The following is a 51,444-nucleotide window of genomic DNA, read 5'->3' as shown; positions in this document are numbered from 1 at the left end:
GCTCACGCGGCCATCCTGTCGCAGCCGCCGGGCTCGGTGGCGGGGCGTTTCCGCACCACTGAACAGGGCGAAATGATTCGCTTCAAATTCGGCCTGCCGGACATTGCCGAGCAAAATCTCAACCTGTACCTGGCCGCCGTGCTGGAGGCCACTTTGCTGCCACCGCCCCTGCCGGAGCCGGGCTGGCGGGTACTGATGGATGAGCTGGCGGCAGACGGGGTCGCTGCCTACCGTGGCGTAGTGCGGGATAATCCGCAGTTCGTCGAGTACTTTCGCCAGTCCACTCCGGAGCAGGAGCTGGGCCGCTTGCCTCTGGGCAGTCGGCCGGCCAAGCGCCGGGCAGGGGGCATTGAAAGCCTGCGGGCCATCCCGTGGATTTTTGGCTGGACCCAGACCCGCCTGATGTTGCCCGCCTGGCTGGGTTGGGAAACTGCATTGCGTCGTGCACTGGAGCGCGGTGAAGGTGATCAACTGGCACAAATGCGTGAGCAGTGGCCCTTCTTTCGCACCCGTATCGACATGCTGGAAATGGTCCTGGCCAAGGCCGATGCCGATATCGCCCGGCTTTACGACGAGCGCCTGGTGAGCCCGGAACTGCTGCCATTGGGTGCGCACTTACGCGACTTATTGTCGCAGGCGTGCGCAGTGGTGCTGGGCTTGACCGGGCAGGCGCAGTTGATGGCACATAGCCCGGAGACGCTCGAGTTCATCCGTTTGCGCAACACTTACCTTGATCCTCTTCATCTATTGCAGGCCGAGCTGCTGGCACGCTCGCGTCGCCAGCAAGCGGCGCAGGACAGCCCTCTGGAACAAGCGTTGCTGGTGACTGTGGCCGGGATCGCGGCCGGCTTGCGCAACACCGGCTAAGGCAAAACAGCGGCAAATGTCGCGCCAGAGCGGACGGGGACACGGCAGACTGGATGCCGATCGCTGCGCGGGCGCGACACTTTATTGTGGGGTTGCGACCTGTGACACCCGGCCGCACAGGCCCGTTTGGCTGTAATTTTTCCTACTTTGGGCGGCTTGTGTGGGCCGGGCCTGCTGTGTATCTTGATCAGCCCTTGGCCGTTTTGATGGCCATAACCCGATTTTGAGACTGGCCCAAAGAGGCGAGTTTGTTGTCATTTAAATAAAAAATTTGAGGAGCACATCGATGCGCGTAATTCTGCTGGGAGCTCCCGGGGCCGGTAAAGGTACTCAGGCAAAGTTCATCACTGAAAAATTTGGCATCCCGCAAATCTCCACCGGCGACATGTTGCGTGCAGCCGTAAAAGCCGGCACCGAGCTGGGCCTGATCGCCAAAGGCGTGATGGACAGCGGTGGCCTGGTTTCCGACGACCTGATCATCAATCTGGTCAAAGAGCGCATTGCTCAGCCGGATTGCGTAAACGGTTTCCTGTTCGACGGTTTCCCGCGCACCATTCCGCAAGCTGAAGCGCTGGTTAAAGCCGGTGTCGAGCTGGACCACGTGCTGGAAATCGCCGTTGAAGACGAAGAGATCGTCCAGCGTATTGCTGGCCGTCGTGTACACGAAGCCTCGGGCCGTGTGTACCACACCGTCTACAACCCGCCAAAGGTTGAAGGCAAGGACGATGTGACCGGCGAAGATCTGGTACAGCGCAAGGACGACACCGAAGAAACCGTTCGTCACCGCCTGTCTGTTTACCATTCGCAAACCAAGCCGCTGGTGGACTTCTACCAGAAGCTGGCCGCTGCTCAGGGCAAGCCCAAGTACAGCCACGTTGAAGGCGTTGGCTCGGTCGAATCGATCACGGCCAAGGTGCTTGAAGCACTGAGCTGATAAGTCGATTTTGCGTCATGACAACAGCCCGCTTGCGGGCTGTTGTTGTTTATACTGCTGCACTTTTTTCAATTCTGATTCTGACGGGAACACCGATGACCACCTTGCTGGCCCTGGATACCGCGACTGAAGCTTGCTCAGTTGCCTTGTTGCACGATGGCAAGGTTACTAGCCACTACGAGGTGATCCCGCGCCTGCATGCGCAAAAGCTGTTACCGATGATCAAGGCGCTGCTGGCCGCGGCCGGTGTCGAGCTGTCGGCGGTTGAGGCCATTGCCTTCGGTCGCGGGCCTGGTGCCTTTACCGGTGTGCGTATTGCCATTGGCGTGGTTCAGGGCCTGGCCTTTGCACTGGAGCGCCCGGTGTTGCCGATCTCCAACCTGGCGGTCCTGGCCCAGCGTGCTCACCGTGAGCACGGCGCAACCCAGGTGGTGTCGGCGATCGATGCACGCATGGACGAGGTGTATTGGGGCTGCTACCGCGAAGAAGCGGGTGAGATGCGCCTGCAAGGCGCTGAAGCGGTATTGGCGCCTGAGGCTGCGGCCTTGCCCGATGGTGCTACAGGCGACTGGTATGGCGCGGGCACTGGCTGGGGCTATGCCGAGCGCTTGAACGTCAAGCCGTATGCAATGGACGCAGGCATGTTGCCCCACGCCGAAGACCTGCTGACCCTGGCCCGCTTTGCCTGGGCCCGCGGCGAAGCCATCCGTGCCGATGACGCCCAGCCTGTGTACCTGCGCGACAAGGTAGCGGCTACAAAAGCCGAACGTGGCGTTTGATCCACTTTTGTAGCAGCTGCCGAGCGGAGCGAGGCTGCTGCTACAAAATGGCCGGCCCATTTGCTTAGTCTGCCCTGCGCCGCTAAATTGTATCTATCGTTACAGAGCATGCAGCCATGCGCATTGACAGCTTTTCTCCCCGGTCATACCCCATCAAGCGCAAGCCGCGTAATGGTCAGGCGGTGGTTGATGAGTCGGTTGAAGACACTGAGGCTGCGCCCGAAAACACCCCCCGCACATCCTCCGGCGCCGAGCGCATCAGCCAGTTGCCGGTGCGCTCGCAAGACATGATCTTCCAGCGCGCCATGAGCAAAAGCGCGGCCAGTGCCCTTGCCAGCTACCTGACCACCGCAGGCTTCGTCGACTGGGAACAGGAAGTGCTGGGCCTGGATCTTTACATCTGAGTACATGACTGACCTTCCTTACTACCTCGGTTGTCCGTCCTGGAGTGAAAACGCCTGGCGCGAAGGGCTGTATCCGCAAAACGCCCGCCCGGCGGATTTTCTGAGCCTGTATGCGCAGGTGTTCAATGCGGTCGAGGGCAACACCACGTTTTACGCCAGGCCTGCACCGACCACGGTGGTCCGATGGGCACAAAGCCTGCCTGAACACTTTCGGCTGACGGCCAAGTTCCCTCGGGATATCAGTCACGGCGGTGATTTGCGCGAGCAATTGCATGCAGCCGAAGACTTCCTGCAACTGTTGCAGCCCTTGGGAGCGCGTGTAGCGCCATTTTGGCTACAACTCCCGGCAAGCTTCGGGCCACAGCGCCTGGCGGAGCTGGTGAGCTTTGTGGACGCCTTGCAGAGGCCGTTGGCCGTTGAGGTGCGGCATCCGGAGTTCTTCGCCAAGGGCGATGCCGAGCGCCTGCTCAATCGTCTGCTGATGGATCGAGGGGTTGAGCGTATCTGCCTTGATTCGCGGGCACTGTTCAGTTGTGATTCGGGCGACCCTGCCGTGCTTCACGCACAATCGAAAAAGCCCAGGGTGCCCCCACGTCCGGCGGCTTTCACGCAATGTCCGCAGGTGCGTTTTATTGGCCGTCCGGAGCTTGAGGCCAACGATCCTTACCTGGTGCCCTGGGTTGAAAAAGTCGCGGGCTGGATCGAGGAAGGGCGCACGCCCTATGTTTTTTTGCACACGCCGGACAATCACCGTGCTCCGGAACTGGCACGGCGTTTTCATCTTCAACTGAGTGAAAGGTTACCTGGGTTGCCGGCATTGCCCGAGCTGCATCCCCCCCAGAGTCGCGAACAACTAGGCCTGCTTTAAGCCGCCAGGCGCAAGTTGTTGACCACCAGCGGGCGTGCCCAGCCCAGATCGAAATCCATGGCCCGTTGTTGCTCGATCAGGGTCATGGCATCGAAGGGCTCGGCAGGCGGCGGCAGCAAGTCAGACTCAAACTCGGCAATGGGCAGATGCAACGCGCGAGGTTCAGGCGCAGGGCCCGGTTCAGGCAGCGGATGGCCCTGAGCCATGACTACTGGGCGCACCCACGTAGTGTTGAAATCCTGCTGGTGTTGTTGCTCGACAATGACCTCAGGCGGGTAGGGCACGCCGGGCGGTGGCAGCAGGTCCAGTTCAAATTCGGCAATGGGCAAAAACAGGGCTTCAGGCGGGCGCAGTTCAGTGTCCTGAACGTCGCAGTGGCGCTGGGTCACGATAGTGCCCAAAACCTCACTGCCGCCACGGGGCTCGGCATTTTCATTTTTGGCTGTCGGCGCTGTATCAACCGTCGCATAGTCTTCAGTACCGGACTGCTCGGCCAATGCCTGGGCGTAGAAGTCCTTCCACAGGTGGTTGACGCTTCCTGTGATCTGGGAATTGTGTCGGCCAAAGTCACCAATGGGCGCAATAAAGCCGATAGATGCGGATTGAATGTCTGACATAACTCTCGGTTGGCGCTCAGCTCTGGCAAAATGCCGGATATTTCATTTATCGGCAGTCTTTGCCGATCATTAAATTTTTGAGCGTGTTTTTAGATGATTGAGCAAACAGCGGGCTGTCGTATCAAAGTCGAGGCACTGGACGAAGCTTATCAGGCCCTGGCCGAGCAATGGGCCGAGCGTCTGGGTTTGTCGCTGGACGAACCGGACGCCGAGTTCGCCTTGCAATTGAGCGCTCAGGGTTTGCAGCTGCAGCAGTTGGGCGCAGATGCGCCGGGCCCGGTGCGGGTCGACTTTGTCGAAGGTGGCGCGGCCCACCGCCGTTTGTTTGGCGGCGGCACGGGGCAGATGATCGCCAAGGCCGTGGGCATCCAGCAGGGTGTGCGCCCGCGGGTGCTGGATGCCACGGCGGGCCTGGGCAAGGATGCATTTGTGCTGGCGAGCCTGGGCTGTGAAATGAGCCTGATCGAGCGCCAGCCGCTGATCGGTGCCTTGCTCGAAGACGGGCTGGCCCGTGGTCTGGATGACTTTGAGGTGGCGCCGATCGTGTCGCGTATGCACTTGCTCAAGGGCAATTCGATCGAAGTGATGCGCAATTGGCAAGGCGAACCGCCGCAGGTGATTTACCTGGACCCGATGTTCCCCCATCGCGAAAAAACCGCCCTGGTGAAAAAGGAAATGCGCTTGTTCCGGCCATTGGTGGGTGATGACAACGATGCCCCGGCGTTGCTGGAAGCTGCGCTGGCGTTGGCCAGCCACCGGGTGGTGGTCAAGCGCCCGCGCAAGGCACCGTGCATTGCCGGGCCCAAGCCGAGCCATGCGCTGGATGGTAAGTCGAGTCGTTACGATATTTATCCGAAAAAAGCATTGAAACCTTAAAAGCCCCTCACCCTAGCCCTCTCCCGGAGGGAGAGGGGCCTAAAAGGTAAAAGCAAATCTGCGTAACACCACAGATCAGCCCTCTCACCCTCCGGGAGAGGGTTGGGGTGAGGCTAAAAGGCGCCGCGGTCTCACGACAATGGCTGATACGCCCGCATAAATATCCCCACCACTTCCTGCACATGGGCCTCGCTTTCCTCAGGCCCCGGCGGTTCACCGCCAGCAAACAGCAGGCGAAAGTTCGGCGCGCCCTTGAGCATGCAGAAGAAGTGCTCCGCCGCATAATGGGGGTTGTCGATCTGCAGCGCGCCACTTTGATCCATCTTGCGCAGTAGCCCCTCCATCTCGTGCACCACGCGCTCCGGCCCGGCCTCCAGAAAAATCTGCGACAGCTTCGGGTCCTGGCTGCCCAGGGCAACCATCAGGCGATGCAGGTTCAGCGACTCTTCACTGTTGATCAGCACCTGAAAACCACGGGCAATGTTCACCAATACATCCTTGATCGGCTTGCCTGCAGGTAATTCAAAGAACAGTACCGGCAACTGTTCGGTGCATTTGGACATGATGGCCGAGGAAAACAGGGTCTCCTTGTCGGTGAAGTGACTGTAGACCGTCAGTTTTGACACGCCTGCCAGACCCGCAACCGCATCCATGCTGGTGTTGGCATAGCCCTTGGTCAAAAACAGGGTTTTGGCGGCGTCGAGGATCGACTGGCGTTTTGCCAGGTCCTTGGGGCGCCCGAGGGCATTGGGGGGTAAAGGATTGTCAGACATATCCGTTTATTACTGGACTGGTGAGTTTAGTATTAATAACATGCTGCCAGTATAAATATTCCAAGCCCCATTAGCGAAAGGTCATCACCATGTTGCGCCATGCCTTGCCCCGCGCTGTGCCTGTGTGTCTGCTGTTTTTATTGTCTGGGTGTGGGCAGCAGGAGCCCGCAAAAATCAGCATCAGCCCGGCGATGGTGGTGCAACCGCAGCCTTCGGCACTGGCCAGCCAGAGTTACCCCGGCGAAGTGCGGGCACGCTTTGACCCGCAGTTGGCGTTTCGCATTGGCGGCAAAGTTACCAAGCGTCTGGTGGACGAGGGGGAGCGGGTCAAGGCTAATCAGCCGCTGGCCGAGCTGGACCCGCAGGACGTGCGCCTGCAACTGGACGCCACCCGCGCCCAGGTCGCCGCCGGGCAGGCCAACCTGAACCTGGTGCGTGCCGAGCGCGACCGCTACAAGACCCTGCTGGACCGGCAGATGGTCAGCCGTTCGCAGTTCGACAACGCCGAAAACCTCTACCGCTCAGGCGAAGCCAGGCTGCAACAGCTCAAGGCCGAGCAGGACGTGGCCAGCAATCAGGCGAGTTATGCGGTGTTGCGTGCGCCGCAAGACGGTGTGATTGCCCAGCGCCAGGTCGAAGTGGGGCAGGTGGTCAATGCCGGGCAAACGGTGTTTACCCTGGCTGCCGATGGCGAGCGTGAGGTGTTGATCAGCTTGCCGGAACAGGATTTTGGCCGTTTCAAGATAGGTATGCCGGTAGCGGTCGAGTTGTGGTCGCAGCCTGGCCAGCGCTTCAGCGGTCGCATCCGCGAACTGTCGCCTTCAGCTGATCCTAAATCGCGCACCTTTGCTGCCCGTATCGCTTTCACCGCTGGCAAAGTGCCTGCCGAACTGGGACAAAGTGCCCGGGTGTTTATTCAGAGTGAAGGTGTCAGCTCGCTGTCGGTGCCGTTGTCGGCCCTGACTGCGGAAAATGGTGCGTCCTATGTGTGGCGGGTGGGCCAGGGCAACAAGCTGGAGCAGGTGCCCGTGCGTGTGGGGCCGTTTGGCGAAAGCAGCGTGCCGGTGCTCGAAGGCCTTACGGCCGATGACTGGATTGTCGCCGCCGGTGTGCATGTGTTGCATCCCGGCCAGGAGGTGCGGCCGATTGATCGCTCCAACCGGGCAATCAATATTGCGGCCAAGGAGTGATCCCCATGGGTTTCAACCTGTCTGCATGGGCATTGCGTAATCGCCAGATCGTCCTGTTTCTGATGCTGTTGCTGGCAATCGTTGGCGGTCTTTCTTACACCAAATTAGGGCAAAGCGAAGACCCGCCGTTTACCTTCAAGGCGATGGTAATCCGCACCCTGTGGCCGGGCGCCACGGCTGAAGAAGTCTCGCGTCAGGTCACCGAGCGAATCGAGAAGAAACTGATGGAAACCGGCGAGTACGAGCGCATTGTCTCGTTCTCGCGCCCGGGTGAATCGCAAGTGACCTTTATGGCCCGCGACTCGATGCATTCCGACCAGATTCCCGAGCTGTGGTATCAGGTACGCAAAAAGATCAGTGATATACGCCACACCTTGCCGCCGGATGCGCAGGGGCCGTTCTACAACGATGAATTCGGCACCACTTTCGGCAATATCTACAGCCTGAGCGGCGAAGGTTACGACTACGCGGTACTCAAGGACTACGCTGACCGTATCCAGATCCAGCTACAGCGGGTCAAGGATGTGGGCAAGGTCGAGTTGCTGGGCCTACAGGACGAAAAAATCTGGATCGAACTGTCCAACCTCAAGCTCGCGACCCTGGGTTTGCCGCTGGCTGCCGTGCAAAAAGCCCTTGAAGAGCAAAACGCAGTATCGACGGCGGGCTTCTTCGAAACCCCGACCGAGCGCGTGCAATTGCGTGTGAGCGGTAACTTCAAGACGGTCGAAGAGATCGAGCGCTTCCCCATTCGCGTAGGCGAGCGCACCTTGCGCATCAGCGACGTGGCGGATGTGCGTCGCGGTTTTAATGATCCTCCGGCACCGCGCATGCGCTTTATGGGCCAGGACGCGATTGGCCTGGCCGTGGCGATGAAGGACGGTGGCGATATTCTGGTGCTGGGCAAGGCACTGGACACCGAGTTTGAGCGGATCCAGAAAAACCTTCCGGCGGGGATGCAACTGGGCAAAGTGTCAGACCAGCCTGCGGCGGTGAAAACCAGCGTTGGTGAGTTTGTGCAGGTGCTGGTCGAAGCACTGGTCATCGTTTTGCTGGTGAGTTTTTTCTCCCTGGGTGTGCGTACTGGCATGGTGGTGGCGCTGACCATTCCGTTGGTGCTGGCCATGACTTTTGCCGCCATGCATTACTTTGGCATCGGCCTGCACAAGATCTCGCTGGGCGCGTTGGTGCTGGCGCTGGGCCTGCTGGTCGACGACGCGATCATCGCCGTGGAAATGATGGCGATCAAAATGGAGCAGGGCTACGACCGGCTCAAGGCCGCCAGCTTTGCCTGGACCAGCACCGCGTTCCCGATGCTCACCGGTACGCTGATAACGGCTGCGGGCTTTTTGCCGATTGCCATGGCGCAGTCGAGCACCGGCGAATACACCCGCTCGATTTTCCAGGTGGTGACCATTGCCCTGCTGGCGTCGTGGGTGGCTGCGGTGGTGTTTGTGCCGTATTTGGGCGCGCTGTTGTTACCGGACCTGGCGAAGATTCATGCGGCCAAACACGGCACAGGGGCTGGCGTGCCTGACCCCTATGCAACGCCATTTTACCAGCGCGTACGTCGGTTGGTGGAGTGGTGCGTGACCCGGCGCAAAACCGTGATTGCCCTGACCGCGTTGGTGTTTATAGGCTCGGTGGTGCTGTTCAAGTTTGTTCCGCAGCAGTTCTTCCCGGCGTCCAGCCGACTGGAGCTGATGGTCGATATGAAGCTGGCCGAGGGTGCTTCGTTGAGCAACACCACCGACCAGGTCAAGCAGCTCGAGGCACTGCTCAAGGATCACCCGGGCATCGAGAACTATGTGGCTTACGCAGGCACCGGTTCGCCCCGCTATTACCTGCCACTGGATCAGCAACTGCCCGCGGCGAGCTTTGCCCAGTTTGTGGTGTTGGCCAAGACCATCGAGGACCGGGAAAGCCTGCGCACCTGGTTGATCGACACGCTCAATGAACAGTTCCCGACGATACGCTCGCGGGTGACGCGTCTGGAAAACGGCCCGCCTGTGGGCTATCCGGTGCAGTTTCGGGTGACCGGCGAGCATATCGAAGAGGTACGGGCGCTGGCGCGCAAGGTCGCAGTCCAGGTGCGGGGCAACCCCCATGTGGTTAACGTGCACCTGGACTGGGAAGAGCCAAGCAAGGTGGTCAACCTCAATATCGATCAGGACCGGGCGCGTGCCCTGGGGGTGAGTACGGCCAACCTGTCGCGCTTCTTGCAAAGTACCTTGCTGGGCTCGACGGTCAGCCAGTACCGCGAAGATAACGAGTTGATCGAAATTCTGCTGCGCGGCACAGCCCAGGAACGTACCGAACTGGCGCTGCTGCCGAGCCTGGCGGTACCGACCGATAATGGCCAGAGCGTTGCCCTGTCGCAGATTGCGACCCTGGAGTACGGCTTTGAAGAAGGCATTATCTGGCACCGCAATCGTCTGCCGACCGTGACGGTGCGGGCGGATATTTACGGCAAGGAGCAACCGGCGACCCTGGTGCAGCAGATTCTGCCGACCCTGGAAGGTGTGCGTGCCGAGCTGCCAGATGGCTATCTGCTGGAAGTGGGTGGCACGGTGGAAGACTCCACCCGCGGCCAGGACTCGGTGAAGGCCGGTGTACCTCTGTTTATCGTGGTAGTGCTGACGTTGCTGATGGTGCAGTTGCGCAGTTTCTCGCGCATGGTGATGGTATTCCTGACGGCGCCTTTGGGTTTGATCGGGGTGACATTGTTCCTGTTGTTGTTTGGCAAACCGTTCGGTTTTGTGGCGATGCTGGGCACCATTGCGTTGTCGGGGATGATCATGCGCAACTCGGTGATCCTGGTGGACCAGATCGAGCAGGACAAGGCGGCGGGGCTGGACCCGTGGCGGGCGGTGATTGAAGCGACGGTACGGCGGTTCCGGCCGATTGTGCTGACCGCGCTGGCGGCGGTACTGGCGATGATTCCACTGTCACGCAGCGTGTTCTTCGGGCCGATGGCGGTGGCCATTATGGGCGGGTTGATCGTGGCGACTGTGCTGACGTTGCTGTTCTTGCCTGCGTTGTATGCGGCTTGGTTCAAGGTGAAGAAGGTCTAGGAGCCAAAGCCCCTCTCCCTAACCCTCTCCCGGAGGGAGAGGGGACCGACCGCGTTGATGCGGGATTCAACTCAATGCTTTCAGACTGCCGAGATTCTTGAAAATCCCCCAATCGGCTCCCTCTCCCTCCGGGAGAGGGTTGGGGTGAGGGCGAGCCTGCGGATTAGCGAATCTGATCCACGCGCACACGGATCGGCTGCTGGGTCTTGGCCGTCAGGTCGACACTGTTGCGCTCGGTGTTGATAAACAGCAACTGGCCGTTCTCTTCAATCCGCGCGCTGATTGCGTAAGTGTGGCCGGGTTTGATTTGCGCCGGGTCATAGGTCAGGTGGAAAGGCAGTGGCACCTGGCCTTTTACCGGGCCGCTCTGTTTGGCCAGTGTTACCGCTGGCGCGTCGGCCAGAGACACATCCTGCAGGCTCACTTCCAGTGTAGCGGTAGGTGGCAGGGCGATACGTTGCAGGTAGAACACTTCACCGTCGAGGGACGCTTGCGGGGTCGAGGTCATGGAACTACAGGCTCCCAGCAGGGCGGTCAGGCTCAGTAAAAGTAACTATTTCATAGGGCAGACTCCGTTTCTTTTCCTGTGTAAGACATTTCACACTGGAGAATGGAAGGGATTCTAGCAATGAACTTGCCTTTGAAGCGGCAAACCTGTGCCTGACAACCGCTGCTGTTTCAGTGGGTTATTCAGTCAGAGGTTCATCCTGGGATTCGTCAGGGGGGTTGTTGTGGCTGGCGGGTTGGATGCCGTTGCCACCGTGGACGCTGCCATCGGGATTCTGAACATGCCAGGGCGTGCCAGCATTACCCCTGGTTTCAGGAGAGGGGTGTTCGGAGGGGGTTTTGTTGTCTTGGGTCATTTCCAGACTTCCTTATCGTTGGTTTGCTTTGGATGTGTGCCGAAATCTTCGGCACACATCCAAGGCTAGTCGCGGATTGGAAGGCTGAAACCGGTTGAGACGTTTCAACTCAACTTTGCAGGATTATCCCACGCTCTCGGAAATATCCGCGGCATCTTCACTGCGGTGCAATGCCACCTGGCGAATGGACAGGCGGATTTCCGCAGGCAACACGCGCTTGGCGGCCCCTTCAGCCAGTTCACCGAGCAATTCGTGGTAGCTCAGCTTGCCATTGCTATCGCGGCGCAACACGTCCTCTTCAAGCAAGGTCTGGATAAAGTGCCGGAACAGGCTCTTGTCGAAGAATTCCGGGGCGTTGAGCCCATGCAGAATCGACAGGCGCTGGGCCATCATGGTGCACAGGTCTTCCAGTTCTTCGGCGCTCAGGGTGTTCTGGCCGCTGTTGAGCAGCAGGGATATGGCCATGTAAAAGCGCTGCAGGGTTTGCGCAATGCTTTTGGACAGCAGCGTCAGCAATACAAAGTGTCGCGAGCTTGGCGCAGGGCGCAGGTACACGTCTTTTTCGAACCGTAGCAACCCTTGCTCGACAAAGGCTTCAAGCCATTGATCGACCACTCCGTCGAGTTCTTGCTCGGACCAGCGGATAAACAGTTCCGATTGCAGGTACGGATACAGCGCATGGGTGTAGCGCAGGATCTGTTCGCGGCTCATGCGCGAAGTGCTCTGGAAGAAGCTGGCGAGCAATGATGGCAAGGCAAAGATATGCATCACGTTGTTGCGGTAATAAGTCATCAGTACCGCGTTCTGCTCATCCAGATAGAGGATCTTGCCCAGCGCATCGCTTTGCTCGGCCAGCAGATTCATGTCTTTGACATGCTTGATCAGCGCCGGGCCATCGCCTTCGGGCAAGGTGGTGTACGGCGAGTAAGGCACACGGCGCAGCAGGGCCAGATAGAGGTCCAGTACCCGGGCCATGGCTTGCTCATCCAGGGCCAGGCGGGTAGTGGACAGCAAGGCCAGTGCCACCAGGTTTACCGGGTTGATGGCCGCCGCTTCATTCAGATGCCGGGCAACCTTTTCTCCCAGGCGGTTGGTGGTCTGGCTCAGCCATTCAGGGCGGTAGGACGGTGCAAGCTCCTGCTGACGCCAGCCCGGCTGCTCCTGCTCAAGAAACTCGGCCAGCTTGATCGGCTCGCCGAAGTTGACTGCGACCTGACCGAACTTCTGTTTTTTCAGCGCACCGATCACTTTGAAAATGTCAAAAATCGACTCTTTTTTCTTGCTGGCGCCGCGCAGCTCACCCAGGTAGGTACGGCCTTCAAGAACGCGTTCGTAACCGATGTACACGGGTACGAACACGATCGGCGTGCGTGATGAACGCAGGAAACTGCGCACGGTGATGGCCAGCATCCCGGTTTTCGGTTGCAGCATGCGTCCGGTGCGCGAGCGGCCACCTTCGACGAAGTACTCAACCGGGAAACCCTTGGTGAACAGGGTGTGCATGTATTCGTTGAACACCGAGGTGTACAACGGGTTGCCCTTGAAGGTGCGGCGCATGAAAAATGCCCCGCCACGGCGTAGCAGCGGGCCCAGCACCGGCATGTTCAGGTTGATCCCGGCGGCAATGTGCGGCGGGGTCAGGCCGTTGCGAAACAGCAGATAGGACAGCAGCAGGTAGTCGATATGGCTGCGGTGGCACGGCACATAAATGATCTCATGGCCCTGGGCGACCTTTTGCACGCTCTCGATCTGGTTGACCTTGACCCCGTCGTAAATCTTGTTCCAGAACCAGCTCAGCAGTACTTCAAAAAAACGGATCGCGGTGTAGGTGTAGTCCGAGGCGATTTCATTGGCGTAGCGCAGCGCAAGGGCACGGGCCTTGTCGGGTGAAATATTCTCGCGCTCGGCTTCATCGAGAATCGCCTGGCGCACGGAAGGCTCGTTGACCAGGCCCTTTACCAGCGTACGCCGGTGCGACAGGTCGGGGCCGATGGTCGAGATTTTCAGGTTGCGAAAGTGCACCCGTAAAATGCGCTGGGCCATGCGCACGGTGCGTTCGTGGCCCTTGTTGAGGTCGACCAGCTCTCGCATATGGATAGGGGCCGAGAACTGCACGCGGGTTTTACGGCCCAGAATCAGGATGCGCAGCATGCGCCGCAAACGCCCGGTCACGGCCCAGCTGTCGGCGAACAGCAGTTTCCAGGGGCTGGACTCGCTGTCGGGGGACTGGCCCCAGAATACGCTGACCGGGATGATTTGCGCGTCTTCCCCCGGGTGCTGGCTCAAGCCGTCAACCAGTCGGGTCAATACCGGCGGTGCGCCACGCTTGTCCTGACGCCCCAGCCAGTCCGGCTCGGGGGTCAGGTAGAAGAAGGCAGCTGGCTCTATCATCTCGCCTACGGCAACTGGCAGCACCGGGCGCGGCAGGCCGGCTTTGGAGCACTCGGCGTCGACAACGGCCAGCTCGGTCAGCGAGGGCGATTGCAGTACATAGAACACCGGTCGGCTGCGATCCAGGTTCAGGGTCAGCGAAGACTGGTTGATGGTCTCCGAGCGCACCCACAGGTACAGCAAGCGACGCAGGGCGCCAAATACAAGGCGGCGGAATGGGGAGGGGGTCATACGGCTTCTGCGTTAGTGAATTAAACGAGCGTTTACTCGGTCGGGTAGTTTGCAGTATCAGCGCAAAATCGGCAAAAAAGCGCTGAACTAATATTGATTGAGTGTTTTTTTGCCTGACCTATACTCGGTGGTCTTTCGCGATACTGCGTCAGACAGAGTTTTGCAGAGTCAGGTTCAAACGATAGTTCTCAAAGGGCCAGTTAACGAGCCCGATCAATAATAAAAAGGGGGGATGTTCCATGACTGCACGTGTAACGGGCAATGTGAAGTGGTTTAACGACGCAAAGGGCTACGGCTTTATCCAGTGCGAAGACGGGGCTGATGTGTTTGTGCATTACCGTGCCATTCGCGGTGAAGGCCATCGCAGCCTGGCCGAAGGTCAGCAGGTCGAATACACCCAGGTCTCGGGCGCCAAGGGCCTGCAGGCCGAGGATGTAGTGGGGTTGTAAGGCACTGCTTGCCCTCCCTGTGGGAGCGGGCTTGCTCGCGATTGCATCAGCGCATGTGCACATAGACACCGCGTCGGTCGCATCGCAGGCAAGCCAGCTCCCACAAGGGATCTATGGCCGGTCCGAATCAGGAACCGGTTTTCCAGGTGATTTCTTCCTGGCCGTCTTCGCTGATGCGGATCCAGCGGTCGGCGTCTGCCTCGCCCTGTTCTTCAACCCAGCTGCCCGGCGCGCAGCGCACTTCGATGTGCAATGCCTCAAAAGCAGCCTTGGCGCAGGCGATGTCGTCTTCCCACGGCGTCTGGTCACTGTCCAGGTACAGGCTATTCCATTTGCCTACAGCTTTTGGCATCCAGGTTACGGGCACGTTGCCGGCCATGCACTTCCAGGTTTCGCCTTTCTTTTTCCATTCCGTGCACGGTCCCAGCACGTTTGCCAGCCAGGCTTCGACGTCTTTGTAAGTGACGGCTTCTTTCAGGTAAATCTCGATATCGGGTTGGCGCATGGATGTCCTCACTGCGTGTCTGAAAAATCCATTCGCGGATTAGTCGGGCCAAGGGCATGTGCCCCTGGCCGTAAAATGGGTTATTGAAGTACGAAGTAATCGTAGCGCATCGACACGGTCACCACTAAAGGCTCGGGGTGCTCGATGACCTCGGCGCGCCGCTCGGCACTGGCACGCCAGCCGTGAGGGGTCATGGCCAGCAGGTTGGCGCGATCCTGGGGTTCGCTCAGGCTGAGGGTGAACTCCAGTGTTTCACTGTGCTGTAGCGACATGCCTTCGGGCACCAGGGCCAGATGCTTGTCGTCGGCGTAATCCCGGACTTCGTCGTACAGGCGTTCGCGCAATTCCATCAAGTGACCGCGGGTCGGGCCTACACGCATCAGGCCGCCACCGGGGGTGAGCAGGCGCTTGGCTTCGAGCCAGTCCAGCGGGCTGAACACACTGGCCAGGAACTGGCAGCTGGCGTCAGCCAGTGGCACGCGGGCCATGCTGGCGATCAACCAGGTCAGTTGCGGGCTGCGTTTACAGGCACGCTTGACCGCTTCGCGGGAGATATCCAGCGCGTAGCCATCGGCGTTGGGCAGCGCGTCGGCGATTTGCGCGGTGTAGTAACCCTCGCCACAGCCGATGTCGAGCCAGCGCTGCGGCGCGCGTTCGGCGGCCAGTTCGGCCAGGCGTTTGGCCACAGGGGCGTAATGCCCGGCGTTAAGAAAGTCGCGGCGGGCTTCAACCATAGCCTGGTTGTCGCCTGGGTCACGGCTGTTCTTGTGTTGCACCGGTAGCAGGTTCAGGTAGCCCTGGCGGGCACGGTCAAAGCGATGGCCGGCAGGGCACACCACACCATTGTCTGCCGCGTTGAGCGGCTCGGAGCAGATCGGGCAGGCGAGCATCAGGCGAGCAACTTGATCAGGGTCTGATAGTAGATTTCGGTCAACACGTCGAGATCGCTGGCCAGCACCCGTTCGTTGACCTGGTGAATGGTCGCGTTGACCGGCCCCAGCTCTACCACCTGGGTGCCCAGGGTCGCGATAAAGCGACCGTCGGATGTGCCACCGCTGGTGGAAGCCTTGGTTTCGCGACCGGTCACCTGCTTGATGCTCGACGACACGGCATCCAGCAGCGCCCCCGGCTCGGTCAGGAACGGCAGGCCGGACAGCGCCCAGTCGATGTGCCAGTCCAGGCCGTGCTTGTCCAGGATGTCCGCGACGCGCTTTTGCAGGCCCTCAACGGTGGACTCGGTGGAGAAGCGGAAGTTGAACACTGCAACCAGATCACCCGGGATGACGTTGGTCGCGCCTGTGCCTGAGTTGAGGTTGGAAATCTGGAAGCTGGTTGGCGGGAAAAAGGCATTGCCGTTGTCCCAATGCTCGGCGGCCAGCTCGGTCAGCGCAGGCACGGCCAGATGAATCGGGTTCTTGGCCAGATGCGGGTAGGCCACATGGCCTTGAACGCCGCGAACGGTGAGCTTGGCCCCCAGAGAACCGCGACGGCCGTTCTTGACCACATCACCCACCAGGGAAGTGCTGGACGGCTCACCGACGATGCACCAGTCCAGACGCTCGTTACGTGCGGCGAAACGTTCGATCACGGCCTTGGTGCCGTGATGGGCCGGGCCTTCTTCGTCACTGGTGATCAAAAATGCGACCTTGCCCTTGTGGTCCGGGTAGTCGCAGACAAAGCGTTCAGCGGCCACCAGCATGGCTGCCAGGCTGCCTTTCATGTCGGCCGCGCCACGGCCGCAGAGCATGCCGTGCTCATCGATCAGCGCGTCGAACGGGTCGTTCTGCCAGGCCTGTACCGGGCCGGTCGGTACCACGTCAGTGTGGCCGGCGAAGCACAGCACCGGGCCTTCGTGTTTGCCGTGGGTGGCCCAGAAGTTGTCGACGTCTTCGATGCGCATCGGCTCAAGCATGAAGCCGGCATCGCCCAGGCGCTGCATCATCAGCTTCTGGCAGTCAGCGTCGATCGGCGTCACGGAAGGGCGACGGATCAGATCGCAGGCGAGTTGCAGGGTCGGCGAAAGGTCGGCGTGGGCCGTCATGGTAGGGACTCCGAAGCGGGACACAAGGCACAAAAGGGCGGTTATCTTAAAGCAAAACGGCGGCCAGAGGCCGCCGTTTAGTGGTTGCAGTCGATTTATGCAGCGGGTTGCTCTTGTGCTTCTTCGACCGGTTTAGGCAACGAAGACATAAAGGCCATGATCAGCGCTGCCAGATACGGCAACGATTGCACCAGCAGCATCACCACCCAGAAACGCATGTCGTTGCTCGGCAGGCCTTGTACGAAGAAAATCCCCACAGCCGCGCCCCAGAGCAGCAGCATGATGAACACCTCTTCGCGGGCTTCCGAGATCGCTACCCAAAAGCCGTGGTTATCGGCGTTTTTAGGCGTCCGGAAGAACGGGATGCTGGTGGTGAAGAACCCGTACAGCACGGCTTTGGCGATGGTGTGGGACAACGCCAGCCCGGCCAGTGCCGCGGCGAAGGCGTCCTTGAGGTTGACCCCCACTGCACGGCGGTACAGGAAAATGATCTTGCCCACCTTGAACACAAATAGCGCCAGTGGCGGAATGGCGAAAATCAACAGTGGCGGGTCGACCCGCGTTGGCACGATGATCATCGCCGCCGACCACAACAGGGCACCGACAGTGAAGAAAATATTCATGCCGTCGGCCACCCATGGCAACCAGCCTGCGAGGAAGTGATAGCGCTGGCCACGGGTCAGCTCCGTGTCTTTGCCCAGCAACAGGCTGGAGGTGTGACGCTTGATAATCTGAATCGCACCGTAGGCCCAGCGGAATCGCTGTTTCTTGAAGTCGATAAAGGTATCGGGCATCAGGCCCTTGCCATAGCTGTTGTGGGAATACGCGGCGGAATACCCTTTTTCAAATACCCGCAGGCCCAGCTCGGCGTCTTCACAGATGCACCAGTCTGCCCAGCCCAGTTCTTCGAGCACTGAACGGCGGGTCATGGTCATGGTGCCGTGCTGAATGATCGCATCGCGGTCGTTACGGGTGACCATGCCGATATGGAAAAAGCCCTTGTATTCGGAGTAGCAGAGCTTTTTGAAGGTGCTTTCGTTCTGGTCGCGGTAGTCCTGTGGCGATTGCACGATGGCGATTTTCGGGTCGGCAAAGTGCGGCACCATATGCTTGAGCCAGTTGCGGTCCACGCAGTAATCAGAGTCGATCACGGCAATCACTTCGGCATCCGGCGCGGTATGCGGGATCAGGTAGTTCAGCGCGCCGCCCTTGAAACCGGCCAGGGGCGCGACGTGGAAGAACTTGAAGCGCGGGCCGAGGGTGGCGCAGTAATCGCGCACCGGCTCCCAGACTGCCGGGTCCTTGGTGTTGTTGTCGATGATCAACACTTCGAAATCGGGGTAGTCGAGGTTGGCCAGGGCGTCGAGGGTCTGTTTGACCATCTCCGGCGGCTCGTTGTAGCACGGCACATGGATCGAGACTTTCGGACGGTAGGCATCGTCGGCTTCTACCGGTAAAAACTCCCTTCGCCGCTTGCGAATCCATACTGCTTCGGCCAGTTCATGGGCCTCGGTGAGCAGCACGATAAACACCCCGAGCGCACCTAAGCCAAGCAGAAAGCCCACAGTCAGGCTGAACCAGGTGCTGTATTGCTGGCTGTAGTCATAGGCGATCCACACCAGCACCGAGCCGCAGAGGAAAGCGGTAAAGGTCAGGAAGGTGCGGCCACGCTGGCGCAGGGCGGAACCGTCGATCAGCAGCAGTGCCAGCGACAGCAGGCCCATGACCACCGAGCCGATGGCCAGTACGCGCCACTGTGGAATCGCCACCACCGGCCCCTCAAAATTGAATTTTTGCTGGCGGGCAGCGTTGTACACGCCCCAGTACGCGCCCACTGAACCTTCGTCGCTGGCCTTCCACGGCTGGTCGAAGGCTTCGATCACAAAATAGTTGTAGCCCCGGCGGTTGAGGGTATTGACCAACGTACGCAGATAAATCGCCTGGTCGGCCGGGGTAGCGTCAGCGCCACCGCGCATGCGGCCATTGCTCGGCCAGCCAACTTCCGACAGCAGCAGCGGTTTTTTCGGGAACATTTTTTTCAGGTCGCGGGCACGGTCCAGGACGAATTCGCCGGCCTTGTCCACCGGGATAAATTCCCAGTAGGGCAGGATGTGCGCGGCGATCAGGTCAACGTGCTTGGCCAGTTGCGGGTACTTTTCCCAAATATGCCATTGCTCGGACGTGGTGACCGGCACCTTGACCGCGGCGCGCACCCGATCCAGCAGCACGATCAGGTCTTCGGGCGTGATTTCTTCGCGGAACAGGGCTTCGTTGCCCACCACAACCCGCACCACGCTGCGTGAGTTGTTGGCCAGCTCGATGGCTTTCTGGATTTCCCGCTCGTTGCGCTCCAGATCAGGGCTGATCCAGATCCCGATGGTCACGCGCAGGCCGAATTCTTCGGCCAGCTTGGGAATGTCGCCCAGGGTGCCGTCAACCGAGTAAGTCCGGATGTTGTCGGTCAGCTTGCTGATGATTTCCAGGTCGCGACGCATTTCGTCGTCGGTCGGGTACTGGTCTTTCTGTGGGTACTGGCCTTGCTGGAACGGCGAGTACGAAAAACCGGAGATTTGCTCGGGCCAGTTGGGCGCAGAGACCGGGCGATTGATCAGCGCCCAGAAGCCTGTGAAGAGCGCGGCGATGGCCAGGACCACCACCAGATTGAGTCCAAATTTACGCGATGACATAACTATTTCGGGTTCCAAAGGGAGTGGAACGAAGATCGGTCGGCGGGTGCCAAACGGCGCGCATCCTACACTGTGCTTTGACCAATCGTATAGCGGACGGAATTGAGTCTGGCGTTTGGCACTTACAGCCGACTTAAGTTCTTTCTTTATTAGTTGTAGCTCTTATCTTCTTCCGTAGCAGGCTATTAAAGCAGGCTTGGTCGCATAGCTTGTAGGAAAGATACTCAATGCAATGTAAGAACCCTATAATGCGCGCCGGTTTTTGGGGTGTTGGTCATGAGTACAGAAGATCCACGTTTTGCCGGTGTAGCCCGGTTATATGGGCTGGAAGGCCTTGAACGACTGAAGGCGGCGCATGTGGCGATCGTCGGTGTAGGCGGCGTCGGGTCGTGGGCAGCGGAAGCGATTGCGCGCTGCGGCGTCGGCGAAATTTCGCTGTTTGATCTGGATGACGTGTGCGTCAGCAACAGCAACCGCCAGTTACACGCCTTGAGTACGACCATTGGTCGGGACAAGGTTGAGGTGATGGCCGAACGCCTGCGTCAGATCAATCCTGACTGCAAGGTTCATGAGGTGGCCGATTTCGTGACGCGCGAAACCATGGCCGACTACATCACCCCCGATATTGATTGCGTGATCGACTGCATCGACAGTGTGAATGCCAAGGCGGCGCTGATTGCCTGGTGCAAGCGGCGCAAGATACAGATCATCACCACCGGTGGCGCGGGCGGGCAAATTGACCCGACGCTGATTCAGGTCTGTGACTTGAACCGTACCTTCAATGACCCTCTGGCCTCCAAGGTGCGCTCGACCTTGCGCCGCGATTATGGATTTTCGCGCACCATGACCCGTCACTACAGCGTGCCGTGTGTGTTCTCCACCGAGCAGCTGCGCTACCCAAAGCCGGACGGCAGCATTTGCCTGCAGAAGAGTTTTGTCGGTGACGGGGTGAAGCTGGACTGTGCTGGCGGGTTTGGCGCAGTGATGATGGTGACGGCCACCTTCGGCATGGTGGCGGCGACCAAGGCGGTGGACAAGATCGTGGCGGGCGTGCGCCGGCCTTCGGAGAAGGTAAAGCCTGCACCACAGGAATAAGGCTCGCCTCGGACCTGGCCTGTGGGAGCGGCCTTGCTCGCGATAGCACCGGCGCGGTGTTTCAGATAAACCGAATCGCCCGCATCGCGAGCAAGCCCGCTCCCACAGGGGGCGGCAATGGTCAGGCTGCCAATTCCCGCATCCGCACCAGCACCGCATTGAGCCCATTGCTGCGCGATGGCGACAACTGCCGGCTAAGCCCCAATTGCTCGAACCATCCTGGCAAATCGACCTGCAGCAGCTCTTGCGTGGTCAAGCCGTTCACCCGCACCAGCAGCAACGCCACCAGCCCGCGAATCAGTCGCGCTTCACTGCTGGCCGCAAACTGCCATTGGCCATCGACCTGTTTGCCCACCAGCCACATCTGGCTTTCACAGCCATGCACCCGGTTGGCGTCGGTTTTGTCGGCCTCGCTGAGTTCCGGCAATCGCTGGCCCCATTGCATCAGCAGGCGTGCACGCTGTTCCCAGCCGGTGCAATGCTCAAAGCTGTCGAGCGCCGCCTGGGCGTCGGCGGGCAGGGTCATTGCAGCAACTCCAGCGCCTGATCGAGGGCGAGGAAAAAACGCTCCAGATCTTCTGAGTCATTGTATAGCGCCAGCGAAACACGGATGGCACCAGCCAGACCAAGGCTTTTAAGCAGTGGCATGGCGCAATGATGCCCGGCGCGAACGGCAATCCCCTGTTCGGTCAGCAGATGGGCCAGATCGGCGTTGTGGACGCCCTCGACTACAAAACTGACCAGGGCCAGTTGCGGGGCGCCCAGCAGACGAATGCCCTGGCGCTGCTGCAAACCCTCGACGAGCAATCGGTGCAGTGCTGTTTCGTGGGCCTGGACTGCGCCCTGGTTGAGGTTGGCCAGATAGTTGAGGGTTGCCCCCAGTCCGATCACGCTGGCAATCGGCGGGGTACCAGCTTCAAATCCCAGCGGTGCCGGGCGAAAGGTGGCGTGCTGATAGTCGGCGTCCTGCACCATCTCGCCGCCAAACTGCCAGTGTTGCATGCGGGCCAGGGCTTCATGACGGCCAAACAGCACGCCCAGCCCGTCGGGGCCATAGAGCTTGTGGGCGGAAAACACATAGAAGTCACAACCCAGCGCCTGAACGTCCTGGCGACCGTGGACAACACCCTGGGCGCCGTCAACCACGGTCAGTGCATTCTGTGCCCTGGCCAGCGCCAACAGTTCGGGCAGGGGCTGCCACACACCAAGGACGTTGGATAACTGGCTCACGGCCAACAGGCGAGTGCGCGGGGTGATCAGGCGTGCGGCGGCCACGAGGTCGATCACGCCGTCGGCATCCAGTGGCAGTACCACCAGGGCCAGCTTTTTACGCTTTGCAAGTTGCTGCCACGGCAGCAAGTTGGCGTGATGTTCCAGGGCGCTGATAACGATTTCATCGCCCGTATTGAATTGGTGCTCCAGGCCGTAGGCCAGAAGGTTCAGCGCTGACGTGGCGCCGTGGGTGAACACGATTTGCCCGCACTCGCCGGCATTGAGCCATTGCGTCACTTTGTGGCGGGTGTTTTCGAATGCCTGGGTCGCGTGGGCGCCCGGCAGATGTTGGGCCCTGTGTACATTGGCTGCGCCGTTGGCGTAGTAATGCGTCAGTGCGTCGAGCAGGGCTTGGGGTTTTTGCGTGGTGGCAGCGCTGTCCAGATACGTCTGGTCCTGACGTTGCAAGGCGGCGATGGCGGGAAAGTCAGCGCGCCAGGGAGAAGGCAAAAGCATGGTGTTCGGGCTCTGTTGACGAGGCCGGAAGCCGGCCCCGTCAGTTGCAGACAGACGCTTAGTTGTGAGCGTGCAGTGCTTCGTTCAGCTCGATGGCCGACTTGTGGGTTTTGCATTCCACAGCGCCGGTTTCCGAGTTGCGGCGGAACAACAGGTCAGGCTGGCCAGCCAGGTCACGGGCCTTGACCACTTTGACCAACTGGTTGTTTTCGTCCAGCAGGGCCACTTTGGTACCTGCGGTCACGTACAGGCCGGACTCGACGGTGTTGCGGTCACCCAGCGGGATGCCGATACCGGCGTTGGCGCCGATCAGGCAGCCTTCGCCCACCTTGATCACGATGTTGCCACCGCCCGACAGGGTGCCCATGGTCGAGCAACCGCCACCCAGGTCCGAACCCTTGCCGACAAACACGCCTGCCGATACACGGCCTTCGATCATGCCCGGGCCTTCGGTACCAGCGTTGAAGTTGACGAAACCTTCGTGCATCACGGTGGTGCCTTCGCCGACGTAGGCGCCCAGGCGGATACGTGCCGCATCAGCGATGCGCACACCGGCCGGAACCACGTAGTCGGTCATTTTCGGGAACTTGTCGACCGAGAACACTTCCAGCAGATCGCCACGCAGGCGCGCTTCGAGTTGACGCTCGGCCAGTTCGCCCAGATCGATGGCGCCCTGGCTGGTCCATGCCACGTTTGGCAGCAGCGGGAACACGCCCGCCAGGCTCAGGCCGTGGGGCTTGACCAGACGATGGGACAGCAGGTGCAGCTTGAGGTAGGCCTCTGGCGTCGAGGTCAGAGTAGCGTCTTCGGCCAGCAGGGTGGCAACCAGCGGCTTGTGGCTTTCGGCCAGGCGGGTCAGCAGGGCAGCCTGGGCGGCGTCGACCGGTTTGGCGGCTTCAGCCATCTGTGCGGCTTGGGCGGTAGTAAAGGTGATTGCCTGATTGCCACCGGTGTAGCCCAGAATCGGTGCGATGGCTGCAATCAGCTCGGCCGATGGATTGACCAGGGGTTGTGCGTAGAACACTTCCAGCCATGCGCCTTGGCGGTTTTGGGTGCCGACGCCGAAGGCTGCGCTGAACAGGGTAGTAGACATGCAATTACCTCTTACAAAAATAAATGGGCGGGCGCTTACAGAAGGGCCGCCGCATAAAGATCTGGCTTGAAGCCAATCAGGGTTTTGTCACCGAGATCGAGCACCGGGCGCTTGATCATCGAGGGTTGGGCGAGCATCAGTTCAATGGCTTTGGCTTGGTCGAGATCGGCTTTGCGTTCGTCGTCGAGCTTGCGAAAGGTTGTACCGGCGCGGTTGAGCACCACTTCCCAGCCGTGCTCATTGCACCAGCGGGTCAGGTGTTCACGGTCAATGCCGCTGCTTTTGTAGTCATGGAAATCGTAGTGCACTGCATGTTCATCGAGCCAGGTGCGAGCCTTTTTCATGGTGTCGCAGGCTTTGATGCCGAAAAGGTGCAACGTCTTGCTTGAATCGGTCACGGAAATTGCCCCCCCTTTGGAGATGCGGTAAATGAGCAGTCGCGGATTATGCCATGCGCAGCGCCCTTGGGCGTGATTGGCTGCGAGCTTGGCACAGACTTGTGACATGTCGTCGCACTGCTACTTTTGTTCAGGCTCGGCTTTTACGGTTAGACGCTACTATGGAGCGCAATGGGAAATTGTTGCTATTTATTTAGTTTAAAACTGATCGTTCGGGAACTCTGCTGATATGCAAACCGCCTATACCGTCCTTATCCTGCTGATGCTGGTGGGGATTTCGCGTCTGTTGGGGCGTGTCATACCTCTGCCTTTGCCGCTGGTGCAGATTGCTGCCGGTGCCGTACTGGCCTGGCCGACACTGGGCCTGCATGTGGCGCTGGAACCTGAGCTGTTCCTGTTTCTGTTCTTGCCGCCGCTGCTGTTCTCGGATGGCTGGCGCATGCCCAAGCGTGAGTTCTGGCGCCTGCGCGGGCCGATTCTGACCCTGGCAGTAGGGCTGGTTTTGTTTACGGTGGTGGGTGCGGGTTATTTCATCCATTGGCTGTTGCCGACCATCCCCTTGCCGGTGGCATTTGCCCTGGCAGCAGTACTGTCACCCACTGATGCGGTGGCGGTATCGGCCATTGCACAGAATCGCTTGCCCGCACCCTTGATGCACATGCTGCAAGGCGAGGCGCTGATGAATGACGCCACGGGCCTGGTGACCTTCAAGTTCGCCCTGGTGGCTGCCATTACCGGGGTGTTTTCCCTGGCCAATGCCAGCCTGACCTTCATCTTGGTGGCCTGTGGCGGGCTGGCCATTGGCGTCGCCCTGAGCTGGCTGGTGGGGCGTTTGCGCGCGTGGATGATCGCCCGTGGCTGGGATGACCCGGCCACCCATGTGGTGTTTATGTTGCTGCTGCCTTTTGCCGCCTATGTACTGGCCGAACGCTTGGGTGCTTCGGGCATCCTGTCGGCGGTGGCGGCGGGGATGATGCAGAGCTGGCTGGACCTGTTGCCGCGTCAGACCAGCACCCGCCTGCTTAATCGCAGTGTGTGGTCGCTGCTGGAGTTTGCCTTCAACGGGTTGATCTTTTTGCTGTTGGGCCTGCAATTGCCGGACATCATCAAGGCGGTGGTCAGCCACGAAACGACTCTGTGGCCGACCTTGATGTATCGCTGCCTGGATGTGGTGGCGATTTTTCTGGTGCTGCTGGCGCTGCGCTTCATCTGGGTGCAGAGCATCTGGCGGCTGTCCGGCCTGTTGCGCCGCTGGCGTGGCAAGGGCGAGCTGACGATGGTGCCGACAGCCCGCTCCTGCTGGCTGCTGACCGTGGGCGGGGTACGCGGTGCGGTGACCCTGGCGGGCGTGATGTCGGTACCGCTGCTGGTCAGCGAGGGTTTGAATTTTCCTGAGCGTGATTTGCTGATCTTTATTGCTGCCGGGGTGATTTTGCTGTCGCTGGTGGCAGCCTGCATCGCCTTGCCGGTGTTGTTGCGCGGTATTCCAAAAAGCCCGGACGATGCCATGCGCAAAGAAGTGCGCGAAGCCTGGCGGCGCACCGCAGAAGCGGCGATTCACGCGCTGGAAGCAGAAGAGGTGGTGGAGGCCGATGGTCAGCAGGATGCGGCCCAGGCGGCTCTGGCGGCTGAGCTAAAGGCGCGGATCATGTCTGAGTACCGTCATCAGCTTGAGGTGTACAACGACTCGGCGGAGGCCCAGGCACTGGCTTCGCAAATGGACCAGCTGGAAAGCCGTTTGCGGCTCAAGGCACTGCGGGCGCAGCGGCTGGAACTGTACAGCTTGCGCCGCCATCACGAAATCGGCGACGACGCCCTGAGCGAAATCCTCAAGGACCTGGACTTGAGCGAGGCCAACCTGGGAACGGTGAAATAACCCAGCTTTATGTGGGAGCGGGCTTGCTCGCGATGGCATCGCAGCGGTTCGTCTGGCAGACCGCATCGCTTGCATCGCGAGCAAGCCCGCTCCCACAGGGGCGGTTTAGCCGCGGCGCTGGATAAAGTCGCGGATCCGCCCGGCGGCTTCCACGCACTCAGCCAGTGGCGCAACCAGGGCCATGCGTACGCGACCAGCGCCGGGGTTGAAACCGTCTACTTCGCGGGACAGATAAGAGCCCGGCACTACGGTGACGTGCTCTTGGGCAAACAGGTCGCGGCAGAATTCGGCGTCGTCGCCTTCAACCCTGGGCCACAGGTAGAAGCCGCCATCCGGGCGCTGCACATCCAGTACCGGGGTTAAAATCTCCAACACCGCATCAAACTTCTCGCGATACAGGTCACGGTTGCTACGTACGTGGTCTTCGTCGTTCCAGGCGGCAATGCTTGCCAGCTGGGTTTGTACCGGCATTGCGCAGCCATGGTACGTGCGGTACAGCAGGAACGCCTTGAGGATGTCGGCATCGCCGGCCACAAAACCGGAACGCAAACCCGGCAGGTTGGAGCGCTTGGACAGGCTGTGGAACACCACGCAACGCTTGAAGTCTTCACGGCCCAGGGCCACACAGGCGCTGAGCAGGCCGACCGGTGGTGTCTTCTCGTCGAAGTACAGCTCGCTGTAGCACTCGTCTGCGGCGATCACGAAGTCGTGTTCGTCGGCCAGTGCGATCAGTTTTTTCAGGGTTTCAAGCGGGATCAGCGCACCGGTCGGGTTACCCGGCGAGCACAGGAACAGGATCTGGCAGCGTTTCCAGGTGTCGACGGATACGGCGTCGAAATCCGGGTTGAACCCATGCTCGGCCAGGCACGGCAGGTAGTGCGGCTGAGCGCCTGCCAGGAAGGCGGCCCCTTCATAGATCTGGTAGAACGGGTTCGGGCTCACCACCAGAGCGTCGTCACCACGGTTGACCACGGTCTGGGTGAAGGCAAACAGGGCTTCACGGGTGCCGTTGACCGGCAGGATATTGCGCGCCGGGTCAAGCCAGCCTTTTGGCACGTTGAAACGACGCTCGGCCCAGTCGGCGATAGCTTCGCGCAGCGCCGGGATGCCCAGGGTGGTCGGGTAGACCGCCATCTGGTCGAGGTTGTCAGCCAGTGCCTTGGCCACGAAGTCCGGCGAGCGGTGCTTGGGTTCGCCAATCGACAGCGCGATCGGGCGCTTGTCGGCGTTGGGCTGCACGCTGCCAAGCAGGGCGCGCAATTTTTCGAACGGGTAAGGCTGCAGCTGGTTTAGAGCGTTGTTCATGGGGTGCGGGTCTCACTCGGCGGCGGTTAAATGCTCAGGCGCCACGGTTCTGGGGTTGAATCCTGGTTGACCGTCAGTTGCTCGACGATCGCTTCCTGCAAACGCATGCACAGCTGCGGGTCGGACAGCGGCTGGTTGTTTGCATCGGTAATGAAAAAGACGTCTTCGACGCGTTCACCCAGGGTGGCAATCTTGGCGTTCTGCAGCGACAGATCAAACTCCAGAAAGATCATTCCGATGCGAGCCAGCAGACCCGGGCGGTCGGGGGCGCTGAGCTCCAGCACGGTCACCGGGCGCTGGGCGTCGTTATGGATCGTGACCTGGGGCGCAAAGGCAAAGTGCTTGAGCTGGCGCGGCACGCGGCGCTGGATGATGGTCGGGTAGTCGTCCGGGTTGCGCAGGGCTTCGGTCAGCCCCTTACGGATTTTTTCGATACGCGCCGGGTTGTTACCAATCGAGCCGCCATCGTTGTCGAGCACGATATAGGTATCGAGGGTGAACTGGCTGCTGGAGGTGATAATGCGTGCGTCATGGATGTTCAGGTTGAGCTGGTCCATGGCGGCCACTGTCACGGCGAAGAAGTCGTGCTGGTCGGGTGCATAGATGAAGATCTGCGTGCCGCCCTCGAACTCGCGCTGGGTGGTTTCCTTGATCAGCACCAGCGGGCCGCCATCGGCAGGCTGCTGCAGGATGGCTTCGGTATGCAGGGCCACGTCGGCAGAGGAGTGTCGCAGGAAATAGTCGTCGCCCAGCTGTGACCAGAGCTGTTCCACGTCATCCTGGTCGGTACCCCCGCGCACCAGAATATCCAGCGCCGCACTTTGCGTCTGGCGGATCTGTTCTTCGCGGTCCACCGGGTTTTCCAGGCCTCTACGCAAGGCACGCTTGGTCTCGGTGTAGAGCTGGCGCAACAGGCTGGCGCGCCAGGAGTTCCACAGCGTCGGGTTGGTGGCGTTGATATCGGCGACAGTCAGCACATAGAGGTAGTCGAGGTGGGTTTCGTCCACCACAATCTGGGCAAAATCATGGATGACCTGCGGGTCGGACAGGTCCTTGCGCTGGGCGGTGGTGGACATCACCAGGTGGTTTTGTACCAGCCACACGATCAGGCGCGTGTCCCACTGCGGCAACTGATGACGGATGCAGAACGCTTCTGCATCCACGGCACCGATTTCGGAATGGTCGCCGTGGCGGCCCTTGCCGATATCGTGGTACAGCCCGGCCAGGTAGATCAGCTCGGGCTTGGGCAGCTTGGCCATCAACTTGCTGGCGAGCGGGAATTTCTCCGATACCTGGGTGTATTGCAGCTTACGCAGGTGTTTGATCAGGTTCAGGGTGTGGGCATCGACCGTATAAATGTGGAACAGGTCATGCTGCATTTGCCCGACGATAAAACCAAACTCGGGCAGGTAACGGCCCAGGATGCCGTAACGGTTCATCCGGCGCAGGTTGCGGTGGATGCCGATCTTGCACTTGAACAGTTCGATAAACAGGCTGGTGTTGCGGATGTCTTTGCGGAAATCTTCGTCGATCAGGTAGCGATGTTCGCGTAGCAGGCGGATGGTGTCGGCCCGCACGCCCTTGATCTCGGGGTGCTGTGCCATCAGCAGGAAGATTTCCAGCATGGCGAAGGGGGTGCGCTTGAACACGTGGTCGCTGGTGGCTTCGATATAGCCATCGTGCAACTGGAAGCGCGAGTTCAACGGGGTTGGCGGCGCTTCGTCCTCGGGGGCGAGAATCACTTCTTCGAAGTGCTGGATGATCAGGTCGCTGAGCTGGGCAATGCTCATGACCACCCGGTAGTACTGCTGCATGAAATTTTCGATGGTCTGCTTGGCGTCTTCGCCGGCAAAGCCGAGCAGTTCGCCGATGCTGCGCTGGTGGTCGAACAGCAGACGGTCTTCGGCACGCCCGGCAAGCATGTGCAGGGCGTAGCGCACCTTCCACAAAAATTCCTGGGACGAGGCCAGCAGGGCGTGCTCGCTTTCTACCAGAAAGCCTTCGCCGGCAAGGGCGCGCAAATTCAGGGTGCCGTACTGGCGGCGGGCTACCCACAAAATGGTCTGGATATCGCGCAGGCCGCCGGGCGAACCCTTGACGTTAGGCTCCAGGTTGTATTCGGTGTCATTGTACTTGTGGTGGCGGGCCTTTTGCTCGGCGCGCTTGGCCAGGAAAAACTCCTTGCTGGGCCACATGTGGGCGGTGCTGGTGACGTCCAGCATGCGCTGGCGCAAATGCTCGGGGCCCGCCACGGTGCGGCTTTCCATCAAGTTGGTGATGATGGTCAGGTCGGCGCGGGCCTGCTCTGCGCACTCATCCACCGAGCGCACGCTCTGACCTACTTCCAGGCCTATGTCCCAAAGAAGTGTCAGAAAACGCTCAATGGAATCACGGAAAACTTCGTGATCTGCGTTGTCCAGCAGGATCAGCAGATCGATGTCGGAATAAGGGTGCAACTCGCCGCGGCCATAGCCGCCGACGGCGACCAGCGCGATGTCGGCCTCAGCGCTCCAGCTGAACTGGTCCCACGCCTGTTGCAGGATGTTGTCGACGAACCATGCACGGTCTTCGATCAGGCGGCGAATATCACGCCCCTTTTTGAAGCGTTCGTCGAGTACCTCCCGAGCCTGGCGGATCGCCTTTTTGAAAGCGGCAATGGGGCTCGCCTTTAATGCCAGCTCGGCCTGGAACTGGCCGCGGTCAAAAAGTTCTGGATCCACCTGCGGCATCGATTGGCATTCCTGTGCTGGGTTTTACGGGCTAAACGGTGAAAACACGCAAGTTTCAGGCCGAAACGCGGGGGATGGTGTCATCGCTGCGCAGGGTGAAAATTTCGTAACCGGTGTCGGTGACCAGCAGGGTGTGTTCCCACTGGGCAGACAGCTTGCGGTCCTTGGTGATGGCGGTCCAGCCGTCGCCCAGCACCTTGGTGTCGGCCTTGCCCTGATTGATCATCGGCTCGATGGTGAAGGTCATGCCGGCCTTGAGCTCCATACCGGTGCCAGCGCGGCCGTAGTGCAGGATCTGCGGCTCTTCGTGGAATACCTTGCCGATACCGTGGCCGCAGAACTCGCGTACGACAGAAAAACCGTTCTTTTCAGCGTGCTTCTGGATCACTTCGCCGATATCGCCCAGGCGGCAGCCCGGTTTAACGATTTCGATAGCCTTGTACATGCATTCCTGGGTCACTTGCGACAGGCGCTCGGCCCATACCGGAACCTTGCCGACGTGGAACATGCGGCTGGTGTCGCCGTGGTAGCCGTCCTTGATCACGGTGACGTCGATGTTCAGGGTGTCGCCGTCCTTCAATACCTTGTCGCCCGGGATGCCGTGGCATACCACGTGATTGATCGAGGTGCAGATCGACTTGGGAAAGCCTTTATAGTTGAGCGGGGCAGGGATGGCCTTTTGCACATTGACGATATAGTCATGGCAGATGCGATCCAGCTCTTCAGTGGTGACGCCGGGTTTTACGTACTCGGCGATCATTTCCAGGACTTCGGCGGCCAGTTTGCCGGCGATACGCATTTTTGCGATGTCCTCTGGGGTTTTGAGGGTGACGGTCATTCGGGCTCTCTTCGCGCGTTGGCGCTCATCATCAGGATTGCGGGCGTGCTGTGAATCGCGGCACGCCGTCATAAAAGTACGATTCTAACAGACGGTCGGCGTTAGTCGTGGGCCTGTAGCCATCGCTTCTCTTAATAGATAGGAGCATCCTGGTTCTATTCCAAGGCCCCGCGCGAATAAGGTAAGCGGCCGAAGCCCGCGCTTTTGATTTTTTCGCCCTTCGTGAGGCCGAACCTTCGTGAGGCCGAATAGGTATGTACTCGGTAGTTTTAAATGGCATTGCGCGTACATATCCAGCATTTGTGTCTAACTGAGACTATGGTTTCGACCTTACGTCGAGTCCCTTTTGGAAGGACCCAAAAGGAACCAAAAGGTCCTCGCCCCATCGTACGGCCTTCGCTGCGCTCAGGTTCCCTCGCTCCGGCTCTGCTCCGTGGGCCCGCCGCCACGGGCCATCCATGGCCCATCGCGGCTCTCCCGGCATCCATGCCGGTCGACCCACTCCGCAGAACCTCCTCTCGGCCTCCCGGGAGGGCAGGCAGATCAAAAGCACTGCGCCCCGAGGCGGCCGACCGGCCGGCCTGTTCGGTCAATTCAGAAGCGGCCCTGGCCCAGGTGTCAGACTTGTTGTGTTGTGCGGCCGTCTGGCTCCGACGCTGTTATGGGCTTGCTCGGTGTTTGGAATATTTTGCTGGTGGAAGTGGTATTGTTGGACAAGAAGCAAGAGCAAGCTAGGCGTAAGCCCTTGCAGGGCAACGCTTTAGCAATAAAGTCTGAATTCACACTTCGTTTTTAATGCATCTTGTGGTATAAAATGCGCCGCTTTGCGGGTATAGCCCGCAGAGCACAAACCCACACACGTGTCGACACGATGACCTGGGTGCCTTCAGCTTTGAAGCTGCTGGTTGGTCGTTGGGATACGTGGAGGCCTAACCCGACTTATTAAGGAACTATCATGTCCCAAGTCAACATGCGCGATATGCTGAAGGCCGGTGTGCACTTCGGTCACCAAACCCGTTACTGGAACCCGAAGATGGGTAAATACATCTTTGGCGCGCGTAACAAGATCCACATCATCAACCTTGAAAAAACCCTGCCAATGTTCAACGAAGCTCTGACTTTCGTTGAGCGCCTGGCCCAGGGCAAAAACAAGATTCTGTTCGTCGGCACCAAGCGTTCCGCTGGCAAGATCGTTGCTGAAGAAGCAGCACGTTGCGGTTCGCCGTACGTGGATCACCGCTGGTTGGGCGGCATGCTCACCAACTTCAAAACCATTCGTGCTTCGATCAAGCGTCTGCGTGACCTTGAAATCCAGGCAGAAGACGGTACTTTCGCCAAGCTGACCAAGAAAGAGGCGCTGATGCGCACTCGCGATCTGCAGAAGCTGGATCGTAGCCTGGGTGGTATCAAGGACATGGGCGGTCTGCCAGACGCTCTGTTCGTTATCGACGTTGACCACGAGCGTATCGCGATCACCGAAGCTAACAAGTTGGGTATCCCGGTAATCGGCGTTGTCGATACCAACAGCAGCCCAGAAGGTGTTGACTACATCATCCCGGGTAACGATGACGCAATCCGCGCTATCCAGCTGTACATGGGTGCGATGGCTGATGCTGTGATCAAAGGCCGTAACCACGTTGCTGGCGGCACCGACGTTTTCGTCGAAGAAGCTCCAGCTGCAGCGGTAGTTGAAGGCTGAGTAATTAACGCCTAGCGTTTACTCAGTACGCAAAAAGGGGGCTTGGCCCCCTTTTTGCCACCTCGAAATCCATTTGTTGTAACCCTGTTTGTTGTATCTGTATCAGATGGCGACCTGCACGGTTGATTCGGGGTGCGCTTCAAACGAATTGAACGCCCGTTCGGTCGGGTGGAATGGTTGAAAACCTATCCAAGAGGAATTTTGAAATGGCAGAGATTACTGCAGCGTTGGTTAAAGAACTGCGTGAGCGTACTGGCGAAGGCATGATGGACTGCAAGAAAGCCTTGACCAAGGCTGGCGGCGACATCGAAAAAGCCATTGATGACATGCGTGCTTCGGGCGCCATCAAGGCAGCCAAAAAAGCAGGTAACGTTGCTGCTGAAGGCGCTATCGCAGTTAAAGTTGCAGACGACAACAAGTCGGCTGTAATTCTTGAAGTCAACTCGCAAACCGACTTCCTGGCTCTGCAAGACGACTTCAAAAAATTCGTTGCTGACAGCGTTGAAAAAGCGTTCGCTGACAAACTGACCGACGCAGCTCCGCTGATCGCTGCTCAAGAAGCTGATCGTCTGGTTCTGGTTGGTAAAGTAGGCGAGAACGTCAACATCCGTCGTCTGGCCCGCATCGAAGGTGACGTTGTTGATGCTTACCTGCACGGCAACAAGATCGGTGTTGTTGTAGCTCTGAAAGGCGGCAACGCTGAGCTGGCTCGTGACATCGCCATGCACGTAGCTGCAAGCAACCCTGAGTTCCTGCTGCCTTCGCAAGTTTCCGCTGATGCCATCGAACGCGAAAAAACCGTGTTCATGAGCCTCAACGAAGACAAGATCAAAGGCAAGCCAGCCGAAATCGTTGAAAAAATGGTTGCCGGTCGTATCAGCAAGTTCCTGGCTGAAGCCAGCCTGGTTGAGCAAGCGTTCGTCAAGAACCCGGAAATCAAGGTCGGCGATCTGGCCAAGAAAGCCGGCGCTGAAATCGTTTCCTTCACTTACTTCAAAGTAGGTGATGGCATCGAGAAGCCAGTTGACGACTTCGCTGCTGAAGTTGCTGCTCAAGTGGCTGCAAGCAAGCAATAAGACGGTTCTAAACTGTCGACCCGAAGAGGCTGCCCGCTCACGCGCGCAGCCTCTTTTCAAATGGGAGGGGATTTTTCCTTCTCGGCGGAACCGGTTTGCAAAATCGTGTTCCGATGGTGCTGCTGTGCAGTGCCACAGCTAGAACAAGCGCGGGTTGAAAAATGACCTCGCACAGATTATCTATAAAACGCGGCAGGAGAGATTCGCAATGGCTCAGCAGGGCAGTGGTTATCAAGCTCGCTATAAACGCATTCTACTCAAGCTAAGCGGCGAAGCCCTGATGGGCTCTGAAGAGTTCGGGATCGATCCCAAGGTGCTCGACCGCATGGCGCTGGAAGTGGGCCAACTGGTCGGCATCGGCGTTCAGGTAGGACTGGTGATTGGTGGTGGCAACCTGTTCCGTGGTGCTGCATTGAGCGCCGCCGGTATGGATCGTGTGACTGGCGACCATATGGGCATGCTGGCTACCGTGATGAACGCCCTGGCCATGCGCGATGCGCTGGAACGTGCGAATATCTCCGCCATCGTTATGTCGGCCATTTCCATGGTTGGTGTGACCGATCATTACGATCGTCGCAAGGCCATGCGCCACCTGAATGCCAAGGATGTGGTGATTTTCGCTGCAGGCACCGGTAATCCTTTCTTCACGACGGATTCGGCAGCATGCTTGCGTGCCATTGAAATCGACGCTGATGTCGTGCTCAAGGCAACCAAGGTTGACGGCGTGTACACCGCAGATCCATTCAAAGACCCGCATGCCGAGAAGTTCGATCATCTGACTTACGATGAAGTACTGGATCGCAAACTGGGTGTTATGGACCTGACGGCCATCTGTCTGTGCCGCGACCACAAAATGCCATTGCGTGTATTTAATATGAACAAGCCCGGCGCCCTGCTTAATATTGTCCATGGCGGCGCTGAAGGTACTCTGATCGAGGAAGGTCAACAATGATCAACGAAATCAAGAAAGACGCTCAAACGCGTATGCAGAAGTCGCTGGAATCCCTGGCCCATGCATTTGGCCAGATCCGTACCGGCAAGGCTCACCCGAGCATTCTGGGCAGCGTGATGGTGCCTTACTATGGCTCGGATACTCCGATCAGCCAGGTCGCCAACATCACCGTCAAAGACTCCCGCACCCTTCAAGTTGTGGCGTTCGAGCGCAACATGCTGGGCGCAGTCGACAAGGCCATCCAGAGCGCTGGTCTGAACCTGAACCCGACCAACCTGGGTGAGTTGCTGCTGATCTCCATGCCGGCCCTGACTGAAGAAACCCGCAAGGTTTTCGCCAAGCAGGCCCGTGATGCAGCTGAAGATGCCCGTATTGCCGTGCGCAATATCCGTCGCGACGCCTTGAGCCAATTGAAAGACCTGGTCAAGGAAAAGGAAATCAGCGAAGACGAAGAGCGTCGTGCTGCTGATGATATCCAGAAGCTGACCGACAAGGCCGTGGCGGATATTGAAGTTGCCACCAAGCAGAAAGAAGCGGACCTGATGGCCGTATAAGGGTCAGGGCGTTTTATGGAAAAGACGAAGCAGGCTGACCCGTCATCTGTTCCGCGACATGTCGCGATCATCATGGACGGTAATAATCGCTGGGCAAAAAAACGCTTTCTGCCAGGTGTTGCCGGGCATAAAGCGGGTGTGGATGCAGTTCGCGCGGTCATTGAAGTGTGTGCCGGGGCCGGGGTCGAGGTACTGACCCTGTTCGCGTTTTCCAGTGAAAACTGGCAGCGGCCCGCCGCTGAAGTCAGTGCCTTGATGGACCTGTTTTTCAGGGCGCTGCGTCGTGAGGCCAAGCGCCTCAACGAAAACGAGATCAGCCTGCGGATCATTGGCGACCGCTCGCGCTTTCATCCCGATTTGCAAAAGGCGATGCGTGAAGCGGAAGCAATGACAGTGGGCGAAGGCCGCTTTGTCTTGCAGATTGCCGCCAATTACGGTGGCCAGTGGGATATCGCGCAGGCCGCGCAGCAGTTGGCGCGTCAAGTCCAGACAGGGCACTTGCAGCCGGAGGATATCACTCCGGGTTTGCTGCAAACCTGTCTGGTAACGGGTGATCTGCCATTGCCCGATCTGTGTATCCGCACCGGTGGCGAGCACCGCATCAGTAATTTCTTGCTGTGGCAGCTGGCCTATTCCGAGTTGTACTTCTCCGACCTGTTCTGGCCGGACTTCAAACACGAGGCCATGCAGCACGCATTGGCTGATTTCGCTTCTCGCCAGCGCCGCTTCGGTAAAACGAGCGAGCAGGTTGAGGCTGGAGCCCGGATTTAATGCTTAAACAAAGAATCATCACTGCACTTATCTTGCTGCCAATTGCCTTGTGTGGCTTTTTCCTGCTCGAGGGCAGCGGCTTTGCGCTGTTTATTGGCCTGGTCGTGACCCTGGGTGCCTGGGAGTGGGCGCGTCTTGCCGGCTTTGAGGCGCAAGGTGCACGGGTGCTGTTTGCTGTAGTAGTGGCCGCGCTGCTGTTGGGGCTGCATATATTCCCCGATCTGGCGCCCTGGGTGCTGGGCGCGGCGGTGTTGTGGTGGGCGACAGCGACCTTTCTGGTGCTGACCTTTCCGCAATCGGCTGCGCACTGGTCGAGTATGGCGGCCAGGCTGGTGATCGGTCTGTTGATCCTGCTGCCGGCCTGGCAAGGGCTGGTCCTGATCAAGGCGATGCCGCTGGGCAACTGGCTGATCATGGCGGTGATGGTTCTGGTATGGGGCGCAGATATTGGTGCCTATTTTTCCGGGCGCAAATTCGGCAAGCGCAAGCTTGCCCCCAAGGTCAGCCCGGGCAAAAGCTGGGAAGGTGTATTTGGCGGTCTGTTGCTCAGCCTGCTGATCACCGCGGTCGTGGGTATAGTGCGTGACTGGAGCGCTTCGCAGATGTTTGTTGCACTGCTGGGCGCTGCTGTGATCGTCCTGATTTCGGTGGTGGGCGACCTCACGGAAAGCATGTTCAAACGCCAGGCCGGGGTCAAAGACAGCAGTAACCTGCTGCCGGGCCATGGTGGTGTACTGGATCGTATCGACAGCCTGACGGCGGCGATCCCGGTATTTGCTGTATTGCTGTGGATGGCGGCTTCATGAGCCGTCCACAACAGATTACTGTTCTGGGGGCTACGGGTTCCATTGGCCTGAGCACCCTGGATGTTATTGCGCGTCACCCTGACCGCTATCAGGCCTTTGCCCTGACAGGCTACAGCCGTCTCGCCGAACTGCTGGCCTTGTGCATCAAGCACCGGCCGCAGGTTGCCGTGGTGCCGGATGAGCGTGCTGCCAGCCAGTTACAGGCGGATTTGCGCGCAGCCGGGCTCAATACCGAAGTATTGGTAGGTGAGGAGGGCTTGTGTCAGGTTTCGTCGGCTCCTGAAGTGGATTCGGTGATGGCGGCAATTGTCGGTGCCGCAGGCCTGCGCCCGACACTGGCGGCGGTCAATGCCGGCAAGAAGATCCTGCTGGCCAACAAAGAAGCGTTGGTGATGACCGGCGACCTGTTTATGCAGGCCGTGCGTCGCAGCGGTTCGGTATTGCTGCCCATCGACAGCGAACACAACGCGATTTTCCAGTGCTTGCCCCGGGACTTTTCCCGTGGCCTGGGTAATGTCGGTGTTCGTCGGATTTTGCTGACAGCCTCTGGTGGTCCATTCCGTGAGACGCCGCTGGCAGAGCTTGAGCATGTCACGCCGGATCAAGCCTGTGCTCATCCCAATTGGTCGATGGGGCGCAAGATTTCGGTAGATTCGGCCAGCATGATGAACAAAGGCCTGGAGCTGATCGAGGCCTGCTGGCTGTTTGATGCACGCCCGGAACAGGTCGAGGTGGTGATCCATCCGCAAAGCGTGATTCACTCGCTGGTCGATTATGTGGATGGCTCGGTGCTGGCCCAGTTGGGCAACCCCGATATGCGTACGCCGATTGCCAATGCCCTGGCCTGGCCTGAGCGGATTGACTCGGGTGTTGCGCCGTTGGACCTGTTTGCAGTGGCGCGGCTGGACTTCCAGCGCCCTGACGAGCAACGCTTCCCTTGTTTGCGTCTGGCTCGCGAGGCTGCCATGGCGGGCAATAGCGCGCCAGCGATGCTCAATGCGGCAAACGAAGTTGCCGTGGCCGCCTTTTTGGACGGGCGAATCCGTTATCCGCAGATCGCGCGTATTATCGAAGACGTATTGAACAGCGAGCCCGTTGTGGCCGTCGACGAATTGGAAGCGGTATTTGCCGCAGATAGCAAAGCCCGGATGCTGGCTGAACAGTGGTTGAGTCGTAACGGCTGAAAGTGATGTGAGCCGGAACCGGACAGAATCGCGGAGAAAGTAGATGAGTGCGCTCTATATGATTGTTGGCACCCTGGTGGCATTGGGTGTGCTGGTCACTTTTCATGAATTCGGTCACTTTTGGGTGGCGCGCCGTTGTGGCGTCAAGGTTCTGCGCTTCTCCGTGGGCTTCGGTACGCCTCTGCTCCGCTGGCATGACCGCCAGGGCACCGAGTTTGTAGTTGCTGCCATTCCGTTGGGTGGCTACGTCAAGATGCTCGATGAGCGCGAAGGCGAAGTGCCCGCCGAGCAGCGCGATCAATCGTTTAACCGCAAGACCGTAGGCCAGCGCATTGCCATCGTTGCGGCCGGGCCAATTGCCAACTTCATGTTGGCCATGGCGTTCTTCTGGGTGCTGGCAATGATGGGCAGCCAGCAGGTGCGGCCGGTCATCGGTGCAGTGGAAAGCGGCAGCCTGGCGGCTCAGGCCGGGCTGACTGCCGGTCAGGAAATCGTCTCCATCGATGGCGAGCAAACCACGGGCTGGTCAAACGTCAACCTGCAGCTGGTTCGCCGTCTGGGCGAAAGCGGTTCGTTGCAGGTGGTGGTGCGTGAGCCGGGTACAACGGCTGAAACGTCCCGTCAGTTGGTATTGAAAGACTGGCTCAAGGGCGCTGATGAGCCGGATCCGATCAAGTCGTTGGGGATTCGCCCATGGCGTCCCGAGTTGCCAGCCGTTCTGGCAGAACTCGACCCTAAAGGCCCTGCCCAGGCTGCCGGGCTTAAAACCGGTGACAAGCTGCTGGCCATCGACGATCAGCCGGTCAAGGACTGGCAGCAGGTCGTGGACTGGGTGCGGGTACATCCGCAAGCCCGTATTGTTTTGCATGTCGAGCGCGACGGTGTGCCGGTAGAGATTCCGGTCACGCTGGCTGCGCGTGGCGAAGGCAAGGCGGCAACCGGTTATCTGGGGGCCGGCGTCAAAGGTGTCGACTGGCCACCATCGATGATCCGTGAAGTCAGCTATGGCCCGCTCGCGGCAATCGGGGAGGGGGCCAAACGCACCTGGACCATGAGCATATTGACGCTCGACTCACTCAAGAAAATGTTGTTCGGCGAGCTCTCGGTAAAAAACTTGAGTGGACCGATAACCATTGCTAAAGTGGCGGGCGCTTCTGCCCAGTCGGGTGTTGCTGATTTCCTGAATTTCCTGGCTTATCTGAGTATCAGCCTCGGGGTTCTGAATTTGTTGCCCATACCTGTACTGGATGGGGGACATTTGTTGTTTTATCTGATCGAGTGGGTGCGTGGTCGCCCCTTGTCGGATCGGGTGCAGGGTTGGGGAATGCAGATCGGTATCAGCTTGGTGGTCGGGGTGATGTTACTTGCCTTGATCAACGATCTGGGCCGTCTGTAAACGCTTCGCTGAATTGCGAATCTGCCGCATTTTGCGGCAGTTTGTTTATTGCCAGTTGGAATAAGAAAGGACTTCATGAAACGTCTGCTGCTAACTGCGGTTCTCGCCGTACTGATGATCGCCGAAGTTCACGCCGAGTCCTTCACTATCTCTGATATCCGTGTCAACGGCCTCCAGCGGGTTTCCGCCGGTAGTGTGTTTGGCGCGTTGCCTCTGAACGTGGGTGAAGTAGCGGATGACCGCCGTCTGGTGGAATCCACTCGTGCGTTGTTCAAAACCGGGTTCTTTCAGGACATCCAACTGGGTCGTGATGGCAATGTGCTTGTTATCACGGTTGTCGAACGTCCTTCCGTCTCCAGCATCACCATTGACGGCAACAAGGCGATCTCCACTGATGACCTTATGAAAGGTCTTAAACAGTCGGGCCTGGCCGAAGGTGAAATCTTCCAGCGCGCCACCCTTGAAGGCGTGCGCAACGAACTGCAACGCCAGTATGTTGCCCAGGGCCGCTACTCGGCGACGGTAGACACCGAAGTGGTGCCCGAGCCGCGTAACCGGGTTGCCTTGAAGGTCAATATCAACGAGGGCACGGTTGCCGCGATCCAGCACATCAACGTGGTGGGCAACACGGTTTTCCCTGAGTCCGACCTGGTTGACCTGTTTGAACTCAAGACCACGAACTGGCTGTCGTTCTTCAAGAACGACGACAAGTACGCACGTGAAAAACTGTCGGGTGACCTTGAGCGTCTGCGCTCCTACTACCTCGATCGCGGCTATATCAATATGGATATTGCTTCGACCCAGGTATCGATCACGCCTGACAAGAAAAGCGTCTACATCACCGTTAACGTGAATGAAGGCGAAAAATACAATGTTGGCGAAGTGAAACTGAGCGGTGACCTCAAGGTTCCGGAAGATCAGATCAAGTCGCTGCTGCTGGTTCAGCCGGGCCAGGTGTTCTCGCGCAAGCTGATGACCACCACCTCGGAGCTGATCACCCGTCGTCTGGGTAACGAGGGCTATACCTTCGCCAACGTCAACGGCGTACCTCAGCCAAACCCTGAAGATCACACCGTGGCCATCACCTTTGTGGTCGATCCGGGCAAGCGTGCTTACGTCAACCGCATCAACTACCGCGGCAACACCAAGTCGGCTGACGAAGTGCTGCGTCGCGAAATGCGCCAGATGGAAGGTGGCTGGGCATCGACTTACCTGATTGACCAGTCCAAGGTCCGCCTTGAGCGTCTGGGCTTCTTCAAGGAAGTCAACGTCGAGACTCCGGCAGTGCCAGGCACTGACGATCAGGTTGACGTGAACTATGCAGTAGAAGAGCAGGCGTCGGGTTCCATTACCGCCAGCGTCGGTTTTGCCCAGAGCGCAGGTTTGATCCTGGGCGGTTCGATTACCCAGAACAACTTCCTGGGTACGGGCAACAAGGTCAGCATTGGCCTGACCCGCAGCGAATACCAGAGCCGCTACAACTTCAGCTATGTCGATCCGTACTGGACAGCTGATGGTGTGAGCCTGGGTTACAACGCTTTCTACCGCACTACCGACTACAAAGACCTCGACGTTGACGTAGCAAACTACTCGGTGGACAGCCTGGGTGCTGGTATCACCATGGGCTACCCGATCAGCGACACATCGCGCCTGACCTATGGCCTGACTGTGCAGCAGGATGAAATCAGCACCGGCCAGTACACCGTTGACGAGATTTTCGACTTCGTAAACCGTGAAGGCGACAAGTACCTCAACTTCAAGGCATCGGTCGGCTGGTCTGAATCGACCCTGAACAAAGGCGTATTGCCGACTCGCGGCAGCTCGCAGAGCCTGGTGTTTGAAACCACCATTCCAGGCAGCGACCTGCAGTTCTACAAGCTGGACTACCGTGCCCAGCTGTTCCAGCCGTTGACCGACACCTACACCATGCGCCTGCACACCGAGTTGGGCTATGGTGATGGCTATGGTTCCACCGAAGGCCTGCCGTTCTATGAAAACTACTACGCGGGTGGCTTCAACTCGGTACGTGGCTTCAAGGACAGCGCTCTGGGCCCACGCAGCACCCCAAGCCGTGGTGCTGGTGTAACCGGTAACGTAGGCACCATCGCCGACCCGGACCAGGATCCGCTGCCATTCGGTGGTAACGTGCTGATCCAGGGTGGTGTGGAAGTGTTGTTCCCTATGCCGTTCGTCAAAGACCAGCGTTCCCTGCGCACCTCCGTGTTCTGGGATGTGGGTAACGTGTTCGACACCAACTGCAAGGGCGATACCAAGGATTGCGATATCGGCTTCAGCAACCTGGCCAGCTCTGTGGGTGTGGGTGTGACCTGGGTGACTGCGCTTGGCCCGCTGAGTTTCAGCTTGGCCATGCCGATCAAGAAACCGGATGATGCCGACACTCAAGTGTTCCAATTCTCCCTCGGCCAGACTTTCTAAAGCCTGACTTCAGATACAGACAACGGATTTTTTAGGAGTGCATCGTGCGTAAGTTGACTCAATTGGTTCTCCTGGCTTCGGTTCTAGTGGCTGGCCCGGCTTTCGCCGACATGAAAATTGCCGTGCTGAACTATCAGATGGCATTGCTTGAATCGGACGCCGCCAAGCGTTACGCCGTAGATGCCGAGAAGAAATTTGGCCCGCAACTGACCAAGCTCAAAAGCCTGGAAAGCAGCGCCAAGGGTATTCAGGACCGTCTGGTAAAAGGCGGCGACAAAATGCAGCAGGGCGAGCGTGAGCGTCTGGAGCTTGAATTCAAGCAAAAGGCCCGTGACTTTCAGTTCCAGTCCAAGGAACTGAACGAAGCCAAAGCCGTTGCTGACCGTGAAATGCTGAAACAGCTGAAGCCGAAACTGGACAGCGCTGTTGAAGAAGTCATCAAAAAAGGCGCCTTTGACCTGGTGTTCGAGCGTGGTGCTGTGATTGATGTTAAACCTCAGTACGACATCACTCGCCAAGTTATCGAGCGCATGAATCAGCTGAAGTAATTATGACTGCGACTATAAAACTCGGCCAATTGGCCGAGTTCCTCGGGGCCACCTTGCGTGGCTCTGCGGAGAAAGAAATCACTGGGCTAGCCACTTTACAAGAGGCTGGCCCAGCTCAGTTGAGCTTTCTGGCCAACCCCCAGTACCGAAAATTCCTTGTCGACTGCCAGGCCGGAGCTGTATTGCTCAAGGCTGCTGACGCCGAAGAGTATCCCGGTGATGCCCTGGTTGTGCCGGATCCTTACCTGGCTTATGCGCGGATTTCCCATCTGTTTGATCCCAAACCCAAAGCCACTGCCGGCGTTCATCCATCGGCAGTGATTGCTGCTGACGCGGTGGTTGACCCTGCGGCGAGCATTGGTGCGTTTGCCGTCATCGAAAGCGGTGCGCGCATCGCTGCCGGTGTCACGGTGGGCCCTCATTGCTTTATCGGGGCGCGTTGCGAAATCGGTGAAGGCGGCTGGCTGGCTCCACGCGTGACGCTTTATCACGATGTTCGCATCGGCAAGCGCGTGGTTATTCAGTCGGGCGCAGTGCTGGGCGGTGAAGGCTTTGGTTTTGCCAACGAAAAAGGCGTGTGGCAAAAAATCGCGCAAATCGGTGGTGTGACCATTGGTGATGATGTCGAAATCGGTGTCAACACGGCCATCGACCGCGGCGCCCTGGCCGATACCGTAATCGGTAATGGGGTCAAGCTGGATAACCAGATCCAGATCGCGCACAACGTTCAGGTCGGTGACCATACGGCCATGGCCGCATGTGTCGGGATCTCGGGCAGCACCAAGATCGGCAAGCACTGCATGCTGGCAGGTGGTGTCGGTTTGGTGGGGCACATTGAAATTTGTGACAATGTATTCTTGACTGGCATGACAATGGTGACCCACTCGATTACCGAGCCTGGCGCCTACTCTTCCGGTACCGCGATGCAGCCGGCCGCCGAGTGGCGCAAAAGTGCGGCACGTATTCGTCAGCTGGACGATATCGCCCGGCGATTGAAACAACTGGAAAAGCACGTCGGTAAGTGACCCCCGGCGGTAAAGCTTCTTCAAAAGGTTAATACAATTTCCATATCAAGCGTGCAGAGCCATTGGTTTGCTTCCTTGATTTGCTAGAGGAGCGCGCCTTAGTCGCGCGCGCCCAATCTTTATTACAGGCTTCCCCACGAAATGATGGACATCAACGAGATTCGCGAATATCTGCCCCACCGTTACCCGTTCCTGCTGGTGGACCGAGTGGTGGATCTGGATGTCGAGAACAAGCGCATTCGTGCCTACAAGAATGTCAGCATCAATGAGCCTTTTTTCAACGGTCACTTCCCGGCCCACCCGATCATGCCGGGCGTGTTGATCATCGAGGCCATGGCTCAGGCAGCCGGCATCCTTGGTTTCAAGATGATGGACCTCAAGCCGGCTGACGGTACACTTTATTACTTCGTAGGTTCCGACAAGCTACGCTTTCGTCAGCCTGTGCTGCCAGGTGATCAACTGATCCTTGAGGCCAAGTTCTTGAGCTGCAAGCGTTCCATCTGGAAGTTCGAGTGCCAGGCAACGGTTGACGGCAAGCCGGTATGCTCGGCTGAAATCATTTGTGCGGAACGCAAACTATGAGTTTGATTGACCCTCGCGCAATCATCGATCCGACGGCCATTTTGGCCGACGACGTCGAGGTCGGCCCTTGGTCGATCATCGGCGCTGGTGTGGAAATCGGCGAGGGGACTGTGATTGGGCCGCATGTGATTCTCAAGGGCCCAACCAGGATCGGTAAGCACAATCGCATCTACCAGTTTTCTTCGGTAGGTGAGGACACCCCTGATCTGAAGTACAAGGGTGAGGAAACTCGCCTGGTGATCGGTGACCACAACGTGATTCGTGAAGGTGTCACCATTCATCGCGGCACCATTCAGGACCGCTCTGAAACCACGCTGGGTGATCACAACCTGGTAATGGCCTATGCCCATATCGGCCATGACAGCGTTATTGGCAACCATTGCATCCTGGTCAATAACTCTGCGTTGGCAGGCCATGTGCACATGGGTGACTGGGCCATCCTGTCCGGTTTTACCCTGGTCCATCAGTTCTGCCACATCGGTGCGCACAGCTTTTCGGGCATGGGCACTGCCATTGGCAAGGACGTTCCTGCATTTGTAACCGTGTTTGGCAGCCCTGCCGAAGCACGCAGCATGAACTTCGAAGGCATGCGTCGTCGCGGCTTCAGTGACGATGCCATCCATGCCTTGCGTCGTGCCTACAAGGTGGTTTACCGCCAGGGGTTGACTGTTGATCAGGCGCTTGCAGAATTGGCCGAGCCTGCTGCTCAGTTCCCGGAAGTTGCCATGTTTGTAGAGTCCATTCGCTCTTCCACTCGCGGCATCACGCGCTAGTCATGGCCAGATTGCGTATCGCGCTGGTAGCGGGTGAGGCCTCGGGCGACATATTGGGTTCGGGGTTGATGCGGGCACTCAAGGCCCAGCATTCTGATATCGAATTTATCGGCGTGGGTGGTCCATTGATGGAAGCAGAGGGCATGAGCTCCTACTTCCCGATGGAACGTCTGTCGGTGATGGGCCTGGTTGAAGTGCTGGGTCGCCTGCGTGAATTGCTCAAGCGCCGCAAGCTGTTGGTTCAGACCCTGATCGCCGAAAAGCCCGACGTGTTTATCGGCATCGACGCCCCCGATTTCACCCTCAATATCGAACTTCAATTGCGTCGTGCCGGGATCAAGACCGTGCATTATGTGAGCCCGTCCGTGTGGGCGTGGCGGCAGAAGCGCGTGCTGAAAATCCGCGAAGGTTGCGATTTGATGCTGACGTTGCTGCCATTCGAGGCGCGCTTTTACGAAGAGCACGGTGTGCCCGTGCGTTTTGTCGGGCATTCGCTGGCAGACACCATTCCTCTTGAGGCCGACAAGGCCGGTGCGCGCGCCGAGTTGGGCCTGCCTGACGGGCCGTTGGTCGCCTTGATGCCGGGTAGTCGTGGTGGTGAAGTTGGCAAGCTTGGCGGGTTGTTTCTCGATGCCGCGCAAATAATCCGCCAAGCTCGCCCTGATGTGCGCTTTGTGTTGCCTTGCGCGAACGCAGCGCGTCGTGAGCAGATCGAACAGTTGCTGGTGGGGCGCGACCTGCCGCTGACCTTGCTCGACGGCCAGTCGCACCTCGCGCTCGCGGCCTGTGATGCGGTCTTGATCGCATCGGGCACGGCCACTCTTGAAGCCTTGCTGTACAAGCGGCCGATGGTGGTGGCTTATCGTCTTGCGCGTCTCACGTTCTGGATTCTCAAGCGTCTGGTCAAAAGCCCGTATGTGTCGCTGCCCAACTTGCTGGCCCAGCGCATGCTGGTGCCCGAGCTGTTGCAGGATGCAGCCACGCCTGAGGCACTGGCCCGCACCTTGCTGCCTTTGCTTGAGGGTGGTGAAGAGCAGACCCGCGGCTTTGACGAAATTCATCGCACCTTGCGTCTCGACGCTTCCAATCAGGCCGCCAAAGCGGTATTGGACCTGATTGCACAATCCAAATGAGTAAAGTAACCATGCAAATCGGCTTGGACTTCAATCTGGTCGAAGACCTCGTGGCGGGTGTCGATGAAGTGGGTCGTGGCCCCTTGTGCGGTGCTGTGGTAACGGCCGCCGTGATTCTCGACCCCAATCGGCCTATCGCCGGGCTCAATGATTCGAAAAAGCTCACTGAAGCCCGTCGCGAAAAGCTCTTCGACGAAATTCGTGAAAAAGCACTGAGCTGGTGCATTGCCCGGGCCGAAGTCGAAGAAATCGACGAGCTGAACATTCTGCACGCCACCATGCTGGCCATGCAGCGCGCTGTTGAAGGACTGAGCATTACCCCGAAACTGGCCATGATCGACGGTAATCGTTGCCCCAAGCTGGCCATGCCAGCCGAGGCCGTGGTCAAGGGCGATAGCAAGGTACCGGCAATTGCCGCGGCATCGATTCTGGCCAAGGTCAGCCGCGACCGCGAAATGGCTGCATTCGAGCTGCAGTACCCTGGCTATGGCATTGGCGGGCACAAGGGTTACCCAACGGCCGTTCATCTTGCAGCCCTTGAGCGCCTGGGGCCTACACCGATACATCGCCGTTCGTTTGGTCCGGTGCGTCGTGCTTACGAGGCCCTTGAAGGCCTTTAGCCATAAGGCTGATGTTTTTGCCAAGGCCCGGTACAATCCGGGCCTTGTTGTTTCTCAAAGCTTATAGACAGGATCACCATGCCGGCTTCATTCGTTCACCTGCGCCTGCACACTGAATACTCCCTGGTCGATGGCCTGGTGCGGATCAAACCGCTGATCAAAACTCTGGCCGGCATGAATATGCCCGCTGTCGCGGTGACCGATCAGAACAACATGTGCTCCCTGGTCAAGTTCTACAAGGCGGCCATGGGCGGCGGCATCAAGCCGATCAGTGGTGCAGACCTGTGGCTGTCGAACAAGGACCCTGAAAACCCCCTCAGCCGTATCAGCCTGTTGGCGATGAACCCGTTGGGCTATCGCAACCTGACCGAGCTGATCTCCCGTGGTTACATCGATGGCCAGCGCAATGGCCAGGTCATCATCGAGCGCGAGTGGGTAGCCGAGGCCGCCGATGGCCTGATCATGCTGTCGGCTGCGAAAGAGGGCGAGATCGGTGTCGCGCTGATCAGTGGCAACACTGAAGAAGCCGAGACCCTGGCCCGAGAATGGATGACGGTGTTCCCTGACCGCTTCTATATCGAAGTGCAGCGTACCAAGCGTCCCAATGACGAAGAGCATCTGCATGCGGCTGTGGCCCTGGCAGACAAGATCGGCGCGCCGCTGGTGGCAACCAACGATGTGCGCTTTATCAGGCAACAGGACTTTGAGGCTCACGAAACCCGCGTCTGCATTGGTGAGGGCCGGGCACTGGACGACCCGCGTCGCTCCAAGAATTACAGCGATCAGCAGTATCTGAAAAGCGCCGAGGAAATGGCCGAGCTGTTCAGTGACTTGCCTGATGCTTTGGCAAATACGGTTGAAATTGCCAAACGCTGCAATATCGAAGTAAAGCTGGGCACTCACTTTTTGCCCAACTTCCCGATCCCTGATGGCATGACCATCGATGAATATTTCCGCAAGGTGTCATTTGACGGCCTGGAAGAGCGCCTGAGCGTTCTGCTGCCCAAAGACACCACCGAGGATTACGACACCAAGCGTCAGGTGTATGTCGACCGGCTGAATTTCGAACTGGATATCATCATCCAGATGGGGTTCCCGGGTTACTTCCTGATCGTGATGGACTTTATTCAGTGGGCCAAGAGCAATGGCGTACCGGTAGGACCGGGCCGGGGGTCGGGTGCCGGCTCGCTGGTGGCCTATGTACAGAAGATCACCGACCTTGATCCGCTGGAATACGACCTCCTGTTCGAACGATTCCTTAACCCGGAACGGGTATCGATGCCCGACTTCGACGTCGACTTCTGCATGGATGGTCGCGACCGGGTAATCGAGTATGTGGCCGAAAAATACGGACGCAACGCGGTAAGCCAGATCATCACTTTCGGTTCGATGGCCGCCAAGGCGGTAATCCGTGACGTGGCGCGGGTGCAGGGCAAGTCCTACGGCCTGGCGGATCGTCTGTCGAAGATGATTCCGTTTGAAGTCGGTATGACCCTGGAAAAAGCCTTCGAGCAGGAAGAAATCCTGCGCGACTTTATCAAGGTTGATGAAGAAGCGGCCGAAATCTGGGAAATGGCCCGCAAGCTTGAAGGCGTTGTACGTAACGTCGGCAAGCACGCCGGTGGTGTGGTGATCGCACCGACCAAACTGACTGACTTCTCGCCGATTTACTGCGACGAAGAGGGTGGTGGTCTGGTTACCCAGTTCGACAAGGATGACGTTGAGTCTGCTGGCCTGGTGAAGTTCGACTTCCTCGGTCTGCGGACCCTGACAGTGATCGACTGGGCGTTGAAAACCATCAACCGCGATCGCGCCAAGGTCGACGAGCCGCCGCTGGATATCGCCTTTATCCCGCTGGACGACAAGCCGACCTACCAGTTGCTGCAAAAGGCCGAAACCACCGCGGTGTTCCAGCTCGAGTCGCGCGGTATGAAAGAGCTGATCAAAAAGCTCAAGCCCGACTGCCTGGAAGACTTGATCGCACTGGTGGCCCTGTTCCGTCCAGGGCCGCTGCAGTCAGGCATGGTTGATGACTTTATCAACCGTAAGCACGGTCGCGCCGAACTGGCGTACCCGCACTCCGATTACCAGTACGAAGGCCTCAAGCCGGTATTGGCACCCACTTACGGCATCATTCTGTATCAGGAACAGGTGATGCAGATTGCCCAGGTCATGGCCGGTTATACCCTCGGCGGCGCTGACATGCTGCGTCGGGCCATGGGCAAGAAAAAACCCGAAGAAATGGCCAAGCAGCGCGGTGGCTTTATTGAAGGTTGCGCCAATAACAATATTGACGCTGACCTGGCCGGTAACATTTTCGACCTGGTGGAAAAATTTGCCGGTTACGGTTTCAACAAGTCCCACTCCGCTGCCTACGGCCTGGTGTCGTACCAGACCGCCTGGCTGAAAACCCACTACCCGGCGCCATTTATGGCCGCGGTACTGTCGGCGGATATGCACAACACCGACAAGGTGGTGATCCTGATCGAAGAGATTCGCAGCATGAAGCTGCGTCTCGATGCGCCGGATGTGAATGCCTCGGAGTTCAAGTTCACGGTGAACGATGAAGGCCGGATCATTTATGGCCTGGGGGCGATCAAGGGGGTGGGCGAGGGGCCTGTCGAGGCCATTACCGAGGCGCGTCAGGACGGCCCGTTCAAGGATTTGTTCGATTTCTGCGCCCGGGTTGACCTCAAACGTATCAACAAGCGTACTCTTGATGGCCTGATCCGCAGCGGTGCCCTTGACCGCCTGGGGCCGTTTTTCCATGACGAGCCCAAGGCCTGGCAAGCCAACATCGACCAGAACCGTGCGGTGTTGCTGTCGGCGCTGGAAGAAGCGATCAAGGCAGCCGAACAAACTGCGCGCACCCATGACAGCGGGCACGCCGACCTGTTTGGCGGGTTGTTTGTCGAGGCTGATGCGGACGTCTATGCCCACCACCGCAAGGCCAGGGAACTGACGCTCAAGGAGCGACTCAAAGGCGAGAAGGACACTCTGGGCCTGTACCTGACCGGCCATCCGATTGACGAGTACGAGGGCGAGATCCGCCGCTTTGCCCGCCAGCGCATTATTGATCTCAAGCCAGCCCGTGATACCCAGACCGTTGCCGGGATGATTATCGCGTTGCGGGTGATGAAGAACAAAAAAGGCGACAAGATGGGCTTTATCACTCTCGATGACCGTTCGGCGCGCATTGAAGCGTCGTTGTTTGCCGAGGCGTTTCATTCGGCGCAGTCGCTGTTGCAGACTGATGCGATGGTGGTGGTCGAAGGTGAAGTCAGCAATGACGACTTCTCCGGTGGCCTGCGCCTGCGGGTCAAACGGGTGATGAGCATGGAAGATGCACGCACCAGTCTGGCCGAGAGCTTGCGCCTGAAAGTGAACCGGGACGCGCTCAAGGGTGATCAGTTGCGTAATCTGGGCGAGTTGCTGAAAAAACATCGCGGAGCCTGCCCTGTCACCATGGAGTACACGGGCGAAGAGGCCAAGGCCATGTTGCAGTTTGGCGAGACCTGGCGGATCGATCCGGCAGACAGCTTGATTCAAGCCCTGCGTGACCAGTTCGGGCGAGACAACGTCTTCCTCCAATACCGTTGACGGTCAGGGGCCATAGCTGCGCCCTGACCTCGACCTGAATTTTTAATCTCGACCTGAGAGCGCCTGTCCCTTAAGGTAGGCGCGATACAGATCAACCGGCTGCCCCAGCTCGGTTAGAAACGCCAGCAATTGCTGGGTTTCAGACCCTCTGGCATGCTTTGCCGCCGACCCAAGACGGATGCTTATGAACCCGAATTTTCTTGATTTCGAACAGCCGATTGCTGACCTGCAAGCCAAAATCGAAGAGTTGCGCTTGGTTGGTAATGACAATTCGCTGAATATCAGTGATGAAATCTCTCGTCTGCAAGACAAAAGCAAAACGCTGACTGAAGATATTTTCGGCAAGCTGACCAGCTGGCAGATTGCCCGTTTGGCCCGTCACCCGCGTCGTCCCTACACGCTGGACTACATCGATCACATCTTCACCGAGTTCGATGAGCTGCATGGCGACCGCCACTTTGCCGATGACGCTGCCATTGTTGGCGGTATTGCCCGTCTGGACGATCAGCCAGTGATGGTGATTGGTCATCAGAAAGGCCGTGAAGTGCGTGAAAAGGTACGACGCAACTTCGGTATGCCGCGCCCTGAAGGCTACCGCAAGGCCTGCCGTCTGATGGAAATGGCCGAGCGCTTCAAGATGCCGATCCTGACCTTTATCGACACGCCGGGTGCTTACCCGGGTATCGACGCCGAAGAGCGCAACCAGAGCGAAGCCATTGCCTGGAACCTGCGCGTCATGTCGCGCCTGAAAACCCCTATCATCGCCACCGTTATCGGCGAAGGCGGTTCGGGCGGTGCATTGGCCATTGGCGTGTGCGACCAGTTGAACATGCTGCAGTACTCGACCTACGCGGTGATCTCGCCGGAAGGTTGCGCCTCGATTCTGTGGAAAACCGCCGAAAAAGCGCCGGACGCAGCTGAAGCCATGGGTATCACTGCAGAACGTCTGAAAGGCCTGGGCATCGTCGACAAGGTGATTGGCGAGCCATTGGGCGGCGCGCACCGTGACCCGGCTGCGGCTTCTGCGAGCATTCGTGCCGATCTGATTTCCCAGCTCGACATGCTCAAGAAGCTGGATCACGAAGCCCTGCTCAAACGTCGTTATGATCGTTTGATGAGCTACGGTCTCTGATACCTGATTAAAACCGGCCCTCACCCCAACCCTCTCCCGGAGGGAGAGGGAGCTGATTGGTGGTGTTCTCGCTACCGCGTGCGGTCAGTCCCCTCTCCCTCCGGGAGAGGGCTAGGGTGAGGGGCTTTTAATGGCTGACATGTCAACTCTACTTCTGCAAGCCCTCGGCCCCTGGCGCAACGCCAAGGCCTGGCACGTCGCGCTCTCCGGCGGACTCGATTCCACTGTTCTGCTGCACCTTCTCGTTCAATTACGTAAAACCCACTCATTACCGCCTATCACCGCTGTCCATGTGCATCATGGCCTACAGGCGGCGGCCGATGCGTGGCCAGCCCATTGTCAGGCACTGTGTAAGGGGCTTGGAGTGCCCTTGCAGGTGATTGCCGTGCAGGTGCAGGCGGGCGCAAGTGTCGAGCGTGCAGCGCGGGATGCGCGCTATCAGGCGTTTGCGGCGATCAGCGGTGCCGGGGAGGTGCTGCTGCTCGGGCAGCATCGCGATGACCAGGCTGAAACCCTGTTGTTTCGCCTGTTGCGCGGGGCGGGGGTCAG

General features: G+C 58.8%; 44 protein-coding genes and 1 pseudogene. 29 read left to right on the top strand and 16 right to left on the bottom strand.

Annotation, left to right across the window (positions count from 1 at the left end):
- From GHO42_RS14785 to GHO42_RS14765, 5 genes are all read left to right on the top strand, one after another.
- Positions 1-867, top strand: an 867-nt coding sequence (locus GHO42_RS14785; RefSeq protein ID WP_153384160.1) for a phosphoenolpyruvate carboxylase, incomplete at its 5' end; no start/stop codon positions are given.
- 286 nt (positions 868-1,153) lie between these two features.
- A complete protein-coding gene (gene adk, locus GHO42_RS14780; protein ID WP_095001284.1) occupies positions 1,154-1,801 on the top strand; it encodes an adenylate kinase in 648 nt (215 codons plus the stop codon).
- Between the two features lie 95 nt (positions 1,802-1,896).
- A complete protein-coding gene (gene tsaB, locus GHO42_RS14775) occupies positions 1,897-2,580 on the top strand; it encodes a tRNA (adenosine(37)-N6)-threonylcarbamoyltransferase complex dimerization subunit type 1 TsaB (protein ID WP_095018182.1) in 684 nt (227 codons plus the stop codon).
- Between the two features lie 116 nt (positions 2,581-2,696).
- On the top strand, positions 2,697-2,984 hold the full coding sequence (locus tag GHO42_RS14770; protein WP_095018181.1) for a hypothetical protein: 288 nt from the start codon (positions 2,697-2,699) through the stop codon (positions 2,982-2,984).
- A 4-nt stretch (positions 2,985-2,988) separates the two neighbouring features.
- Positions 2,989-3,852, top strand: a complete 864-nt coding sequence (locus GHO42_RS14765) for a DUF72 domain-containing protein (protein ID WP_095018180.1) — start codon at positions 2,989-2,991, stop codon at positions 3,850-3,852.
- Here the strand turns inward: GHO42_RS14765 and GHO42_RS14760 are convergent.
- Positions 3,849-4,469 carry an energy transducer TonB gene (locus GHO42_RS14760; RefSeq protein WP_095026623.1) on the bottom strand — a complete coding sequence of 207 codons (621 nt, stop codon included), beginning with the start codon at positions 4,467-4,469 and terminating at the stop codon, positions 3,849-3,851. The genes GHO42_RS14765 and GHO42_RS14760 overlap by 4 nt on opposite strands.
- 93 nt (positions 4,470-4,562) lie before the next feature.
- On the opposite strand from GHO42_RS14760, the gene GHO42_RS14755 reads away from it, so the two are divergent.
- Positions 4,563-5,345, top strand: a complete 783-nt coding sequence (locus GHO42_RS14755) for a class I SAM-dependent methyltransferase (RefSeq protein WP_095001289.1) — start codon at positions 4,563-4,565, stop codon at positions 5,343-5,345.
- Positions 5,346-5,476: 131 nt separating this feature from the next.
- Here the strand turns inward: GHO42_RS14755 and GHO42_RS14750 are convergent, their stop codons facing one another.
- Positions 5,477-6,118, bottom strand: coding sequence for a TetR/AcrR family transcriptional regulator (locus GHO42_RS14750; RefSeq protein WP_095020563.1), 642 nt, complete (start codon positions 6,116-6,118; stop codon positions 5,477-5,479).
- A gap of 89 nt (positions 6,119-6,207) precedes the next feature.
- Here GHO42_RS14750 and GHO42_RS14745 point away from each other — a divergent pair, with 89 nt between their 5' ends.
- Positions 6,208-7,308: an efflux RND transporter periplasmic adaptor subunit gene (locus GHO42_RS14745; RefSeq protein ID WP_095001291.1), complete on the top strand. Its 1,101-nt coding sequence runs from the start codon at positions 6,208-6,210 to the stop codon at positions 7,306-7,308.
- A gap of 5 nt (positions 7,309-7,313) precedes the next feature.
- Positions 7,314-10,379, top strand: a complete 3,066-nt coding sequence (locus tag GHO42_RS14740) for an efflux RND transporter permease subunit (RefSeq protein ID WP_153328081.1) — start codon at positions 7,314-7,316, stop codon at positions 10,377-10,379.
- Between the two features lie 163 nt (positions 10,380-10,542).
- Here the strand turns inward: GHO42_RS14740 and GHO42_RS14735 are convergent, their stop codons facing one another.
- The 3 genes from GHO42_RS14735 to plsB all read right to left on the bottom strand — a co-directional run bounded on the left by GHO42_RS14735 (position 10,543) and on the right by plsB (position 13,864).
- On the bottom strand, positions 10,543-10,887 hold the full coding sequence (locus tag GHO42_RS14735; protein WP_256670612.1) for a YbaY family lipoprotein: 345 nt from the start codon (positions 10,885-10,887) through the stop codon (positions 10,543-10,545).
- Between the two features lie 178 nt (positions 10,888-11,065).
- Entirely contained in the window at positions 11,066-11,242 is a 177-nt protein-coding gene (locus tag GHO42_RS14730; protein ID WP_153328079.1) for a hypothetical protein, read from the bottom strand.
- Between the two features lie 123 nt (positions 11,243-11,365).
- Entirely contained in the window at positions 11,366-13,864 is a 2,499-nt protein-coding gene (gene plsB / locus GHO42_RS14725; protein WP_095018176.1) for a glycerol-3-phosphate 1-O-acyltransferase PlsB, read from the bottom strand.
- 239 nt (positions 13,865-14,103) lie between these two features.
- Between plsB and GHO42_RS14720 the strand changes: the two genes are divergently transcribed.
- The gene (locus GHO42_RS14720) at positions 14,104-14,313 is read left to right on the top strand and encodes a cold shock domain-containing protein (protein ID WP_095001295.1); all 210 of its coding nucleotides are present in this window, start codon (positions 14,104-14,106) and stop codon (positions 14,311-14,313) included.
- Positions 14,314-14,440: 127 nt separating this feature from the next.
- Here GHO42_RS14720 and GHO42_RS14715 read toward each other — a convergent pair whose 3' ends face one another.
- From GHO42_RS14715 to GHO42_RS14700, 4 genes are all read right to left on the bottom strand, one after another.
- A complete protein-coding gene (locus tag GHO42_RS14715) occupies positions 14,441-14,818 on the bottom strand; it encodes a hypothetical protein (protein ID WP_095001296.1) in 378 nt (125 codons plus the stop codon).
- 80 nt (positions 14,819-14,898) lie between these two features.
- On the bottom strand, positions 14,899-15,708 hold the full coding sequence (locus GHO42_RS14710) for a putative RNA methyltransferase (protein ID WP_095018175.1): 810 nt from the start codon (positions 15,706-15,708) through the stop codon (positions 14,899-14,901).
- On the bottom strand, positions 15,708-16,859 hold the full coding sequence (dapE, locus tag GHO42_RS14705; RefSeq protein WP_095001298.1) for a succinyl-diaminopimelate desuccinylase: 1,152 nt from the start codon (positions 16,857-16,859) through the stop codon (positions 15,708-15,710). Before dapE ends, GHO42_RS14710 begins: the two co-directional genes overlap by 1 nt.
- Before the next feature lie 95 nt (positions 16,860-16,954).
- Entirely contained in the window at positions 16,955-19,546 is a 2,592-nt protein-coding gene (locus tag GHO42_RS14700) for a glycosyltransferase (protein WP_095001299.1), read from the bottom strand.
- Positions 19,547-19,822: 276 nt separating this feature from the next.
- On the opposite strand from GHO42_RS14700, the gene tcdA reads away from it, so the two are divergent.
- A complete protein-coding gene (gene tcdA / locus GHO42_RS14695) occupies positions 19,823-20,641 on the top strand; it encodes a tRNA cyclic N6-threonylcarbamoyladenosine(37) synthase TcdA (RefSeq protein ID WP_095001300.1) in 819 nt (272 codons plus the stop codon).
- A 121-nt stretch (positions 20,642-20,762) separates the two neighbouring features.
- Here the strand turns inward: tcdA and GHO42_RS14690 are convergent, their stop codons facing one another.
- From GHO42_RS14690 to GHO42_RS14675, 4 genes are read right to left on the bottom strand one after another with little or no spacing between them, the layout of a single operon-like run.
- Entirely contained in the window at positions 20,763-21,167 is a 405-nt protein-coding gene (locus GHO42_RS14690) for a SufE family protein (protein ID WP_095001301.1), read from the bottom strand.
- A complete protein-coding gene (locus tag GHO42_RS14685) occupies positions 21,164-22,369 on the bottom strand; it encodes an aminotransferase class V-fold PLP-dependent enzyme (RefSeq protein WP_153328077.1) in 1,206 nt (401 codons plus the stop codon). The genes GHO42_RS14690 and GHO42_RS14685 overlap by 4 nt, the downstream gene beginning before the upstream one ends.
- Before the next feature lie 58 nt (positions 22,370-22,427).
- Positions 22,428-23,462, bottom strand: a complete 1,035-nt coding sequence (dapD, locus tag GHO42_RS14680) for a 2,3,4,5-tetrahydropyridine-2,6-dicarboxylate N-succinyltransferase (RefSeq protein WP_095001303.1) — start codon at positions 23,460-23,462, stop codon at positions 22,428-22,430.
- Between the two features lie 35 nt (positions 23,463-23,497).
- Positions 23,498-23,860: an ArsC family reductase gene (locus tag GHO42_RS14675; protein WP_095001396.1), complete on the bottom strand. Its 363-nt coding sequence runs from the start codon at positions 23,858-23,860 to the stop codon at positions 23,498-23,500.
- A gap of 229 nt (positions 23,861-24,089) precedes the next feature.
- On the opposite strand from GHO42_RS14675, the gene GHO42_RS14670 reads away from it, so the two are divergent.
- Positions 24,090-25,736 carry a Na+/H+ antiporter gene (locus tag GHO42_RS14670; RefSeq protein ID WP_095001304.1) on the top strand — a complete coding sequence of 549 codons (1,647 nt, stop codon included), beginning with the start codon at positions 24,090-24,092 and terminating at the stop codon, positions 25,734-25,736.
- Between the two features lie 105 nt (positions 25,737-25,841).
- Here the strand turns inward: GHO42_RS14670 and dapC are convergent, their stop codons facing one another.
- The 3 genes from dapC to map are packed head-to-tail and all read right to left on the bottom strand — an operon-like array spanning position 25,842 to position 30,680.
- Entirely contained in the window at positions 25,842-27,041 is a 1,200-nt protein-coding gene (gene dapC / locus GHO42_RS14665) for a succinyldiaminopimelate transaminase (protein WP_095001305.1), read from the bottom strand.
- Between the two features lie 26 nt (positions 27,042-27,067).
- A complete protein-coding gene (locus GHO42_RS14660; RefSeq protein WP_095001306.1) occupies positions 27,068-29,770 on the bottom strand; it encodes a [protein-PII] uridylyltransferase in 2,703 nt (900 codons plus the stop codon).
- 55 nt (positions 29,771-29,825) lie between these two features.
- A complete protein-coding gene (map, locus tag GHO42_RS14655) occupies positions 29,826-30,680 on the bottom strand; it encodes a type I methionyl aminopeptidase (RefSeq protein WP_095001307.1) in 855 nt (284 codons plus the stop codon).
- Between the two features lie 883 nt (positions 30,681-31,563).
- Here map and rpsB point away from each other — a divergent pair.
- From rpsB to tilS, 18 genes and pseudogenes are all read left to right on the top strand, one after another.
- Positions 31,564-32,307 (top strand): 30S ribosomal protein S2, encoded by a 744-nt coding sequence (gene rpsB, locus GHO42_RS14650; protein ID WP_016781981.1) that lies wholly within the window; start codon positions 31,564-31,566, stop codon positions 32,305-32,307.
- 206 nt (positions 32,308-32,513) lie between these two features.
- Complete coding sequence (gene tsf / locus GHO42_RS14645; protein WP_095001308.1) at positions 32,514-33,383, top strand: translation elongation factor Ts; 870 nt, start codon at positions 32,514-32,516, stop codon at positions 33,381-33,383.
- A 208-nt stretch (positions 33,384-33,591) separates the two neighbouring features.
- Positions 33,592-34,335 (top strand): UMP kinase, encoded by a 744-nt coding sequence (gene pyrH, locus GHO42_RS14640; protein WP_003440426.1) that lies wholly within the window; start codon positions 33,592-33,594, stop codon positions 34,333-34,335.
- Complete coding sequence (gene frr, locus GHO42_RS14635; RefSeq protein WP_016781983.1) at positions 34,332-34,889, top strand: ribosome recycling factor; 558 nt, start codon at positions 34,332-34,334, stop codon at positions 34,887-34,889. The genes pyrH and frr overlap by 4 nt, the downstream gene beginning before the upstream one ends.
- 15 nt (positions 34,890-34,904) lie before the next feature.
- Complete coding sequence (gene uppS / locus GHO42_RS14630) at positions 34,905-35,660, top strand: polyprenyl diphosphate synthase (RefSeq protein ID WP_095001309.1); 756 nt, start codon at positions 34,905-34,907, stop codon at positions 35,658-35,660.
- Positions 35,660-36,466 carry a phosphatidate cytidylyltransferase gene (locus GHO42_RS14625; RefSeq protein ID WP_130872020.1) on the top strand — a complete coding sequence of 269 codons (807 nt, stop codon included), beginning with the start codon at positions 35,660-35,662 and terminating at the stop codon, positions 36,464-36,466. The genes uppS and GHO42_RS14625 overlap by 1 nt, the downstream gene beginning before the upstream one ends.
- On the top strand, positions 36,463-37,650 hold the full coding sequence (ispC, locus tag GHO42_RS14620) for a 1-deoxy-D-xylulose-5-phosphate reductoisomerase (RefSeq protein ID WP_095001311.1): 1,188 nt from the start codon (positions 36,463-36,465) through the stop codon (positions 37,648-37,650). Before GHO42_RS14625 ends, ispC begins: the two co-directional genes overlap by 4 nt.
- A gap of 43 nt (positions 37,651-37,693) precedes the next feature.
- A complete protein-coding gene (gene rseP, locus GHO42_RS14615) occupies positions 37,694-39,046 on the top strand; it encodes a sigma E protease regulator RseP (RefSeq protein ID WP_153328075.1) in 1,353 nt (450 codons plus the stop codon).
- A 75-nt stretch (positions 39,047-39,121) separates the two neighbouring features.
- The gene (gene bamA / locus GHO42_RS14610; RefSeq protein WP_095001313.1) at positions 39,122-41,482 is read left to right on the top strand and encodes an outer membrane protein assembly factor BamA; all 2,361 of its coding nucleotides are present in this window, start codon (positions 39,122-39,124) and stop codon (positions 41,480-41,482) included.
- A gap of 44 nt (positions 41,483-41,526) precedes the next feature.
- Positions 41,527-42,030 carry an OmpH family outer membrane protein gene (locus tag GHO42_RS14605; RefSeq protein ID WP_003440444.1) on the top strand — a complete coding sequence of 168 codons (504 nt, stop codon included), beginning with the start codon at positions 41,527-41,529 and terminating at the stop codon, positions 42,028-42,030.
- A gap of 2 nt (positions 42,031-42,032) precedes the next feature.
- Positions 42,033-43,087: pseudogene (lpxD, locus tag GHO42_RS14600) on the top strand (UDP-3-O-(3-hydroxymyristoyl)glucosamine N-acyltransferase).
- A 109-nt stretch (positions 43,088-43,196) separates the two neighbouring features.
- Entirely contained in the window at positions 43,197-43,637 is a 441-nt protein-coding gene (gene fabZ, locus GHO42_RS14595) for a 3-hydroxyacyl-ACP dehydratase FabZ (protein WP_016781990.1), read from the top strand.
- Positions 43,634-44,410, top strand: coding sequence for an acyl-ACP--UDP-N-acetylglucosamine O-acyltransferase (lpxA, locus tag GHO42_RS14590; RefSeq protein WP_095001315.1), 777 nt, complete (start codon positions 43,634-43,636; stop codon positions 44,408-44,410). The genes fabZ and lpxA overlap by 4 nt, the downstream gene beginning before the upstream one ends.
- 2 nt (positions 44,411-44,412) lie before the next feature.
- Positions 44,413-45,543, top strand: coding sequence for a lipid-A-disaccharide synthase (lpxB, locus tag GHO42_RS14585; RefSeq protein ID WP_133144274.1), 1,131 nt, complete (start codon positions 44,413-44,415; stop codon positions 45,541-45,543).
- An 11-nt stretch (positions 45,544-45,554) separates the two neighbouring features.
- Positions 45,555-46,163, top strand: a complete 609-nt coding sequence (rnhB, locus tag GHO42_RS14580; protein WP_095001317.1) for a ribonuclease HII — start codon at positions 45,555-45,557, stop codon at positions 46,161-46,163.
- Between the two features lie 78 nt (positions 46,164-46,241).
- Entirely contained in the window at positions 46,242-49,763 is a 3,522-nt protein-coding gene (gene dnaE, locus GHO42_RS14575; protein ID WP_095001318.1) for a DNA polymerase III subunit alpha, read from the top strand.
- A 184-nt stretch (positions 49,764-49,947) separates the two neighbouring features.
- A complete protein-coding gene (locus tag GHO42_RS14570) occupies positions 49,948-50,895 on the top strand; it encodes an acetyl-CoA carboxylase carboxyltransferase subunit alpha (RefSeq protein WP_016781995.1) in 948 nt (315 codons plus the stop codon).
- Positions 50,896-51,025: 130 nt separating this feature from the next.
- Positions 51,026-51,444: tRNA lysidine(34) synthetase TilS (tilS, locus tag GHO42_RS14565; protein ID WP_153384159.1), on the top strand; the 419-nt coding region annotated here is incomplete at its 3' end.

Source organism: Pseudomonas sp. FSL R10-0056 (genome assembly GCF_009600105.1).
GTDB lineage: Bacteria > Pseudomonadota > Gammaproteobacteria > Pseudomonadales > Pseudomonadaceae > Aquipseudomonas > Aquipseudomonas bubulae.
Note: the sequence above shows the minus strand (reverse complement) of the source record. Positions and strands in the feature narration are given on the sequence as shown.

What these genes read in the sequence shown, in the direction of transcription:
- adk (WP_095001284.1), top strand. Translation starts at nt 1,154, where the DNA reads ATGCGCGTAATTCTGCTGGGAGCTCCCGGGGCCGGTAAAGGTACTCAG.
- tsaB (WP_095018182.1), top strand. Translation starts at nt 1,897, where the DNA reads ATGACCACCTTGCTGGCCCTGGATACCGCGACTGAAGCTTGCTCAGTT.
- GHO42_RS14770 (WP_095018181.1), top strand. Translation starts at nt 2,697, where the DNA reads ATGCGCATTGACAGCTTTTCTCCCCGGTCATACCCCATCAAGCGCAAG.
- GHO42_RS14765 (WP_095018180.1), top strand. Translation starts at nt 2,989, where the DNA reads ATGACTGACCTTCCTTACTACCTCGGTTGTCCGTCCTGGAGTGAAAAC.
- GHO42_RS14760 (WP_095026623.1), bottom strand. Translation starts at nt 4,469, where the DNA reads ATGTCAGACATTCAATCCGCATCTATCGGCTTTATTGCGCCCATTGGT.
- GHO42_RS14755 (WP_095001289.1), top strand. Translation starts at nt 4,563, where the DNA reads ATGATTGAGCAAACAGCGGGCTGTCGTATCAAAGTCGAGGCACTGGAC.
- GHO42_RS14750 (WP_095020563.1), bottom strand. Translation starts at nt 6,118, where the DNA reads ATGTCTGACAATCCTTTACCCCCCAATGCCCTCGGGCGCCCCAAGGAC.
- GHO42_RS14745 (WP_095001291.1), top strand. Translation starts at nt 6,208, where the DNA reads ATGTTGCGCCATGCCTTGCCCCGCGCTGTGCCTGTGTGTCTGCTGTTT.
- GHO42_RS14740 (WP_153328081.1), top strand. Translation starts at nt 7,314, where the DNA reads ATGGGTTTCAACCTGTCTGCATGGGCATTGCGTAATCGCCAGATCGTC.
- GHO42_RS14735 (WP_256670612.1), bottom strand. Translation starts at nt 10,887, where the DNA reads ATGACCTCGACCCCGCAAGCGTCCCTCGACGGTGAAGTGTTCTACCTG.
- GHO42_RS14730 (WP_153328079.1), bottom strand. Translation starts at nt 11,242, where the DNA reads ATGACCCAAGACAACAAAACCCCCTCCGAACACCCCTCTCCTGAAACC.
- plsB (WP_095018176.1), bottom strand. Translation starts at nt 13,864, where the DNA reads ATGACCCCCTCCCCATTCCGCCGCCTTGTATTTGGCGCCCTGCGTCGC.
- GHO42_RS14720 (WP_095001295.1), top strand. Translation starts at nt 14,104, where the DNA reads ATGACTGCACGTGTAACGGGCAATGTGAAGTGGTTTAACGACGCAAAG.
- GHO42_RS14715 (WP_095001296.1), bottom strand. Translation starts at nt 14,818, where the DNA reads ATGCGCCAACCCGATATCGAGATTTACCTGAAAGAAGCCGTCACTTAC.
- GHO42_RS14710 (WP_095018175.1), bottom strand. Translation starts at nt 15,708, where the DNA reads ATGCTCGCCTGCCCGATCTGCTCCGAGCCGCTCAACGCGGCAGACAAT.
- dapE (WP_095001298.1), bottom strand. Translation starts at nt 16,859, where the DNA reads ATGACGGCCCACGCCGACCTTTCGCCGACCCTGCAACTCGCCTGCGAT.
- GHO42_RS14700 (WP_095001299.1), bottom strand. Translation starts at nt 19,546, where the DNA reads ATGTCATCGCGTAAATTTGGACTCAATCTGGTGGTGGTCCTGGCCATC.
- tcdA (WP_095001300.1), top strand. Translation starts at nt 19,823, where the DNA reads ATGAGTACAGAAGATCCACGTTTTGCCGGTGTAGCCCGGTTATATGGG.
- GHO42_RS14690 (WP_095001301.1), bottom strand. Translation starts at nt 21,167, where the DNA reads ATGACCCTGCCCGCCGACGCCCAGGCGGCGCTCGACAGCTTTGAGCAT.
- GHO42_RS14685 (WP_153328077.1), bottom strand. Translation starts at nt 22,369, where the DNA reads ATGCTTTTGCCTTCTCCCTGGCGCGCTGACTTTCCCGCCATCGCCGCC.
- dapD (WP_095001303.1), bottom strand. Translation starts at nt 23,462, where the DNA reads ATGTCTACTACCCTGTTCAGCGCAGCCTTCGGCGTCGGCACCCAAAAC.
- GHO42_RS14670 (WP_095001304.1), top strand. Translation starts at nt 24,090, where the DNA reads ATGCAAACCGCCTATACCGTCCTTATCCTGCTGATGCTGGTGGGGATT.
- dapC (WP_095001305.1), bottom strand. Translation starts at nt 27,041, where the DNA reads ATGAACAACGCTCTAAACCAGCTGCAGCCTTACCCGTTCGAAAAATTG.
- GHO42_RS14660 (WP_095001306.1), bottom strand. Translation starts at nt 29,770, where the DNA reads ATGCCGCAGGTGGATCCAGAACTTTTTGACCGCGGCCAGTTCCAGGCC.
- map (WP_095001307.1), bottom strand. Translation starts at nt 30,680, where the DNA reads ATGACGGCGTGCCGCGATTCACAGCACGCCCGCAATCCTGATGATGAG.
- rpsB (WP_016781981.1), top strand. Translation starts at nt 31,564, where the DNA reads ATGTCCCAAGTCAACATGCGCGATATGCTGAAGGCCGGTGTGCACTTC.
- tsf (WP_095001308.1), top strand. Translation starts at nt 32,514, where the DNA reads ATGGCAGAGATTACTGCAGCGTTGGTTAAAGAACTGCGTGAGCGTACT.
- pyrH (WP_003440426.1), top strand. Translation starts at nt 33,592, where the DNA reads ATGGCTCAGCAGGGCAGTGGTTATCAAGCTCGCTATAAACGCATTCTA.
- frr (WP_016781983.1), top strand. Translation starts at nt 34,332, where the DNA reads ATGATCAACGAAATCAAGAAAGACGCTCAAACGCGTATGCAGAAGTCG.
- uppS (WP_095001309.1), top strand. Translation starts at nt 34,905, where the DNA reads ATGGAAAAGACGAAGCAGGCTGACCCGTCATCTGTTCCGCGACATGTC.
- GHO42_RS14625 (WP_130872020.1), top strand. Translation starts at nt 35,660, where the DNA reads ATGCTTAAACAAAGAATCATCACTGCACTTATCTTGCTGCCAATTGCC.
- ispC (WP_095001311.1), top strand. Translation starts at nt 36,463, where the DNA reads ATGAGCCGTCCACAACAGATTACTGTTCTGGGGGCTACGGGTTCCATT.
- rseP (WP_153328075.1), top strand. Translation starts at nt 37,694, where the DNA reads ATGAGTGCGCTCTATATGATTGTTGGCACCCTGGTGGCATTGGGTGTG.
- bamA (WP_095001313.1), top strand. Translation starts at nt 39,122, where the DNA reads ATGAAACGTCTGCTGCTAACTGCGGTTCTCGCCGTACTGATGATCGCC.
- fabZ (WP_016781990.1), top strand. Translation starts at nt 43,197, where the DNA reads ATGATGGACATCAACGAGATTCGCGAATATCTGCCCCACCGTTACCCG.
- lpxA (WP_095001315.1), top strand. Translation starts at nt 43,634, where the DNA reads ATGAGTTTGATTGACCCTCGCGCAATCATCGATCCGACGGCCATTTTG.
- lpxB (WP_133144274.1), top strand. Translation starts at nt 44,413, where the DNA reads ATGGCCAGATTGCGTATCGCGCTGGTAGCGGGTGAGGCCTCGGGCGAC.
- rnhB (WP_095001317.1), top strand. Translation starts at nt 45,555, where the DNA reads ATGCAAATCGGCTTGGACTTCAATCTGGTCGAAGACCTCGTGGCGGGT.
- dnaE (WP_095001318.1), top strand. Translation starts at nt 46,242, where the DNA reads ATGCCGGCTTCATTCGTTCACCTGCGCCTGCACACTGAATACTCCCTG.
- GHO42_RS14570 (WP_016781995.1), top strand. Translation starts at nt 49,948, where the DNA reads ATGAACCCGAATTTTCTTGATTTCGAACAGCCGATTGCTGACCTGCAA.